Source organism: Micromonospora sp. NPDC049523 (assembly GCF_040676775.1).
GTDB lineage: Bacteria > Actinomycetota > Actinomycetes > Mycobacteriales > Micromonosporaceae > Micromonospora_G.
In genome coordinates, this window is sequence record NZ_JBFAPP010000005.1 from 349,668 (window position 1) to 405,645 (window position 55,978).

Here is a 55,978-nt window from a genome sequence, read left to right on the forward strand (position 1 = left end):
TGCGGTGATGGTGCCGCCGCCGCAGGTGCCGGTCAGGCCGTTGGGTGTGGCGACGACGAGCCCTGCGGGTAGGGCGTCACTGAAGTTGACCCCGGTCAGTGCGGTGGCCGTGTTGGGGTTGGTCAGGGTGAAGTCGAGTGAGGTGGTGCCGCCGGAGGGGATGGTCGCGTCCCCGAACGCCTTGGCGATTGTCGGTGGCGCGATGACCGGTGCGGCAACCGTGACGGTGGCCGAGGCGGGCGCGCCCGGTCCACTCTCGGTCGAGTCCACCGGGCCGCTCGTGTTCACCTTCGTTCCGCTGGTTGTGGCCCTGACGTTGACCGAGAAGGTGCAGCTTCCGTTGGCGGCCAAGGTCGCACCGGCGAGGCTGATGGTGCCGCTGCCGGCGGTCGCGGTGATGGTGCCGCCGCCGCAGGTGCCGGTCAGACCGTTCGGCGTGGCGACGACCAAGCCTGCGGGCAGCGCGTCACTGAAGTTGACCCCGGTCAGCGCGGTGGCCGTGTTGGGGTTGGTCAGGGTGAAGTCGAGCGACGTTGTCCCGCCGGCAGGGATGATCGCATCCCCGAACGCCTTGGCGATCGTCGGCGGGGCGATGGGAGCGGCACAGAACGGTCGCGTGATCGTGTTGTGGATCAGCGTGACGGCGCCGTTGCGGGCCAGCACCCGTCCGGCAACGGTGGCTCCTTCCCCCAGCGTCGCCGACTGCAACGCCAAGATGCTGCCGACGAAAATCGTCCTGGTGTTCAGCGTCGCCGAGCTGGTGACCTGCCAGAACACGTTGCACGGTTGCGCGCCACGGATCAGGGCGACCCGGCTGTCAGTCGCGGTGATCAGGTCGGATCCCACCTGGAAGATGAACACCGCGTTGGGGTCGTTCGCGGCATCCAGCGTCACGGTGCCGGTCAGAGACATGGTGGCGGGGGACGTGTACACCCCGGCGGGCAGGGTCTGGCCGCCGAGGTCGGCGCTGATCGTGCCGGTGGAGGGTTCGGCTGCGGCGAAGTTGTACGCCGTGGTCAGAGCGGCCTGAGCCTGCATCGCTTCGGTGTCGCCGACATGCGTGTCGCCGTTCACCACCGGGGCGCCGGTGACCGACGTGCCCGGCCAGACGCCCAGGTCCCCGTTGATGGTCGAAGGGCCCACGGGAGGCGGGACGTCGGTGACCGCTTGGCCAGCCAACACCCCGTAGGTCTCGGCGACCCCCAACGGAACCGCGGTCTGGGCCGATGCCGCCGGCATCCCCGCGATCCCAACAAAAATCGTCGCGGAGACGACGGCCCCCGCCATCACCATCGCTGTAGACCGACGGCGTACACGACACGCGCGAGCCAAACGGAGCACCGACACAGATTTCCCCCACCAATCGAGATCCCGCCCCCGGCGGAATTCAGAGCGCGAAGGTCCTCATCCGGCGCACATCAGCCGACGGGCGCACGAAAGACCTCTATCGGAGGTTATCCGCGCAAAGCAGGGCAATGATGTGAAATGTCGCAAAAGGTGGTAGAGGGATGTCCGCGTACCCGGCCGTGGGTGGGTGTGACGGCCGGGCTCAGCGCAGGACGATCGGTGGTTCGGCGAGCCGGGTGGCCAGCGGCTGCTTCGGTGCCAGCCATGAACCGTCCGGGCGGTTGTCCGGGTTCACCCGCCACTCCCGGCCCACCCGGTCGACGCCGATCGGGTAGATGGTCAGCGAACCGTCCGGGGCGAACCGCATCCGCAGGAAGCTCTTCGCGTCCTCGATTCCCTGGCCGGCGAAGAGTTCGTTCAGGTTGACCCCGAAGTAACCAGCCACCAGCAGGTACGCGGCGGTGAGCTGGCTCGCCACGAGCCCGGCGACCGGGGCGTAGAGCAGTGCGGCGGCGGCCGCCGGCAACGGCCACGGCCAGTCCCGGAACGGCAGTTGCAGCCAGAGCCAGGCACCGGCCGCGCCCAGTGCGAGGTGGGCGATCCCGTGTGTCACGCCGAGGAGGTAGTGCCGGATCTGCCGTTTGCCGCTTGCCGTGGGTGGCTTGGCGAAAAACGCCGCACCGAGCAGCACGACGGCCAGCATCAGCACCAGCGGGATGCTGAACAGCCCCTGGTCGGTCGAACTGGCCCGCTGGGTCGCCACCCCGGCGATGGGCAGCATCAGCAACACGTGCAGGGCACCGAGCAGGGTGATGAAGCCGGGGTTGCGCAACGGCAACCGACCGAAGATTCCCCAGGCGTACCGCCGGGACCGGCTAGCCTCCGGGTAGCGGCCGGCGAGGTCGTACTCGCGGGTCTGGCTGGCTCGGCGGGCCAGGGTGTCGCGGGGCGGGACCTCGATCCGCTCGGGCAGGTGATGGGTCGGGTAGAGGTACGCGCCACCGCCACCGCAGTGGATTAACTGGCGATCCGGCCCCGAGTAGCGGGCGTAGTGGTGTAGATCACCCGAGAGGATCAGCCGGACCTGGGCACCGCTCGGATCGAGCACGGTACGGACGAAGTAGTCGACGGACTCGTACGCCTGCGGGTTGTCGACGGCCTTGACCCAGGTCGGTGCCGGCACCGCGACGATCACCCGGGACTGTGGCCCCAACTCGGCCGCGGCCTCCTCGAAGTAACGCAGCTGCGGGTCGTCCAGGTACGTGCCGGACTGTTCGTCGAGCGCGAACAGCCACCAGTCCGACGGCAGCCGTACGGCGAAGTAGGAGCGGGACTGCGGGGTACGCCAGCCGCCGATGTTCTCGTCACGGGAGCGGGCGAACAGGCGCAGGAACGCGGTCAGGCCGTCGTACCAGTCATGGTTGCCGGGGATCGCGTACAGCGTCGGTTGGGGGCCGGTGGCCGGCGGACACGGCATGGCGGCCTGGTACGGCCCCTTGAACCGCTGCTCGTACGCCGCACTGCTCGCGGTCGGGTAGACCTGGTCGCCGCCCATCATCAGCATCTGCCCGCGGGGCAGCCGGTGGGAGTCGACCACGAGTTCCGCCTGCGCCAGCAGGTACGCCACCGAGTAGGTCGCGTCGAACCCGTCGCCCAGGTCGGCGACGTAGTCGAGCCACAGCTCACCGTCGGTGCCCGGCTCCCGGTAGACCTCGCTGGTCAGCGCGTTCTGCAGCTCGCGCTTGTCGAGATAGGCGCCGAACAGCAGCGCCAGCAACGTACGCACACCGGTGCTGATCAGTAAGAAGGGTGCCAGCCAGGGCACCGGGCGCGCAGGTGTGAAGCCGAGTTCCCGAGGATCGAGGCTGCGTGGCCGTTCTGGCATCACCGGTTCCGCCCCGGCCGCCTCATCCCTGTTCACGGCCGGCAGCCTACTCAACACCCCTCACCCCTGCTGTCCACTACATGACCGTCCGCCCCTTTCTCCCCGCCGCCCCCTCCCGCGACCCAGGACGGGGCGAGTTCGAGTTGATCTTTCGACACACCATTTGTCCGGATCGTGCGGGAGGGGGTGATGCGTGCAGTGCGGGGAGGGGGAAACCCGTGCAGTGGGGCAGAGGGGGCGTGCCGTACACTCGACGGGCGTTGCCGCCTTAGCTCAGTCGGCTAGAGCGACGCACTCGTAATGCGTAGGTCGACGGTTCGATTCCGTCAGGCGGCTCCAGGGATGAGGCCCTGACCAGCAGAAATGCCGGTCAGGGCCTCATTTTTATCTATGTGGTCTTGATCGGCTTTCGAAAACCCCCGATAACTCCCGTTAACCGATCAGGTTCCACATAGCTGGACGGGTCGGGCGTCGATGGCTGCCTCAGGTCAGACCACGATGCGTCGGGACCTCAGATCCGAAGGGCGTCGGTTTCCAGTTCCACGTTGATCGTGACGCGGACAGTGGTGTAGCCGATCTGCTTGTTCACCCGCCTCATGTGCTCGTTGTCGTCCGCCGTCGTCGTCCAGACGTGGGTCGTCCCAGGACGCTCCTCGACCACCCAGTTCATCATGTGCGCCTTGATGAACCGGCCGAGACCATGGCCCCGGTGCGCGGCCAGCACCGCGGTCTCCTGCTGATATCCGAACTCGGGGCGATGCGGGTAGAACTCCAACTCGGTCAGTCCGACCGCCGCGCCGCTCTCCTCGTGTACGGCCGCCACGACCCGCTGCTCCACGCTCCGGTCGCGCAGATCGGCCTCCGCACGCCGGATACGTTCCGGCGTCCAGGACGGAGGTCGATAGCTCCAATCGGCGCTGGGCATGTCATGGATGGCGCTGCGCGCCTGCGCGTAGGACTCGAGCAAAGCGGCGGGAGCGGTACCGACCCACCTCACCGCCCGGTAACCGGGCGGCGGCGGTACGTGCCAGAGTTCCCTGTCGGTGGTGGCGACCTCAAGCCGCTGCAGGACCTGGCGGTACACGACCCGGAAGCCGAGGTGATCGGCCCAGCCCGCACCGGATTTGCCATCGATGAGGCCCCAGCCGGCCACCAGTGTCCTTCGGGCGGACACGAGCGTGGGAAGCACCGCACCGAGCAACGCTGTGCCGATCCCGCGACGGCGGTGCTCGGGGTGGACCTTCACGTCGAGAATCGCCTGCTCGACGTTCTCGTCCTCGGGCAAGCCCGCGCTGATCAGTCCGACCAACGTGCCGTCGACGTACGCCGCTGTGTGCACGCATCGACCCAGCGCGGTGAAAGGCGTACGCAGACGCCCGATCACCGAGTCGTACGTCGGCTCCGGATCATCCGGACGCTCCGCCCTGGCGTCGGCGAGCACGAGCCCGTAGTAGTCGGCGAGCTCGTCCTCTGTGGCGTCATCTGCGGTGAACGGCGAGGTTGTCACGGTCAACGGAGAAATCCTTCCGAATGGCGACCGACTGTACGGGTGCTGGTACCCGATCGGTTCTGACGAAGATCATGGTCGACTGCCGGGCCGATGGCGGCCCGCTGCCACCGGCCGGGCGGCGAGATTGGGTACGGCGATCGGGTTTGCCCAGGTCACAGACGGGTACGGGCCCAGCGCGGGACAGCCCGCGGAGCTGGGAGGCGTCCATGGAAAGCCGGATCAAGTCGCTGGGTCATCCGGTGCACCCGATGTTGGTCATGTTCCCGGTAGCGCTCTTCGTGACCGCGGTGATCTTCGACTTCGCCGACATCGTCGGTGGACCGAGGTACCTCGGCGAGGTGGCGTACTGGAACATCCTGGTCGGGCTGATCGGCGGCGTCCTGGCTGCGGCGGCCGGCGCGGTCGACCTGCTGGCGATCCCGGCCGGCACCCGGGCCAAGCGGATCGGGGTGAGTCACGCGGCCGTCAACATCGCGGTGCTGCTGCTCTTCGCCGCGATCTGGACCGTACGGCTGACCGCCGACCAGCGCGGCGCCGGCGGCGCCATCTTCGCGATCGAGGTGGTCGCGCTCGGCGCGGTCGGGCTCGGCGCCTGGTTCGGCGGTGAACTGGTCGACCGGCTCGGTGTCGGTGTCGACAGGGATGCGGGGCTGAACGCCTCCAGTTCGTTGAGTCCGGCCCCGGCGGACGGCATGGGTCGGATGGGGGACGCCCGATGAGTCAACCCGTGCAGGCCGGGCTGGACCGTGGCCGGGAGGCGGTGACCGGGCTGCGGGCGTTCCGCGCCGAGCTGGGCCGGATGGTGAACTCGGCGCTGGCCGGTGTCGGCGGCGGGCCGCCGGACGTGGAACTGGTGGACAGCGACGACGGCTGGTACGTGGTCGCGCGGCTGCCGGGGGTCGCGCCGGAAGAGGTGGCGCTGGAGGTCGACGGGCGGGACCTGTGCGTACGGGCCCGGTCCGAGGAAGAGGTCAACGCCGACAGCGGCATGCCCGGATCCGGTTCGCGGGTACGGGCGTTCGAGCACCGGGTCCGGCTGCCGGGTGAGGTCGACCTGGAGCGGATCGACGCGGTGATGGACCACGGCCTGCTCACGGTGGCGTTACCGAAGGCGGACCGGTCCGGTCGCCGTACGATCACCGTCGGCCGGCGTTACCCGTCGAGCCGGTCCGCCTCGGTGAGCGGCACTGGCGCGACAACCGGCGCCGCGACGAGCGGAGGCAGTTCGGCCCTGCCCACCGGTGCGGCTGCCCGCCGGGTCGGTGAGGCGGCGTTGACCGCGGGCAGCTCGGCTCGTTCCGTTGGCGGGATGACCGAGAGCACCGGCGATCCGGCGGCCGACCGGGAACTGCACCAGCCCGAGGCGGGTACGAGCCAGCCGGCCCGACGCCATTTCGGCTGAACGGCGCCCGCGCTGATGATCGGCCGGGTACGGGACCTGGTGCCGGATGTCGAGCGGATCGCCGTACTCCGGGCGAACGCGTTGGGTGACTTCATCTTCGCGCTGCCCGCGCTGGAGGCGCTGCGGGCCGGTTATCCGGACGCCGAACTGGTCCTGATCGGCGCACCCTGGCACGCCGGCCTGCTCGCCGAGCGGCCGGGCCCGGTGGACCGGGTGTTGGTGGTGCCACCGGCCGAGGGGATCCGGACCGCCGGGCCGGACGAGCCGGCGCCGTCCGGCACCGCGATGGCCGACTTCCTGGCCGCCGCCCGTGCGGAACGGTTCGACCTGGCCCTGCAGATGCACGGTGGTGGCGGGAACTCGAACCCGATCGTCAGCGGGCTCGGCGCCCGGGTCACCGCCGGGCTGCGCGCCGAGGGTGCGCCGGAGCTGGACCGGTGGCTGCGGTACGTCTTCTACCAGCCGGAGGTCTTCCGCTACCTGGAGGTCGCCGGCCTGGTCGGGGCGAGCCCGGCGACGGTCAGCCCGCGACTGCACGTGACGCCCGCGGACCTGACCGAGGTCCGGTCGCTGCTCGGTGAGCCAGGCCGGCCGCGTGTCGCCCTGCATCCGGGTGCCAGCGATCCGCGCCGACGCTGGCCGGCGGAGCGGTTCGCCGAGGTCGCCGATCGGCTGGTCGCCGACGGGTACGACGTGTTCGTGACCGGTACGCCGCAGGAGCGGGAGCTGGCCGGGCAGGTGGTCGACGCGGCGCGCGTACCGGTGCGGACGTTGGCCGGGGAGTTGTCGCTCGGTGGGCTGCTCGGCTTCTACAGCGGCTGTGCGGTGGTGATCGCGAACGACACCGGTCCGGTGCACGTCGCGGCGGCGGTGGGTACGCCGACCGTCGGCATCTTCTGGGTCGGCAACCTGATCAACTGCGCCACCCCGTTGCGGGCCCGCCACCGGCCGATCGGCTCCTGGACGATCAACTGCCCGGAGTGCGGGGTCGACTGCAGCCGGGGCATCTACCCGGCGCGCCCCGGTGCCGGTGACTGCCCGCACCGGGTCTCCTTCGTCACCGACGTACCGGTGGTGGAGGTGCTGGAGGCGGTCGCCGACCTGACCGACACCCACTGACGCCGCTTCTCGACCCCCCCCGGACCGGACCGGCAGCCGTCACATCGGTTCGAGGGCGGCCTGGGTTTCGAGCGAGGCGGCCTGCGGCTCCAGCGAGGCCGGTTGCGTCTCCGTCGCCTCCACCGGCTGGTCCGTGGACTGTTCGGCGAGGACGATCTCCCACGCTTCGACCGGGCGGTCGGTGACCGTGGTCGGTGCCTCCAGGTGGTAGGCGCCGCTGGGCAGGATGCCGGCTCCGCCGTACCGGCTCATCACGGCGAGTTGGGCGGCGACGTCCTCGCCCTGGTGCTTCTCCGGCAGCCGGCGCCAGAAGTCGAAGCCGCCCGAGGCGTGCAGCCGGAGCCGGTCGTAGAGCACGCAGCCGCCGATCCAGGAGACCTTGTACGCCCGCCACTGGCCGGCTGCCAGCCCCACCGCCTCGGTCACGTGCAGCAGGTTCGCGGCGGGGTGGATCCGGGCCCGGTCCCATTCTGGGGTGCCGGGGCGGATCTCCTCCGGAACCGGCTGCCCGTCCCACTCCTGGTAGTGCCGGTGCGTCTCCGGCCGTACGTCGTCCACATAGGACAGGCCGTGTACGGCGTTGCCGACGAATCCGCAGTCCAGCTCCCCGATGGCGTCGACCAACCGCTGCACCGCGTCCGGTTCGAGCCACACGTCGTCGTCGAGGAAGAGCACGTACCGGGCGAGTGACTGGTCGAGCAGGTACGCGCGGTGTTCGGCCAGTCCACGCCGGGGCAGCCGCCGGGTGAGCAGCACCGGGTGCCCCCGGTGACGAAGCACGCGTACGGTCGCCGCGACGGCGGGCTGGGCCCACGGGGGGCTGCCTCCGGACTGGTCGCTGACCACCACCCCGAACCCGTCGGGCCCGCCCTGGGCGGCCAGCCCGGCCAGGGTGACGGCCAGTTCCGCCGGCCGGTTCCGGGTCGGTACGAGCACGTCCAGCAGCCGGTCGGTACGGAACTCCGCCGCGTCGTCCGAGGCCAGCGGCCGGTTCACGACGGGCGGGCGGCTCACGACGTACTGCCGGTCGGGATGTCGGCGAGCGACGGCTCCTGGTCGTCGATGGTGGCAGGGCTTCTTCCACTCACGGTCTGGGAGCGGATGCGGTCGATGATGGCGGAGGTGGAGCGGTCGGGCACGTAACCGAGGGTGCGTACCTGGCCGCCGAGGCGGCGGACCAGCGGGGCCTCGGGGACCATCTCGGGCGGGTAGTCGCCGCCCTTGACGTACACGTCGGGCCGGACGGTCTCGATCAGCGCGGCCGGCGAGTCCTCCTCGAAGACCACCACGTGGTCCACACAGGCGAGTGCGGCGAGCACCGCTACCCGGTCCTCGACCGGGTTCACCGGTCGGTCGGCGCCCTTGAGCCGGCGCACGCTGTCGTCCGAGTTGACCGCCACCACCAGCACGTCGCCGAGTTGGCGGGCCTGGTCGAGGTAGCGGACGTGACCTCGGTGCAGGACGTCGAAGCAGCCGTTGGTGAAGACCACCGAACGGCCGTCGCGGCGGTGCCGGGCGATCAGCGCGTCGAGTCCGCCGTGGTCGACCACCGCCGGCGCCCGTTCGCCGTCGCCGCCGGTCGAGCCGAGGGCGGCGAGCAGATCCTCGCGTACGCAGACACAGGTGCCCATCCCGGCGACGGTGCTGGTCGCGGCGAGTTGGGCGAGTCGGGCGGCCGTCGGCAGCGGTGCTCCCGCGGCCAGGGCCAGGGTCATCGCGGCCAGGTACGCGTCTCCCGCGCCGACCGCGTAGCTGGCCGGGACCGGGGTGGCGTGGCTGCGCCGGGGTTCACCGTCGGCGCCACCGACCACCGCACCGTCGGTGTCCAGGGTCACCGCCACCACGTCCGCTCCGGTACGTTCGCGGATCTCGGCGAGCCGGGAGCGGGCGAGTACGGCCCGGTCGGTGCCGGCACTGACGGTGCCCTCGGTGAAACCGCGCGGCCGTTCCGGCAGCGGCGGTACGACCTCGGTGGTCACCACCGTCGGCATCTCCACCGTCGGCGTCTGCCCCGCCACCAGTTCCCCGGCCGGTACTTCGCCGGGCAGTTCCCCGGCCGGTGCTTCGGCCGGAACCGCGGGACTGGCGGCAGCGGTCGTACCGGCGGAGTCGAGCAGGCGGGTGGCCTCGGCGAAGCTCGGCGTCACCACGGTCGGGGCGAGCCCGCGCCAGTAGGCCAGGTCGTGCGCGTCGAGGGCCACCGTGCCGAACAGGTCGCGGTGCTCGACCAGCCAGGCGCGGATCGGTTCGGGCAGGGCACCGAGGCCGTAGTCGCAGATCACCAGCGTCGGCGGCTGGCCGGTCACCTCGCGCAGTTCCTCGGTGGCGCTGGCCAGGGTGCCGAGCAGCCGCTGCACCCCGTCGTCGCAGAGCCGGTCGTCCCGGTCGCCCTCGTCCTCGCGTACCAGGATCTGGTCGGCGGCGAGGATCCGTCGTTTGACCGGTGTCTTGCGGCCGCTCTGCGAGACCGTACGGTCCCAGACCCCGGCCCGGTCCAGGCAGTCGTGGAGTTCGTCGCCGGCCACGTCGGCACCGACCGGTGCGACCAGGGACGCCCGGCCACCGAGCGCGCTCAGGTTCACCGCGGTGTTCGCGGCGCCGCCGGCTGCGGTGATCCGCCGTCGCAGGGTGAGTACGGGGGCGGGCGCCTCCCGGCACAGCCGGTCGGAATCGGCGAACCGCCACTCGTCGAGCATCGCGTCGCCGACCACCAGCACGCCACGCCCGAGCCAGCTCTCGACCACATCGGCGAGTCGCCGATCTTCCTCTGCTCCGGTCACCATGCCGGCGGGTCCCCGCTGTCGGCAGGGCCAAACCGGCCGGTAGCCGACGCCGGGGGGTTCTGGCGGTGTTCGTACCCGATCGGGGTTATCCGACGGCGCTGGCCGGGGTGGTCGCGGCCGCCGCCCACGCCGCGTCCTCGGCCTCCTTGCGGGCCAGGCCGTCGCGCCCGTCGTAGCGCAGGAACTTCGGCAGCGCGGCGGCCAGCGCGATCGTGCCGACCACGCAGAGCAGGCCACCGGAGACGATCGAGCCGTTCACGCCGAGCCACCGGGCAGCCAGCCCGGAGCGCAACTGGCCGAGCAGCGGACCGGTGGAGTACGAGAGCATCTCGATGCCGGCCAGCCGCCCGCGCAGGTGGTCGGGGATGGTCTGGTTCCAGATGATCATCCGGAACAGCCCGGAGACCATGTCGGCGGCACCGGCCAGGGCGAGCAGGACCAGCGCCAGCCAGAGCGAGTCGACCAGCCCGAAGGCGAGGATGGCCAGCCCCCAGGCCCCGGCGGCGAGCACCACCATCAGCCCGTGCCGGTGCACCTGCCGGGTCCAGCCCGAGCCGAGCGTGGCGAGCAGCGAGCCAACCGCCGGTGCGGCGTAGAGCAGCCCGAGTACGGCCGGGCCGCCGAGCTTGTCGGCCATGAACGGGTACAGCGCCTGTGGCATGCCGAAGAACATCGCGTTGATGTCGACCAGGTAGGTGCCGAGCAGTTCGGGGCGGCTGCGGGCGTACCGCAGGCCGGTGAGCACCGAACGTACCGACGGGCGGTCGGCGGCCGGTGGTGGCGGGACCGCCCGGACCAGGGCCAGGCAGGCCAGCGAGGCGGCGAAGGTGGCCAGGTCGATGGCGTACACCCAGGCCAGGTCGACCGAGGCGATCAGCACCCCGGCCAGTGCCGGCCCGGCGAGCTGCGCGACCTGCATCCGCAGCGAGTTGAGCGCGCTCGCCGCGGGGATCTCGGCCGGGGTGACCAGTCGCGGGGTCAGCCCCTCCATGGCCGGGCGTTGCAGCCCGTCGACGGCCGCGGTCAGCCCCGCGACCAGGTAGAGCAGCCACAGGTGCGGCTGGTCGGAGAGCGAGTTCACCAGCAGCACCCCGCAGAGCAGGGTCAGCCCGATCTCGCCGCCGAGCACCAGCCGGCGCCGGTCCAGGTAGTCGGCGAGCGCGCCGCCGACGAATCCCATCAGGAGCAGGGGTACGAGTTCCACCACGCCGAGCAGGCCGACCAGCAGCGGATCCTTGGTCATCTCGTACACCTGGTACGGCACGGTGACGTACGTGATGAACGAGCCGAAGCCGGATACGCCAGCGGCCGAGAAGACCAGCCGGAAGTCGCGGGACGTACGCAGCGGGGTGAGGTCCAGCGCCAGGCGCCGGAGCAGGCCGGTCTTCACCCCGCGGATCGTCCCGGATCACCGTCCTGCCGTCGAGCGGGTTTCCGCTGGTACAGCCCGCTCCCAGCGTTCGCTGATCTGCGGGATGTCAGGGATCACATACTTGCCGGCCGGTAAGTAGGTCGCCGGGTACGGATGGAAGAGTCGCCACCCGCCAGGCATGTTCCGTGCCGGCGGGGGGAGAAAGCACGATGACGACCGCCGAAAACACCCGGCCGACGCTGAGTCACCGGCAGATCCTGCTCCTGATGAGCGGCCTGATGACCGGCATGCTGCTGGCCGCCCTGGACCAGACGATCGTCGGTACGGCGCTGCCGACGATCGTGGGTGAGCTGGGCGGGATCAACCACTACTCGTGGGTGGTGACCGCGTACCTGTTGGCGTCGACCGCCTCCACCCCGCTGTACGGCAAGATGGCCGACCTCTACGGCCGCCGCCCGGTCTTCCTCTTCTCGATCGGCACGTTCCTGGTCGGCTCGGCACTCGCCGGGCTCTCCCAGGACATGACCCAGCTGATCATCACGAGGGCGATCCAGGGCATCGGCGCCGGTGGTCTGCTGACCCTGGCCTTCACCATCATCTCGGACGTGGTGGCACCCCGCGAACGCGGTCGCTACCAGGGCCTGTTCGGTGCGGTCTTCGGCATCGCCTCGGTCGCCGGCCCCCTGGTCGGCGGTTACTTCGCCGAGCACAACTGGCGTTGGATCTTCTACATCAACGTGCCGCTCGCGATCGTGGCGATCATCGTCAGCTTCTACGTGATGCGGCTGATCCCGTTCACCAAGCGGCAGCACTCCGTCGACTGGCTCGGCGCCGGCCTGCTGGTGGCCTCGGTCAGCTCGCTGCTGCTCGCGCTGAGCTGGGGCGGCAACGAGTACGCCTGGGCCTCGCCGCTCATCCTCGCCCTGTTCGCGGTCGGCGCGCTGCTCGCGGCGGTCTTCCTCTGGCAGGAGTCCCGGGTCTCCGAGCCGATCCTGCCGCTCGGGCTGTTCCGCCGCCGTACGTTCGCGCTCGGCAACGCGGCCTCGTTCATCCTCGGCCTGGTGATGTTCGGGTCGATCATCTTCATCCCGCTGTACCTGCAGATCGTCAAGGGCGCGTCGCCGACCAACAGCGGTCTGCTGATGCTGCCGATGATGGCCGGCATCATCGTCACCTCGGTGCTCACCGGGCGGGCGATCAGCCGGATCGGCCGGTACAAGTGGTTCCCGGTGGCCGGCGCGGTGCTGCTGGTGCTCGGCATGCTGCTCTTCACCCAGCTCCAGGTCCGCTCCACGCTCTGGCTGGCGTTCCTCTACATGGTGATCATCGGCATCGGGCTCGGGCTCTGCATGCAGTCGCTGATCCTCGGGGTGCAGAACTCCGTCGAGGTACGCGACCTCGGCGCCGGTACGTCCACCGTCACGTTCTTCCGCTCGCTCGGTGGTTCGTTCGGGGTGGCCATCCTCGGCACCCTGCTCTCCACCCGGTTGACCGGTGGGCTCACCGACCGGTTGCCGACGGCACTGTCCAAGCTGCCGCCGGAGCAGCAGGCACCGATCGACCCGAGCTCGTTCTCCATCAACGAGCCGGCGAAGATCATGGCGCTGCCGGATCCGCTCCGCGACGCCGTACAGCAGAGCTTCGTCAGCGGGCTGCACCTGGTCTTCCTGGTCGCCGGCCTGATCGCGGTCGTGGCGGTGGTGCTCACCGTCCTGATGCCGAACGCGGAACTGCGCGGTGCCGGTAACGCCGGTACGCCGCTGGACAAGGAGTCGCACGACGACGCCGCCACCGACATGGAAGCCAACGCCCAGACGATGATCTAGTCGCGGTTACCGTTACGGGCGCACCGGCCTACTTCAGTACGAGTTGGTTGGTGCGCTCGAACACCGCCAGGTCGTCCAGGGTCTCCAGCACCGTCGGGGAGATGGGCGTGGGCAGGCCCCGGGGCGGGAAGAAGCCCGCGTTGGTGGTCTCGTCGGTGACCGTCAACAGCTCACCGGACCAGGTCTCGATCCGGAACGCGACCACGAAGAGCTGGTACGTGTCGCCGTACATGTTGGTGAAGGTGCGGTCCGGGCCGGTGTAGAACGCGAACGGGGTCACCGCCTGCGCCCGCAGCCCGGTCTCCTCCCACACCTCCCGGACCACGCAGTCGCTGATCGACTCGCCCAGTTCCATCGCCCCGGCCGGCATCGCCCAGTCACCGTTGTCGGAGCGTTCGATCAGCAGGACCTGACCGGCCGCGTCCCGGACCACGCCCCGCGCGCCGACGAACATCAGGGTCCGGTCACCGGCGAGCGTACGAAGCTGCCCGAGGTAGGACTCCGCCCACGAAATGCTGCTCATCCGATCACTCTAGGGCAGCGAACCGACCCGCAGAGGCCGCTGCCCCGCGCTTGCCGGCCCGCCCCCGCGAGGGTCACAAGGGTTTCCAAAGTGTGAACTGGGCCACTAGTTTGTTTCGCATGCGCAGCACCATGATGGATGTTCCCCTGCAGATCTCCCGGATCCTCGAACATGGCAGCACGGTGCACGGCAGCTCCGAGGTGGTCACCTGGACCGGCGCCGATCCGTCCACCGGCGGGCCCAGCCGCCGGATGACGTACGCCGAGGTCGGTGCCGCCGCCGCGCAACTCGCGTACGCGCTCCGCGACGACCTCGGCGTCACCGGGGACCAGCGGGTCGCCACCTTCATGTGGAACAACAACGAGCACCTGGTCGCCTACCTCGCCGTACCGAGCATGGGCGCTGTGCTGCACACCCTCAACCTGCGCCTCTTCCCCGACCAGGTGGCCTACATCGCCAACCACGCGCAGGACCGGGTGATCCTGGTCGACAGCACGCTGATCCCGTTGCTGGCGCGGGTGCTGCCGGAGCTGACCACGGTCGAGCACCTGGTGGTGGTCGGCGGCGGCGACCCGGCACCGCTGGTCGAGGCGGCCGCCGCCGGTGGCCGGACGGTTGGCGTACACCGTTGGGACGACCTGCTGCGGGACAAGCCGCAGCATTACGACTGGCCGGACGTGGACGAGCGCGACGCCGCCGCCCTCTGCTACACCTCTGGCACCACCGGCCACCCCAAGGGCGTCGCCTACTCGCACCGGTCGATCTGGCTGCACTCGATGCAGATCTGCATGGCGGAGGGCTTCGGGCTCGGCCCGACGACCAGGGAACTCGCCATCGTGCCGATGTTCCACGCCATGTCCTGGGGCATCCCGTACGCGGCGCTGATGTCCGGCGCCTCGCTGATCATGCCGGACCGGTTCCTCCAGGGTGCCCCGATCGCCCAGATGATCGCCGCCGAGAAGCCCACCCTGGCCGGCGCGGTGCCGACCATCTGGAACGACCTCCTCGCCCACCTGGACGCCAACCCGGTCGACACGTCGTCGCTGACCGAGGTGATCGTCGGCGGCTCGGCCTGCCCACCGGCGCTGATGCACGCCTTCGACGACCGGTACCGGATCGACGTCGTCCACGCCTGGGGCATGACCGAGATGTCGCCGCTCGGCTCGGTGGCCCGCCCACCGGCCGGTGCCGAAGGCGACGACGCCTGGACCTACCGCTACACCCAGGGGCGGCTGCCGGCAGCGGTCCGCGCCCGGATCGTCGGCCCCGCGGGTGAGCCGATGCCCGCCGACGGCCGGGCCGTCGGCGAACTGGAGGTCCGCGGCCCCTGGGTCACCTCGCGGTACGTCGGCGACGACAACCCCGACCCGGAGAAGTTCCGCGACGGATGGCTGCGTACGGGCGACGTCGGCACCCTCTCCCCGGACGGCTACCTGGTCCTCACCGACCGAGCCAAGGACGTGATCAAGTCCGGCGGTGAGTGGATCTCCTCGGTCGAGTTGGAGAACCACCTGATGGCCCACCCTGCCGTGCACGAGGCCTGTGTGGTCGGTGTGCCGGACGAACGCTGGGACGAACGCCCGCTCGCCGCCGTCGTACTTCGCGAGGGCGCCTCCGTCAGCGCGACCGAACTGCGCGACTTCCTCGGCGAGCGGGTCGCGAAGTGGCAGCTCCCCGAGCACTGGACCTTCATCGACGCGATCCCGAAGACCAGCGTCGGCAAGTTCGACAAGAAACACCTCCGCGCCACCCATGCCACCGACGCCCTCACCGTCGAAACCCTCGAAGCCTGACCGGTACCTGCCTGGTGCTGTGGCGAATTTCTACCCCCGGAGGGGTAGTGGACCGCCACAGCACTGCTGGGTCGCCTTTGGTTATCCACAGGTTGGTGGGTGGGGGTGGCGGCGGTAGGGGTGCGGCCGGGAGGGTGGGCGGATGTTGCGCCGGGATCCTGTGCCGGGTCTGCGTCCGCCACCACCGCCCGACGCGGACGCGTTGACCCACCTGCTCGACCTTCAGTCAGACGTGGTCAACCGGCGTCAGGCGCTCCGTCACCTCTCGCCCAAGGCGGTGCAGCACCGGCTCGCCTCCGGACGATGGCAGCCGGCCGGACGTGGGGTCTACCTCGCCCACACCGGACCGATCTCGCGGGAGCAGCGGCGCTGGGTGGCGGTGCTCGGCGTACGCCGGGCGGTTCTCGCCGGGCTCTCTGCCCTGGAACTACTCGGCCTGCGCGGGTACCACAGCGAAGCCCTGCACGTACTGATCTCCGCCACCCGCCGGGACCTCGACCCGCCGTACGGCGTCGTGGTGCACCGGACCCGTCACCTGCCCGAGGCCGACGTGCACCGGCTCGGGCAACCACCCTGCACCATGCCCGCCCGATCACTGGTCGACGCCGCCCAGTGGGCGCCGACCGACGACCGGGCCCGAGCCGTCATCGCCGCCGGGTTCCAGCAACGGCTGATCAGTGGAAGCGAGTTGGACGAGGTGCTGGCCCGGATGCCGAACGCGTACCGGCGTGCCCTGATCGCCGACGCCGCTGCCGACGCCCGCGATGGCGCCGGCTCGATCGCCGAATCCGACTTCCTCCGCCTCTGCCGCCGGGCTGACCTGCCCGAACCGAGCCGGCAGGTACGGCGTACGGACGCTCGGGGGCGGCGCCGTTACCTCGATGTCCACTTCGACGAGTGGCGGGTGCACGTGGAGATCGACGGCAGCCAGCACCTGGAGGTACGCCACTGGTGGGCGGACATGCGCCGGCAGAACGACCTGTGGATCAGTGGCGTACGCGTACTCCGCTTTCCCGCCTGGGTAATCCGCGACCGGCCCGCCGAAGTTGTCGCCCAACTGCGAGCGGCCCTGCAAGCCGCCGGCTGGAGACCCTGACCGTCGGCACTGTGGCGGTCCAGAGCCCCTGGAGGGGTAGTGGACCGCCACAGCGAGTTGAATGGGTGCATGGAATCAGGGGTGGTGGTGGGGCGGGCGATTTCGCGGGCGGCGGCGGGGGCCGTGGCGGCGGCGATCGCGCGGGACGCGGAGGCGTACGAGGGGGCCGCGGTGGAGTTGGCGGCCCGTAACCCCGAGCAGGTGGGGCTGGTCCTCGGCGGGGTCGTACGCATGCTGCTGGAGGAGGTGCACCCGGACGGGCTGGACAGCGACGACCTCCAGGCGGTGCTGAAGCGGTGTGCCGTCGACAACATCGGCTGGTTCCCCGATTTGGACCCCACCGTGCTGGTGCTGCTGTTGACGGCCGCGCTCGGCGTACATCCCTCGGAGGAGGAGGCGCCGCGGGTCGAGCCGGCGGCGATGGCCCGGCACGCGCCGCTGCTCGTCGCCGACCTGCTCGCGGTCACCGGCCGGCCGCTGGCCGACTACCTCGACGCGGCGCTGGCCGAGATCTTCCTCGTCCAGACCAACGAGCTGCCCTGACCCCGCCGGTCAGGCCCTGCCCTGACCTGCCCTGACCCCGCCGGTCAGGCCCTGCCCTGCCCTGACGCTGCCCGGTCAGGTCAGCGCGGCGGCGAGCCGCCGGTGCAGTGTCGACACGTCCGCTGCCCCGGTGTCCAGCACCACCCGCAGGGCCGGCACCGACTCACCACCGACGGAACCGAGCACGGCCAACAGGGTCGCGAACTGCGCGGGCGGCTCGTCGGCGAGCAACTCGGCCGCGTCGGTCACCACCAGCGGGTACGGGCGCACCTCGACCAGGTCCCGCAGCGCGTCCAGCAGCGCGTCCCAGTTGCGGCCGAAGTAGTCGGGGAAGTCCAGCGCCGCCGCCCACTCGGTGAACAGACCGTCGCGGGTACGACTGGCGGCACCGCTCACCACCGACACACCCGGCGGTACGGCCGCGTCGGTGGACACGCTCAGCCACGGCGGTAGTTGCGGATCTGTCGGTTCTGACATCTGTTCCCTCGCTTTTGCGGCGGAGCTGTCGGGCCGGGCGACTGTGGCCCGGCCCGACGGTACGTCCTGACTCTCCGAGTGCCGGGTGATACCGCTCAGAGCCTGCTCAGAGCCGGTAGAAGTCCGCGTAGTGGTTCGGGGTGAACCAGGTCGCGCCGGTGGCCTTGTTGACCACGATCCGGTACGCGTCACGGGCGGCACCCTGGCGGCGGGGGTAGACGTCGTACTCGTAGTAGGTGGCGTTCGTCGGGAGCTGGCCCTCGTAGTTCATGTGCCGGCCACCGGCGTAGTTGGAGAGCCCGCCGCTCCAGGAGACCCAGCCGCGGGCGGTGGGGAAGCCCCGGCTGGCCCAGCCGCTGCGCGCGGTACGGGCATCGGCGCACCGGGAGATGGTGCAGGAGCTGTAGACGGCGGCCGAAGCCGAGCTGGTGTGCGAGGGCGCCACCACCGCCGGACCGACCAGCATCGCGGCGATCATCGCGGCGAGCAGGGCGAAGCTGGCGAGCAGACGCTGCGGTCGCGATCGGGCGACGGCGGCGAGCGGGGCGAGGACGGTCATGGTGGCCTCCAGTGCCGGTGGGAGCCCGCGGGGGTGTGCGGGTCGTGATCCATCCTCGGGAGTGAATGCCTGCCCCGGAAGGGGGCCGAGGTTAAATTAATCGATGATCTGCCATATGTTTCCGCGCCTGTCGCGGGCGCACCGGTTGGTCGGCTGCGGGGGTGTTCTCGTGTGGCCGTAAGCTTCAGGGGATTTCCCAGTGCGGAGCCCGGCGCTGTCGTGTGACCCGTACCCACGAGCTGCAGGGAGAGAACGATGCCGGATCCGAGCGGCCCCGAGAACACCGACGACGTCACCGAGTCGCCCGAACTGACCGAGGGCGCCGACCCGGCCGAGGGTGAAGAGCCGGCCGAGGACGCCGAACCGACCTTCCTCAACCGGGCCGCCCGGCGGGGCAAGGGCGCCACGCAGCAGACGCCGCAGGGCAAGGGCAAGAGCTTCGGTGGCCGGGGCTCGGTCCAGGGGCCGCGCCAGTGGGGCAACCGCCGCAGCGGCTGAGCTACGGTGCCGGCTCTTCCTGGCTGGTGCTGATCAGGACCTTGCCGACCGCCGAGTTTTCCACCGCCGCGTGCGCGTCGGTGGCCTCGGCGAGCGGGTAGAAGTGCAGCGGCAGGCCGGCGTCCGCGCCGACCCGGATGCCGCCCTGGGTCGCGGCCGTGGCCACATCCTGTACGGCCTGAGTCTTCGCCGTCGCGGGCACGTGGAAGACCGACACGAACTGCCAGCGGGCGTTCGGCGCCATGAACCGCGTCCCTGGCAGGCTCAGCTCGCCGTCGCCCCGGTACGAATAGACGGCGACGACGCCGGCATGCCCGAGCATCTGCGCGTCGGCAGACGCGTTCTGGTCTCCGGCCACCTCGACGATGGTGTCGACCCCGTGCGGGGCGATCTTCTTCACCTCGGCTGCCACGTCCTGCTCCCGGTAGTTGATCACATGCGAGGCGCCGGCCGCAGCGGCCAGTTGCGCCTTCTCCGAGCTGCTGACCGTGGCGATGACGGTGGCGTCGGCCCACCGGGCGAGCTGGATCGCCGCGTTGCCGACCGCGCCCGCGCCGCCCTGGACCAGCACGACGTGGTCGGCCAGGCTGCCGAGGTCGAGGTGGCGGGGCATCAGCTCGCCGACCGTCAGGCAACGGTGCGCGGTCAGGAACGGGATGCCGAGCACCGCGCCGACCTCGAACGGTGCAGGGCCGAGCAGGACGATCTGGCGGGACGGTACGAGGGTGTACTCGGCCGCCGTACCCCAGGGACGTGTTCCGGCCGCTTCCCAGACCCACACCCGCTCACCGACCAGCGTCGAGTCCACCCCCTGACCGGTCGCCTCGATCACGCCCGCACCATCCTGGCCGGGGATCTGCCAGCCGTACGGCGGTGGACTGCCGTCGCCGGAACGGGACTTAACGTCGGTCGGGTTGACGCCGGCAAAGGCCATCCGTACCAGCACCTCGCCTGCTTCCGGCTCGGGAATCGGCTGGTCGACCAGCTCCAGCACGCCCGGATCGCCGGTACGGGTGTAGACGGCTGCCTTCATGGTGGACTCCCTGCCTGGCGCGGTTAGCCCCATTTTCCCCGCTAATAAGAACCTTCGTGGCGGTTCCGTACTTGCTGCGGCCTGGTCGTGGCCATCGGCGTCGAGGGCCCGTGTCGGATCGGTTATCGCCGTGCGTGCACGGGTACCCGAGGTGCTTCCGGGTGCGGGGGAGGTGTCGTGGCGCTGGGCTGCGGGATGGCGGGTGACGGCGAACCGGACATCGGGGACGGGCAGGCCCGGACGGTGAGCCGGTGAGCGGCAACCGGATCAGCGACTACGGCTTCCTGGCCGACGGGCTCACCGGTGCACTCGTCGGCCGGGACGGCTCGGTGGACTGGTGGTGCCCGTTGCGGTTCGACAGCCCGTCGGTCTTCGCCCGGATGCTGGACGACGGGGGCGGGCACTGGGCGATCCGTCCCGAAGCCGACTTCGAGGTCGAGCGGGAGTACCTAGACGAGACGTTGGTGCTGCGTACGGTCTTCACCACCGGGGAGGGGACGGTCGCGGTGACCGACGCGCTCGCGCTGGAGCCGGGCGCCCGCGGGCACGAGATCGGTCGGCGTTCACCCGGCATGCTGCTCCGTACGGTGGAGGCGCTGTCCGGGCGCGTACCGATGATGATGTCCTTCGCCCCGCGCTTCGAGTACGGCCGGGTGACCGCGTACCTGACGGTGGACGGTCAGGAGGTGACGGCGACGGCCGGCGCCGCCACGCTCACCCTCACCTCCAGCGTGCCGGTCCACCGCGACCACATCGACGTCTCGGCGCGGTTCACCGTCGAGGCCGGTCAACGGGCGAGCTTCGCCCTGGCCTACTCGTCCACGTACGGCGACCGGGACCGGCGCCCGGCCGACACGGACGTGCCGGCGGCGTTGGCGGACGCCGTGGCGGGGTGGCGTTCCTGGTTGGCGAACCACGACTACCGGGGACGGTACCGGGACCTGGTACGCCGAAACTCCCTCGTCCTGCAGGGGCTCACCTACGCACCCGGTGGCGCGGTCGTGGCCGCCGCCACCACCTCGCTGCCGGAGCGGATCGGTGGCGACCGCAACTACGACTACCGCTACGCCTGGCTGCGCGACTTCTCCCTGACCATGCGGGCGCTCTGGGTGGCGGCCTGCCCCGACGAGACGAGCCGACTCTTCGACTGGGTGGCCAAGTCGGTGGGGCGGGTCACCTTGGAACCGGTGCCGATCATGTACGGCCTGGAGGGCGAGCGGGACCTGACCGAACGCTCGGTCGACACCCTCGGCGGGTACGCCGGCAGCAAGCCGGTGCTGCTCGGCAACGCGGCGTGGCGGCAGCGCCAGTCGGACGTACTCGGTGAAACGCTCGATGCGGCCTGGCTGCTGCGCGACTACCTGGACCCGACGGACGAGCCGGTGTGCCGGCTGCTGCACTCGTTGGCGGACCAGGCGGCGGCCACGTGGCACCTGCCGGACTCCGGCATGTGGGAGTTGCGGGACATGGAGCGGCAGTACGTCTCTTCCAAGGCGTGCTGCTGGGTGGCGCTCGACCGGGCGGTCCGGTTCGGCGAGCGGATCGGCAGCCGGGAGGATGTCGCCCGCTGGGCGGGAGCCCGCTCCGACGTCCGCGAGGCGATCCTGGCGCAGGGCTGGAATGCGGAAGTCGGTGCGTACACGGGGGCTTTCGGGTCCGACAAGCTGGACGCGTCGGTGCTGACCCTGCCGCTCTGGGGTTTCCTGCCCGCCACCGATCCGCGGATGCGCGCGACCATCGAGCGGATCGAGCAGCAACTGACCGAGGACGGGTTGGTCCGGCGCTGGGACGGCGATCCGGCCGCCTTCCTGCCCTGCTCGTTCTGGTTGGTGGACTGCCTGGCGTTGGTGGGGGAGCACGAGCGGGCGACGCGGATGTTCGAGAGTCTCGTCGGCCGCGGCAACGACCTGGGTCTGTTCGCCGAGCAGTTCGACCCGCGTACGGGCGAGCAGTTGGGCAACTTCCCGCAGGCGCTCTCCCACATGGCACTGATCAACACGGCTTGGCGCCTCACCGAAACCGCACCCGGCGGCATTCCCGCCGGCGTGTACACATCAACCGAAGGAGAGAAATAAGCGAACCACCGCCCGCCCGACCCCGCGGTTGATCATGAAGTTAGCGACGCCCGGGCGGCGAATTGGCGTCGCTAACTTCATGATCAACGCCCAGATTTGGGTCGGGGGGAGGGGGCGGTGGTTGGATCTGATCATGTTGCGGGCATTGAGGCGGGCGGCTTACGCGTTCTACGCCGGGCGCCTTCGCGTACGACTGGACGGCGTGAGCCTGCCACGCCATGTGGCGATGGTGATGGACGGCAACCGTCGGTGGGCTCGGCAGATGGGCTTCGAAGATCCGAAAATCGGCCACCGGTACGGCGCGGAGCACCTCGCCGAGGTGCTGGGCTGGTGCGTCGAGGTCGACATCAGACACGTCACGGTCTTCCTCGCCTCGGTGGACAACATGCGCAAGCGCGACTCCGACGAGGTCGACAACCTCATGCGGATGATCGAGGAGGTCATCGTCCGGCGGCTCTCCCAGCCGACGAGTCTGTGGCGGCTACACCTCGCAGGACGGTTGGAAGTCCTGCCGGACTCGACCCGCCACGCGTTGAAACTCGCCGAGGAAGCCACTCGTGACACCGGGGCGAAGTTCCACCTCAACATCGCCATCGGGTACGACGGCCGCGAGGAAATCGTCGATGCCGTACGTTCCCTGCTGGAGGAAGAGGTACGGGCCGGCTACGACGTCGACGACATAGCCCAGCGGCTCACCCCGGACGCGATCGCCGGCCACCTCTACACCAGTGGTCAGCCCGATCCAGAGCTGGTCATCCGTACCAGTGGGGAACAACGCATGTCGGGGTTCCTGCTCTGGCAGGCGGCCTACTCCGAGCTGCACTTCTGCGACGTCTACTGGCCGGGCTTCCGGAAGGTCGACTTCCTGCGGGCCCTGCGCTCCTACGCGGCTCGTACGACGGCGGCCGAGCGCGAGGATGCTCAGGCGAGGGTGCGGCCGAGGAAGCCGCGGATGTAGCCGGCGATCGGGTCGAGGTCGGTTTCGAGGGCGAAGTGGCCGGTGTCCAGGAGGTGCACCTCCGCGTCGGGCAGGTCGCGTTGGAAGGCGCGTGCCCCGTCCGGGCCGAAGATCTCGTCGTTGCCGCCCCAGACCGCGAGCAGTGGCACCTTCGTACGCCGGAAACAGTCCTGGGCGGCCGGGTAGATGTCGAGATTCGTCTTGTAGTCACGGAAGAGTTGGAGCTGGATCTCGTCGTTGCCCGGGCGGTCGAGGATCGACTGGGCGTGAAGGTACGCGTCCGGGCTGATCAGGCTCACGTCGGGCGCGCCGTTCTCCCACTGCCAGCGCACCTCCTTGGGCGTGAACGCCGCCCGAACCGTCTTCTCCGTGTCCGGACCGGGAGCCTTCCCGTACGCGAACAGCGGTGTCCAGAACGCGTCCACGAAACCGTCCATGTACGCGTTCCCGCTCTGGCTGATGATCGCGCTGATCTGATCGGGCCTGCGCAGGAACAGCCGCAGGGCGATGGGTGCGCCGTAGTCGTGCATGTAGACCGCGTACCTGCGGATCTTGAGCTGGTCCAGCAGCTTGGCGGTGACGTCGGTGAGCGAGTCGAAGCTGTACGGGAACTCGGCCGGGCTCGGGTCGGAGGAGTAGCCGAAGCCGAGGTGGTCAGGGGCCACCAGGTGATAGCGGTCGGCCAACGCCGGGATCAGCTCGCGGAACATGTGCGAGCTGGTCGGGAAGCCGTGCAGCAGGACCAGCGTCGGCGAGGTCGGTGCGCCCGCCTCACGGTAGAACACCTCGAAACCGTCGACCTTCGCGGTCCGGTGATGCACAGGGATCATGTTCGCCAGTATCGGGTTGGGCGCCGGCCAAGTCCCGATATCCGCGAATTACCCCACTTCCGGCGGGTAGTGGGGGCTCAGGCCACGAACCTCATTGATTTGACCCCGTCAACAAATACCTGCCAGCCCGCTGGGCTGAGACTGAGGGTCGGCCCGGACTTGTCCTTGCTGTCGCGTACGGCCACGGCGTGGCCCTGGTCCATGGCTTCCACGCACTGACCGTTGCTGCCCGAACGGCTCGACTTGCGCCACACGTTACGTTCCACTGGCCCGCTCCTTGATGAACCTAATCGACTCGGCTGGTGACATCGCCAGCGACTTCAGGTGGTCGAAGATCGTAATCAGGCGATTCGTGTCGGCGAGCGCGTTTTCTTGGATGGTGCCGTCAGCCGCACATCGGGTCCGGTGGTGGCTGATGCCCATTGCCATTCACACGTCGATTGCCGACGATACCTCTGAGTCTTGAGGAGGCCGAGCGATGCAGGCGGTAGCGGTGACCGCGCAGGGCGGTCCGGAGGTTTTGCAGGTTATCGAGCGGCCGGATCCGGTTCCCGGTCCGGGACAGGTGCTGGTCCGGGTGCTGGCGGCGGTGGTCCATCCGGCCGACGTGGCGGCCCGGCTCGGGCTCATCCCCGGTGGGCCGGTCGAACCGCCGTTCCTGCCCGGCTGGGACTTCGCCGGTGAGGTGGTCGAGGTCGGCGACGGTGGCGGCGAATACCGGCCCGGTGACCGGGTGGTCGGCATGGTGCCCTGGTACCGGACCCGAGGCGAGGTCGGGGCGTACGCCGAGCTGATCGCCGCCGACATCGACTGGGTGGTGCCACTCCCCGAGGGGCTGGATCCGGCGGCTGCCGCCACCGTGCCGCTGAACGCGTTGACCGCGCGTCAGGCGCTGGAACTGATGGCCCTGCCACCGATGTCCACTGTGCTCGTCACCGGTGCGAGCGGCGGGGTCGGCGGCTTCGCCGCCCAACTGGCGGTACGCGCAGGGCACCGGGTGCTCGCCCACGCCGGCCGCGACGACGAGGACTGGGTACGCGACCTCGGGGTGGCGCAGGTCGTACCGAAGGAGGTCGACCTGGCGGAGGTCGGCCCGGTGCCGGCGGTGTTGGACGCAGTGCCACTTGCCGAGTCCGCCGCGGCGGCGGTCACCGACGGTGGGACCTTGGTCACCACCCGCCCCACCCCACCGGTCGAGCCGGCGCGGGGCGTCCGACAGCAGGTCGTCCTGATCCAGTTCGACCGGTCGCTGTTGGGCGAGCTGATCGGCGAGGTTGCCGAGGGGCGGCTGCGGACCCGGGTCGCCACCACGTTGCCACTGGCCAGCGCGGCCGAGGCGCACCGGATCGTGGAGGCCGGCGGGGTACGCGGCAAGGTGGTGCTGACCCCCGCCTACGGGACCGCCGGCTAGAGGGCCCCGGCGCCCGCCTCGGCCACGGTCTGGTCCTGATCGACCATGCCGCCGCTGACGCCGATCGCGCCGATCACCTTGCCGTCGCGGAGCAACGGGATCCCACCGGGGAAGATGACGACCCGGCCGTGGTTCGTGGTGTGGATGCCGAAGAACTGCTGACCGGACTGGGCGTTCGCGGCCAGGTCCTTGGTCTGGATGTCGAAGGCCCGCGCCGTCCACGCCTTGTTGATGCTGATGTCGACGCTGCCGAACCAGGCACCGTCCATCCGGACGTGCGCGATCAGGTTGCCACCGGAGTCGACCACGGCGATGTTCTCCGGCTGGCCGATCTCGTTGGCGCGGGCCTCGGCGGCGGCGATTATCTTGCGCGCGTCGGCAAGCTTCAGCATGGACATGGGCGCTCCTTCGACAAGAGTGGGAATCACCCGCCCGGTTCAGGCGGCGGGCTTCAGCACGACCTTCGAGTAGCCGTCCTCCCGGCGGTCGAACCGGGCGTACGCGTCCGGTGCGTCGTCGAGTGGCAGCCTCTTGCTGACCACGAAACTCGGCGTCGCCCGGCCAGCGATGATCAGGTCGCGCAACTGCTCGTTGTACGCCTTCACGTTCGCCTGACCGGTCCCCATCCGCTGCCCCTTCTCGAAGAACTTGCCGACCTTGAACAGCAGTTCCCCGTGGGCGGAGTGCTCGTCGGGTGCGCCCGGATCGTTGGGCAGGTACAGGCCGACCACCCCGATCCGGCCGGTGGCCCGGACGATCTCGACCAGGTTGTTCAGCACCTGCGCGGGCTGTTCCTCCCCGCCCGTACCGTGTGCCTGGTAGCCGACCGCGTCGACGCCCTTGTCGGTGCCGTTGCCGTCGGTCTGGTCCAGGATCTGTATCACCGGGTCGGCGTTGCTGAAGTCGATCGGGATCGCGCCGATCGACTCGGCCAACCGGAGCCGGGAGGCTACCCGGTCCACCACGAAGACCTTCGCCGCGCCGATGAGCATCGCCGAGTACGCGGCCATCAGGCCGACCGGCCCGCCGCCCATCACCGTCACCGTCTCACCCGGCTGCAGGTCGGCGAGGGCGACGCCGTGGTAGCCGGTGGGGAAGACGTCGGCGAGCATGGCGAAGTCGTCCTCGTGCTCGTCACCGGGCGGCAGGTCCAGGCAGTTGAAGTCGGCGAACGGGACCCGCAGGTACTCCGCCTGACCACCCCGGTACGGACCCATCGCGGCGTAGCCGTACGCGCCACCGGCGAAGTCGGTGTTGACCGTCAGGCAGAACGCGGTGTTGCCGGCGAAGCAGTTCTTGCAGAACCCGCAGGCCACGTTGAAGGGGATGGAGACCCGGTCGCCCTTGCGGACCCGGGAGACACCGGGGCCGACCTCGGTGACGATGCCCATGTTCTCGTGGCCGAACACCATGCCCGGCTGCGCCTTGGTGCGCCCCTCGTACATGTGCAGGTCCGACCCGCAGATCGCGGTAGTCGTGATCTTGATGATGACGTCGTTCGGGGCCTCGATGCGGGGGTCCTCGACGTTCTCGACCGAGACGTTGTTGGCACCGTGGTAGACAACTGCCCTCATGTCCGCTCCCTGTCCCCAGCCCAGGATCCTGCTTCCGACCCTAGGGCGGCTCCCCGGCCCGCTATGCCGGAATGCGGAAACGGCGAACCCCCGCGACGGTGCGCGGGGGTTCGCCGTTCGACGGTTGCGGCAGGTGCGCCGCCGCGAGGTCTACTGCGCCGCGAGTACGTCCACGACGAAGCGGAGCGCGCCGGCCGGAGCGCCGTTGCCCGGGTTGTCGCCGTACGCGAGCGCGGGCGGGATGTCGAGCTGGATCCGGCTGCCGACCTTCACGCCGACCAGGCCCTGGTCCCAGCCGGGGATGACCTGACCGGTGCCGATCTGGAACGGAACCGCCCGGGACTGCTTCCAGGAGGAGTCGAACTCCTGCCCGTCCTTGTAGGTGACGCCGACGTAGTTCACGGTGATCTGCTGCCCGGCCTGGACCACCGGGCCGGTTCCCTCGATCAGGGCCTTCGAGGTCAGCTTCGTCAGCTCACCCTCGCCCTTGGTCACGACCGGCTCCTTGCCCAGGGCCGGGTCCGCGCCCTCCGGCAGCGGCGGGAACTCCGCGTCGGCCGGCGGCTGCGCTGGGGGAGCGGCCGGATCCGCCGGGGCGGTGGCGCTGGGGACCGAGGCGACGCCGTTGTCGGCCGGCTCCTTGCCGGTGTCGTCGAGGGCGACGAACGCGACGACGATCACGGCGACCACGGCCAGCCCGGCGAACGCACCGGCAAGCGCCTGGTTGCGGCGCTTCCTGGCGGCGGCCTTCGCCTTGGCGGCCTTCGCCAGGGCGCGCTTCTCGGACTTGGTCAGCGGCGGCGGCTCACTCGGGACGTAGGAGGAGTGGCTCTGGACCTGGTCGCTCATAGGTGTCGGCTCCTGCAGGAAGAGATCGGGGCGGGGCGGCCTCGCCCGGATGTGTTCCGACCGAAGGGCCTTGCATACGGTACTCGGCCAACCGCCGGTTGGCGCCGGTCCGATGATCACGAGCCCCGTCCGCCACAGCGGTCCCCCTGGTCACGCCGACTTGCGAGCGGTCTTCTTCGCCGGGGTGCTCTTCTTCGCCCCGGTGGCCTTCGTGCCGGCCGACTTCGTACCCGTGGATTTGCTGGCCGTGGATTTGGTCCCGGCGGATTTGGTGCCGGTGGATTTCGCGGTGGCGGATTTGGTGGCCTTCTTCTCGGCCGTCTTCTTCTCGGCGGCCTTTTTCGCCGGGGCCTTCGCGGCCTTTGCTGCCTTGGCCGCCTGCTGGGCGGACTTCGCCGCCGAGATCGGCGTCGCCTTCGCTACGCCACGGCCAGCGGACGGCTCCTCGCCGCGGGCCGCCCGGGCCCGGTCCACCGAGGCGCGCAGCGCCGCCATCAGGTCCACGGCGGCAGCGGGGGCCTCCTCCGCCTCCTCCGGCTGGACCACCTCCCGACCCTCGACCTTGGCGTTGATCACTTCCTGCAACGCCGCCCGGTAGTCGTCGGTGAAAACGGACGGCTCGAACTCGCCGGCCATCGAGTCGATCAGCGAACTGGCCATCGCCAGCTCCGGCGGCCGGACACTGATGTCCTCGTCGAGGAAACCGAAGTCGGGTACGCGTACCTCGTCCGGCCAGAGCATGGTGTTGAGCAGCAGCACTCCCTCGCGTACGCGCAGCGTGGCGAGCTGTTCGCGTTGGCGCAGCGCCACCTTCACGATCGCCACCCGATCGGAGTCGGTCAGCGCGTCGCGCAGCAGCACGTACGGCTTCGTCGCCGCACCGTCCGGCTCCAGGAAGTACGCCTTGTTGTAGAGGATCGGATCCACCTGCTCGGCCGGTACGAACTCCAGCACGTCGATCGCGTGCGAGGTGGTCAGCGGCAGCTCGGAGAAGTCCTCGTCGGTCAGGATCACCATCTCGCCGCCGCCGAGGTCGTACCCCTTGGCGATGTCGTCGTAGCTGACCTCCTCGCCGTCGATCGAGCAGGTTCGTTTGTACTTGATCCGCCCGCCGTCGGTTCGATGCACCTGATGAAACCGTATGTCCTTTTCCTCGGTGGCCGAATATAGCCGCACACCGATGGACACCAGGCCGAATGAGACCGCGCCTCGCCAGATAGCCCGCATTCCCCCGCTCCTTTCCCCGGTATTGACCAGGATTGCATCTGATAGAAGGTGGGGCGAGTGTTTCCTTGCGGACCTAGAGTGATGTCGTGCCGGGCGCACCGCTCAAACCGATGCTCGCCATGACCGGGGAGCTGCCCAGCGGCCCCGGCTGGGCGTATGAGTTCAAGTGGGACGGCGTACGCGCCCTCGCCCAGATCAACGACGGTGCGGTACGCCTGTTCGCCCGTTCCGGTGCCGAGATCACCGCCGCCTATCCGGAGCTGGTGCCGCTCGGCGCGCAGGTGCCGGACGCCCTGCTCGACGGCGAGGTCGTGGTGTTGACCGATACGGGACAGCCCTCGTTCACCGCGCTCGCCGAGCGGATGCACGTACGCGAACCGGGCCGGGCGGCGCGACTGGCGGCGACCGTACCGGTGACGTACATGATCTTCGACGTGTTGCGACTGGCCGGCGCGGACCTGACCCGCCAGCCCTACGAGCAGCGCCGGGAAACCCTCGACGGCCTGGGCCTGGGCGGCTCGCGGTGGGCCGCCCCGCCGGTCTTCCCGGACGGCCCGGCCACCTACGAGGCCGCCGGTGAGCACGGGCTGGAGGGTGTGGTCGCCAAGCGGTTGGAGTCGATCTACCGGCCGGGGGTGCGTTCACCGGACTGGCTCAAGGTCAAGCTGGAGGTGACCGGGGACTTCGTCATCGGCGGTTGGCGTCCCGGCGCCCGCCGCCTCGGCGGACTGCTGGTCGGGGTGCCGGCGCCGGACGGCCGGCTGATCTTCCGGGGCCGGGTCGGCGGCGGAATCGGCGCGGCCGCCGAACGTGAACTCCTGGCCGTGCTGGAGCCGCTGCGGGTCGACAGCGCGCCGTTCGCCGACGCCGTGCCCCGCGAGGATGCCAAGGGCGCGATCTGGGTACGTCCCGAGATCGTGGTCGAGGTGAAGTACGGCCAGCGCACCCCGGACGGGCGGCTGCGGTTCCCGCGGCTGCGCCGGTTGCGCCCCGACAAGACGGCGGAGGAAGTCGACGATGCCGGCTGAGAAGATCAGGGTCGAGGTGGAGGATCGCACGCTCGAGGTTTCCAACCTGGACAAGGTGCTCTATCCGGAAGTCGGTTTCACCAAGGGCGAGGTGATCGACTACTACACCCGGATCGCCCCGGTGCTGCTGCCGCACCTGCGGGACCGGCCGCTGACCCGGATCCGCTACCCGAACGGAGTCGACGCGTCCTTCTTCTTCGAGAAGAACGCTCCCGCCAGCACGCCCGACTGGGTACGCCTGGAGCGGCTGCCCGCCCCCGGCTCGTCCAAGGACCGCGACGAACTGGACTATGTGGTCTGCGACGACCTGCCCACCCTGGTCTGGCTGGCGAACCTGGCCGCACTGGAGATGCACACCCCGCAGTGGCGGGTGGGCACCCGCAGCCGGGGCGAACCCCGGCCGGACCTGATGGTGGTCGACCTCGACCCCGGCTCCCCGGCCGCACTGCCGGAATGCTGCGTGGTCGCGGTACGGATGCGCGACCGGCTGGCCGAGGACGGCATCGCCAGTTACCCGAAGACCTCGGGCAAGAAGGGAATGCAGCTCTGCTGCCCGATCGCCGGCAAACAATCCGCCGAGGAGGTCTCCGGTTACGCCCGGCGGATCGCCGAGGAGTTGGAGCAGGCCGACCCGAAGCTGGTCACGGCGAAGATGGCCAAGCGGCTGCGACCGGGCAAGATCTTCATCGACTGGAGCCAGAACAACTCGGCCAAGACGACGGTGGCGCCGTACTCGCTGCGGGCGCAGGCGGTGCCGGCCGCGTCGGCGCCGCTGACCTGGGCCGAGGTGGAGGCGGCAAGCTCGGGGGAGTTGGGCGCCGTGCGCCCGTTCACCGCCGCCGAGGTGCTGGCCAGGGCCGAGGAGTACGGCGACCTGATGGCGGACCTGCTCGTCACCGGCCCCAAACTCCCGCGCTGACCCTCGCTGACGCCGGTCGGTCGGACGGCCGGTCCGCCCGGATCGCCGCCCGGATCGCCGCCCGGGTCAGAGCCCGGACGGCGAGCCGGTAGGACCTGCTCAGTCGACGCTGGGCAGCGGCGGCCCGAGTACGTCGTCGGCGTCCACGATCCGGTAGGCGTAGCCCTGCTCGGCGAGGAAACGCTGCCGGTGTGCGGCGTACTCGGTGTCGATGGTGTCGCGGGACACCACCGTGTAGAAGTGCGCCTGCCTGCGGTCGGCCTTCGGGCGCAGCACCCGACCGAGTCGCTGCGCCTCCTCCTGCCGGGAGCCGAACGTGCCGGAGACCTGGATCGCGATCCCGGCCTCGGGCAGGTCGATGGAGAAGTTGCCCACCTTCGAGATGACCAGGGTCGGCACCTCGCCCGAGCGGAACGCGTCGAAGAGCCGCTCGCGTTCCTTGTTCGTGGTGGAACCCTCCACGATCGGCGCGTCCAGGAACTCGCCCAACTGGTGCAACTGGTCGATGTAACCGCCGATCACCAGCACCTGGTCGCCGCGGTGCCGCTCGATCAGCGCCTTCACCACCGGCAGCTTCGTACGGGCGGTCGCCGCCATCCGGTAACGCTCCTCCGGCTCGGCGGTCGCGTACGCCATCCGCTCGGCGTCGGTCAGCGTCACCCGTACCTCGGTGCAGTCGGCCGGGGCGATCCAGCCCTGCGCCTCGATGTCCTTCCACGGCGCGTCGTACCGCTTCGGGCCGATCAGCGAGAAGACGTCGCCCTCGCGGCCGTCCTCGCGTACCAGGGTGGCGGTCAGGCCCAGCCGGCGGCGGGCCTGGAGATCCGCGGTGAACCGGAAGATCGGCGCCGGCAGCAGGTGCACCTCGTCGTAGATGACCAGGCCCCAGTCGCGGGCGCCGAACAGGTCCAGGTGCGTGAAGGCGCCGTTGCGGCGCGCGGTGAGCACCTGGTACGTCGCGATGGTGACCGGTCGGATCTCCTTGCGCTCGCCCGAATACTCGCCGATCTCCTCCTCGGTCAACGAGGTACGGGCGATCAGCTCGCGCTTCCACTGCCGGCCGGCGACCGTGTTCGTCACCAGGATCAGCGTGGTCGCCTTCGCCTCGGCCATCGCCGCGGCGCCGACCATGGTCTTGCCCGCCCCGCAGGGGAGCACCACCACACCCGACCCGCCGGCCCAGAAGTGCTGCACCGCCTCCCGCTGGTACGACCGCAGCGTCCAGGGCGCCTGGTGCCTGGCCGGATGCCGTGCGTCCGCGGGTACGTCCTTGCCCGCCTCGGCCAGCTCGATCGGGTGCGCCTCACCGTCGACGTAACCGGCCAGGTCCTCCGCCGGCCAGCCCAGCTTGAGCAGCCCCTGCTTGAGCCGGCCGCGCTCGGACGGGTGGACGATCATGGTGTCGTCGTCGACCTTCGCGCCGAGCATCCCGGCCAGCTTCTTGCTCTTCGCGACCTCGATCAGCACCACCCGGTCGAGCGCGTGCAGCACCAGCCCGTGGTTCGGGTGGTTCATCAGCTGCAACCGGCCGTACCGGTCCATGGTCTCGGCGATGTCGACCAGCAGCGCGTGCGGCACCGGATAACGGGAGAACTTCAGCAGCGCGTCAACCACGCCCTCGGCGTCGTGCCCGGCGGCCCGCGCGTTCCAGAGCCCCAACGGGGTCAGCCGGTAGGTGTGCACGTGCTCCGGCGAGCGTTCCAGCTCGGCGAAGGGTGCGATGGCCATCCGGCAGGCGAGCGCGTCCGGATGATCGACCTCCAGCAGCAGCGTTTTGTCCGATTGCACGATCAATGGGCCACTGCTCACGCTCAGGTTCCTCTCGACAGCGTGGAACAAGACCCTCAAGTGTTGCACGGTCGGTAATGAAAAAAACTCTCCATCACAAGCAACCCCGACCCCCCTCCCGGCGTCTAGCAGACGACGACCGCTCTGGGTCAGGACGCCGGGACATTCCGTCCGGTGCCGCCCCTCGCGGTGGTCATGCTGGTCGGCGCCGGTGTACGCGCGTTCGATCCGCCGGGGGACCGGGGTGGGTGCGGGGGCACCAGCCGGTCGTCGCGACGGAAGGCAACGGGGGCGAATGGCTCGCCGGCGCCCGACCAGCTCCCGCGCCCCTGTCAACACGGGCGCCCGAGTGCGAGTCTTGACGGAGGACCGGCCCGGGTGGGGAGGCAGCGATGTCACTGGACCGTGAGCTGAGAACCGGAACGCAACTGCCCGTGGACAAGCCTGCCGGCCTGCCGGACCGGGACACCTCGGTCTCCACGGCAACCCTGATCGGGTACGCGACGGTCGCCGTCGGCCTGGTCGGCTGGTTCCTGTTCGGCTGGCTGGTGGAACGCCAGGGCTTCGTCAACTCCGTGGGTGAGGCGGCCGGCAGCGCGTTCACGCTCCTGCTCGTCATCGCGATCGTCGGCACCGTACGCCGCAGCCGCCTCTGACCTCGTCGGCTACTCGTCCAGCACCGCCGCCGTGATCCGGTGCAACGCGAACGTGTGCAGCATCTCGGTGCGCTCGTCCTCGGCACGTAGGTAGCCGGCGCCGATCGAGACCGGCCGGACCAGGCGGGACGTGGTCGCCCCGTGGGCATCGACGTAACCGACCCAGACCGGCGCCTTGTCCCGGATCGCCTGCTGGAGCACCGCCAGTGCCTGGGTGTGCGCGTGTGCCGGAGTCGCGCTCCCGCCGGCCCGCCCGGCCGCGCCCCGGACCGGATCCGGAGCCCGTCGGGCGGCCCGCGCCGCGGCGTCGCCCCGGCGCATCTGCTCGACGATGCCGAGCACCCGGGGCGTGGTCAGCCTCGGCGTGGCGAGTGGATCGCCGACCCGGTTCGTGACCGACACCCGGGCCGGAGCCCGGCGCACCTTCGTCCGGGTGAGCACCACCGCACCGCTGGCGTCCTCCGGCACCGGCGCGTACCCGGCCTCGCGCAGCACGGTGAGCAGCCGGCCCACCTGGAACGGGGTGGCCAGCACCGTCGGGGCCAGCCGCCGCAGCGACATCGTGCTCAGCCGGCGGTCGGCGATCACCTCGGCGAGCAGCACCTCGTCGTCGCTGCGGACGTACGCACCGGCGGAGCCGACCCGCAGCCCACCGTGCTTGCGGGCCACGTCGTCGACCAGGTACGTCAACCCCTGCGGCACCGGCGTACGGGACCGCCGCTGGAATAGCGCGTGCAGGTCCTCGGCGGCGTACCCGGCGTCCAGGGAGCGACGCAGGCTGGTCGCGGTCACCCGGTACACGCTGGCCCCACCGGCGGACTCCGGGTCGGCGAACGCCTCCAACTCCGCGGCCAGGGTCGGCTCAGGCGGGCCGGGCACCACCAGGCTCAGATCCGCCTGGAGCAGGAAATGGTCCACCGGGGCCGGGAGCAGTTCGTCCAGCGCCCGGACCGCTGTGGACATCTCACCGGCGGACTCGTCCGCGCCCAGCCGTACACCCAGCGGGTCGTCGGTGCCGACGGCCAGCCGGTCCTCGGCGCTGGCCGAGTCGGTCAGCAGCAGCCGCCCGTACGAGGTGATCGCGCCGAGACCGGTCAGGCCGAGTTTTGCCGCCTCGGCGAGCACCTCCCGCTGGGCGGCCTCGCGGCCCCGCAGCCGCCGAGGTGTCCGCCAGGCGATCAACGCCAGCACCTCGTCCGGGCCGGGCGCGGTCCCCGGATCCAGCCCGGCGAGTACGCCGAGCAGCGCCCGCCGGGCCGTCGGCGTACCGGCCCGCTCCAGTTCCGGCGAGAGGACGGTGATCAACCGGTCCCGCTCGTCGCGCTGGCCGATCAGCCCCGGCTGCCGGGTCATCGCCAGCCACGCCTGGGCCAACTGCTCCCAGCGCCGGGCCAGTGTCCCGGCCCGCCACGCCTCGTAACCCGCGGTGGGCAGCACCTGTTGGTCGGCGCCCGCCCGGGTGGTGGTGGCGCCGGTCAGGTCCACCTCCCCGGCCAGCCCGGCGGCGTAGACGACCTCCAGTAGCAGCCCGGTGGTCGGCTCGTCCACCCCGACACCACGCGCGATTCGTCGCAGGTCACGTACGCCCAGACCACCGGAGCGCAGCACCGGGGGCGGTTCGGCGGCGAGCGCCTCCAGCACCGTCTCGGCCTGCCGGACCACCTCCATCGCCTGCCCGGCGCCGGCCGAGTCGACCGCCTTCGGCTCCCGCAGGGCGGCGGTGCCGAGGGCTGGCGGCAGCGGCTGCATCGGCCCGAGCGGGCCGGTGTCGCGGCGCAGCAACAGTCCGATTTCGCGGGGCAGTTCCACCGCGCTGCCGCCCGACCCGGCATCGGCGTCCGAGATCGGGACAAGCAGGGAGTTCTCCACCAGCCAGCGCACCGGCGAACCGGCACCGGGGGCGGCCGGATCGTCGGCCGGCGGGGCGTCCAGTGCCTTCGGCGGGAGCGTACCCACCGGGGGGCCGGCGGCGAGCCGGTCCAGGATCGCGCGGGCGGCCGGCGGTGCCGCCAGCACCGTACGGCGCAACCGGGCCGGGTCGGCGCAGAGGGCCGCCGCGGCCGGGTCCAGGTCCGTCGCGCTGCGCCCCAGACCCGCCGGGTACGGCGAACTGACCTCGTCCACGCCCGGCACGACCTGCAGCGCGTGCTCCGGTCCGTACAGCAGGAAGAGGGCGCGGAGCCGGTTGAGTGCGGCCCGTACGGCGGCCGGGTCGGCGCCGTGCGTGGGCACCGCGGCCACGGCCAGGATGGCGTCGACGGAGGTGGCGCCGTCCGCCGGATCGCGGGTGAGTCGGGCACCGTCGAGGATCTGCAGGGTGAACTGGTCCAGCCCGTCCAGGGCGCGGGCAACCGACACCCGCGACTGCGCCCTGACGGCGAGCGCGGAGATGTCCGCGGGCACCGGCAGGACCAGGTCGGGGCGCAGCTGTAGCAGCGCCGCCAGGGCTTCGTCCGGCAGCGACCGCAGGTGATCGGCGAGTGAGGTGGTCATCGTCATTCCACGCTATCCGGCCGAGTGGCAGTGGCGCCCCTCGGTCGGCCGGCTGGACTCCTCGACTCGGTCGGCGTGCGACGATGGTCGGATGGCGACCACCCCCTCGGTCGGGTTCGACCTCGACATGACTTTGATCGACTCCCGGCCCGGTATCGCCGCCACGTACCGCGAGCTGACGGCCAGGACCGGGGTGCACGTCGATGCCGACCTCGCGGTCAGCCGGCTCGGCCCGCCGCTGCGTCACGAGCTGGCGCACTGGTTTGCGCCGGATCAGGTCGAGTCGGCGGTGGTGACGTTCCGTTCGCTCTACCCGTCGTACGCGGTCAGCCCGGCGCTGCTGCTGCCCGGCGCCGCCGAAACGCTGGCCGCGGTACGCGACGCCGGCCTGCGTGTGTTGGTTGTCACCTCCAAACTCGGCCGGTTGGCCCGGCTGCACGTGGAGCACCTCGGGCTGCCCGTGGACGAGGTGGCCGGCGACCTGTTCGCCGAACAGAAGGCGACCGCGTTGCGGGAGCACGACGCGCGCATCTACGTCGGTGACCACGTCGCGGACATGACCGCCGCTCGGATCGCCGGGGTCCCCGGGGTCGGCGTCGCCACCGGGCCGTGCGATGTGGATGAGCTGCGCTCGGCCGGCGCGGAGCTGGTCCTCGACGACCTCACCGGATTCCCAGCGGCGTTGGCGGGGCTGTTGCGGCTAGCCTTGTGAGGTCAGCAGCCGCATACGGAGTCGAGGTCAATCAGGTGCCGACGGGTCGAGTGAAGTGGTACGACGCGGCCAAGGGTTATGGATTCGTCACCAGTGACGAGGGCGGCGACGTGTTCCTACCCAAGAGTGCGTTGCCCGCTGGCGTCACCGATCTCAAGGGGGGTCAGCGGATCGAGTTCGGCGTGGTGGACAGTCGCAAGGGCGCCCAGGCCCACGCCGCGAAACTGCTGGACGCGCCGCCGTCCATGGCGGAACTCCGCCGCCGCCCCGCCGAGGAACTGCACGGTCTGGTCGAAGACATGATCAAGGTGCTGGAGGCGAAGATCCAGCCTGATCTGCGACGCGGCCGGTTCCCGGACAAGAAGACCGCGCAGACCGTCGCTCAGCTGGTCCACGCGGTCGCCAGCGAACTGGAAGTCTGAGGGGTCGCCGGGGTCAACCCGGCTGCCGCGGCCCGGCGGAGCAGGGCGTCGATCGCCTGATAGCCGTCCTGCCCGAGGTCCGCGGTGAACTCGTTCACATAGAGCCCGATGTGCTGGTCGACCACGTCCGGTTCCATCTCCTGCGCGTGCGCCAACACGTACTCGCGGGTGGCGGCCGGGTCGGCCCAGGCCTGTTTCACCGACGCTCGGATCCAGTCCGCCGCGGCCACCGGATCGACGGTGCCGCGGCGGGCCAGGATGGCGCCGAGCGGGATCGGCAGGCCGGTGTCGGACTCCCACCACTCACCGAGGTCGACCAGCGCGGTCAGCCCGTGCCGGTGGTACGTGAACCGAGCCTCGTGGATGACCAGTCCGGCGTCGTAGCGACCGGCGGCGACCCCCGGCATGATCTCGTGGAACGGCACCACCTCGATCTTCGCCGGCCGCTGGTCCGCCGCCCAGAGCCGGAACAGCAGGTACGCCGTGGTCCGGTCCCCGGGCACCGCGACGGTCGCCCCGCCAAGGTCGGTCCGGTCACCCCGGGTCAGCACCAGCGGCCCGCAGCCCCGGCCCAGTGCACCGCCGCACGGCAGCAACTGGTAGTCGTCGAGCAGCCACGGCAGTGCGGCGTAACTCACCTTCACGATGTCGTACGCACCCTGCTGGGCGGCGGTGTTGGTGACGTCCACGTCGGCGTAGGTGACCTCGACCGGTGGTGCACCCGGCACCAGACCGTGCACCAGGGCATGGAAGACGAAGGTGTCGTTGGGGCAGGGGGAGAACGCCAGCGAGAGTGCCACGTCCCCCACGGTAACCCGCTGTGGATCAGTGCAGCGCAGCGGCTGCGGAGCGGAGCGCCTCGAACGCCTCGGTGATCCGCCACGCACCCCGGTCCCGGGGGCCGACCGGGTTGGAGATGGTCCGCAGCTCGGCGAAAGGGACGCCGGCCTGGGCGGCGGCGGTGGCCACCCCGTACCCCTCCATCGCCTCGGCGACCGCGTCCGGGTAGCGGGCGGCGAGCGCGCGGGCGCTCTCGGACGTACCGGTGACGGTGCTGCAGGTGATCACGGCGCCGACGGTGGCCCTCGGCAGCGCCTCGCGCAGCCGTTCCAGCAGGGCCGGGTCGGCGGGGGCCGACGACGGTCCGAAGCCCAGTTCGTCGAGCGGGAGGAAACCGTCCGGCGATTCGGCGCCCAGGTCGGCGGCGATGCTCCGGGTGGCCAGCACGATGGTGCCGAGCGCCACCCGGTTCGGGAAGCCGCCACCGATCCCGGCGCTGATCACCGCCTGGTACGGCTGCCCGCCCGCCTCGGCCAGCGCGAGCAACCGGGCGGTGCCCGCACCGGCGGCGGCCGGCCCGACCCCGACCGGCGCGACGGTCACCGTGGTGCTGGACAGGCCGGCCCGGACCGCCTCCGCCTCGGCCGGCACGGCGGTGACGATCAGCAGTCCAGCGCTCATGTGGTCGGCTCCCGGGGTTCACGTTGTCGGCGCGCGTCGTCGTCGCCGGAACCCGGTGCGGGTACGGCCGACGACGGTCGGTAGATGTGGTAGCCGGGCGGGGCCAGCGGCCGGTCGCTCCCGCCCGAGTTCGCGGTCTGTGCCGCAGCCGCCGTCGCCGGTTCGGTGACGCCCGGGCGGTCGTCGGCTTCCGCCACGGCGGCGGCCCGCTGCCGTTCGGCCTCGTCCCGGGCCTGCTGTTCGGCGGCCCGCTGCTCGGCGGCGGCCTGTTCCTCGGCGGCTTCCTGTTCGGCGTCGGGGATGGCGCGGCCGTGCAGCCGCTCCCCGCGCAGCCGGCCGGTGACCACCACTGCGCGTACGGCGGCGAGCGTGGCGAGACCGCTCAGCACGGCGATGCCGACCCGGCCGTCGAACGGGATCAGGCCGATCGCGCCGCCGGCCACGAAGGCCAGCATCAGCGCGGTCTCGGAGTGGGCGAACGCGCTCGCCCGCGACCGTTCCCGGATCCGTTCCTGGATCGAGGCGTCGACGGCGAGCTTGGCGACCCCGCTGACCAGCGCGGTGACCAGGCAGAGCAGGGCGACCGTGAGCAGCGAGAATTCGACCGTGGCCAGCACCGCCAGGGCGGCGACGATGACCAGACCGCTGGACTGGATAGCGGTCGGCCGGTGGATGCGCAGCCGGGTGCCGAGCGCGGTGGCCAGGAAGGTGCCGACCACCAGTGCCCCGCCCACGAGACCCAGTGCGGCCTGGTCGGAGAGTGTCCGCCCGAGGGCGACGGTGGTCACGTCGCCGCTCTTGATCGCGAAGGCGAGGAAGAGCAGGAGGAAGCCGTACAGGCCGCGCAGGGTGGCGCCGCCGACCAGGGTGCCGATCACCAGCCGGCCTCCCGGACCGCCGCTCAGCGCCCCGGTGCCGTTGCCCCGCCAGATGCCGCGCCACGCCCTGGGCACCGCCTCCGGCGGCTCGGAATCGGCGCGCGGTGGCAGCCGGAGCGCGATCACCATCCCGATCAGGAAGATCACCGAGGCGACCCGCAGCGGCCACTGTGGACCGAGCCAGAACGCGGCCAGGCCGAGCGGCGCCACCACGGCCCCGGCGATGGTGCCGTAGACGCTGGCCCGTGCTCCTGCCTGGGACAGCCCGATCCCCGCGGGCAGCAGCCGGGGTACGGCGGCCGACCGGGCCACCCCGTACGCGCGGGAGAGGGCGAGTACGCCGAACGCGGCCGGGTAGAGCCCGAAGCCGTGGATGTAGTCGGAGATCAACCAGGCCAGGAAGGCGCGGCCGAGCATGGTGGCGGCGAGCGCGTACCGGCGACCGTGCCGGAAGTGGTCGAGCAGCGGGCCGACCACGGGGGCGAGCAGCGCGAACGGGACCATGGTGATCAGCAGGTAGAGGGCGACCTTGCCCCGTGCCTCGCCGAGCGGCGCGTTGAAGAAGATCGTCCCGGCCAGCCCGATCGTGATCAGTACGTCGCCGGCACAGGAGACGGCGTGCAGGTCGAACAGGCGCACCATGCCGGTTTCGCCGCCGGCGCCTTTGGTCCGTACCCGTCCGGCGCCTCGGGTGATCCAGGCGCCGCCCCGGAATGTCCCGCGCAGGACCGCGCGGGTGCCCCGGATGGTCCTACCGAGGGCACGCCCGAGGAACGACCCCTTGGGGCGGTTGAACAGCGGCATGTGCACCATCCTCGCCCATCCGGCGCACGCCCGGAGGATGTGCCGCGAGAACGTGTACGGGGAGTCCCTGCCGCCGGGCCGATGGGATAGGGAAGAATGAGCGTGTGACCAGGACCGTCGGCGCTCGTGCAGCCCGTCTCGACCAGGTTTGTGCCGCTGCCGTCGAGGTGGCGCGGGCCGGCATCACCGAGGTGGAGCCGACCGATGTCGGCGATCACCTGGAGGTGGTTGCCGAGGGTGAACGCCTGGTTACCCATTTCTTCGAATGTCTGCTCGACGGCTACCGGGGTTGGCGTTGGGCGGTGACCGTCACCCGGGTGTCGCGTAGCAAGCAGGTGACGATCTGCGAGACGGTCCTGCTGCCCGGCCCGGACGCCCTGCTTGCGCCGAGCTGGCTGCCCTGGCAGGAGCGGCTCCAGCCGGGCGACCTGGGCGTCGGCGACCTGCTCCCGGCCACGGCCGACGACGACCGGCTGGTGCCGGGTTACGTCCTCTCCGACGACCCGGCGGTCGAGGAGACCGTCTGGGAACTCGGGCTCGGCCGGTCCAGGGTGATGTCCAAGGAGGGCCGGGAGGAAACCGCGCAGCGCTGGTACGACGGCGACCACGGTCCCGCCGCGCCGATCTCCGCCGCCGCTCCCCGCACCGCCCGCTGCGGGACCTGCGGCTTCTACCTGCCCCTGGCCGGTGCCATGCGCCAGGCCTTCGGCGTCTGCGGCAACTTCTACGCCCCGGACGACGGCCGGGCGGTCAGCGCCGACCACGGCTGCGGGGCGCATTCGGAGACCATGCTCGACACGGTCGAGACGCCGGTGGACGAGCTGCCGACGATCTACGACGACAACGAGGTCGAGGCGGTCTCGGTGAGCCGGGCAGCGGGTTCGGTGGCCAGCGAGGAGCCGGCCGAGCCGTACGGCCACAGCTGACCGGACCGGGCGGCGCTCAGCGCTGCTGGCCTGCCCTGCGGCGGCGGCGGTTGGCGTCGTGCCGCAGCATCACGGCCAGCCCGGGGAAGCCGACCAGGAAACCGGCCAGGCAGGTCCAGAGCCAGTCCCGGTGACCGTGCTCGGTCAGCCAGTCGTCGAAGAAGATCAGCAGGACCAGCCCGACCAACGCCCAGATCACGATGCCGCCGACGGCGAACGGGACCATCGGTGGGTCGAGCGGCTCCGGCCGCGGTTGCTGCTGCTCCGGCACGTGGTCAGCGTACCCGTGGGCAGGGATCGAACTTCGTAACCGGAACGTACTTTCCCGGTAACCGGTCGTCTGGGACGATGCGCGGATCGAACCCCCTTGATCGCTGCATGCGAGGTACCCATATGACGACCACCTCCGCGGAAGCCGGCGCGCCGCCGGCGACCACACCCCCACCCAACGGCTTCGACCGGTACTTCGAAATCTCCGCCCGTGGCTCGACGATCAGTCGCGAGATCCGGGGCGGTCTCGCCACCTTCTTCACGATGGCCTACATCGTGGTGCTCAACCCGTTGATCCTCGGCAACGCGGTCGACGGCGACGGGCAGAAACTGGCCATCCCGGCCCTGGCCGCGGCCACCGCCCTGGTCGCCGGGGTGATGACGATCCTGATGGGGGTGGTCGGCCGGTTCCCGCTCGCCCTGGCCGCCGGCCTCGGCGTGAACGCGCTGGTCGCGTACGAGATCGCCCCGCAGATGACCTGGGCCGACGCGATGGGTCTGGTGGTGATCGAGGGGGTGATCATCGCGATCCTGGTGCTGACCGGGTTGCGTACGGCCGTGTTCCACTCGGTGCCGACCCAGCTCAAGACCGCTATCGGGGTGGGCATCGGCCTGTTCCTGACCATCATCGGGCTGGTCGACGCCGGGTTCGTCCGGCGGATCCCGGACGCCGCCGGCACCACCGTCCCGGTCGGCCTGGGCATCAACGGCAAGCTGGTCACCTGGCCGGCGCTGGTCTTCGTGCTCGGGTTGCTGGTCACCCTGGTGCTGGTGGTCCGCAAGGTGCGGGGCGCGATCCTGATCGGCATCGTCGCCTCGACCGTGCTGGCGATCGTGGTGGAGGCGATCGCCAACGTGGGCCCGTCGTTCGTCGACGGCAAGCCGAACCCCTCGGGTTGGTCGCTCAACGTGCCGGAGTTGCCAAGCACCGTGCTGGACACCCCCGACCTGTCCCTGCTGGGCAACTTCAACGTGCTCGGCTCGTGGTCGACCGCCGGCTGGCTGGTCGCGCTGATGTTCGTCTTCACGCTCCTGGTCACCGACTTCTTCGACACCATGGGCACGATGGTGGCGGTGGCCCAGGAGGGTGACCTGCTGGACGAGAACCAGACGCCCCCGCGTACGCGGGAGATCCTGCTGGTCGACTCGATCGCGGCGGCGGCCGGCGGGGCGGCGAGCACGTCGAGCAACACCTCGTACATCGAGAGCGCGGCCGGGGTGGCGGAGGGTGCCCGTACCGGGGTGGCGAACCTGGTCACCGGCGCACTGTTCCTGCTGGCCATGTTCCTGGCGCCGCTGGTCGTGGTGGTGCCGTTCGAGGCCGCCTCGACCGCGCTGGTGGTGGTCGGCTTCCTGATGATGACCGGCGTACGGAGCATCGACTGGACCGACTACGAGATCGCCGTACCGGCCTTCCTGACCATCGTGCTGATGCCGTTCACGTACTCGATCTCGAACGGGATCGGTGCGGGGGTGATCACCTTCGTCGTGCTGAAGCTGGCCCGGGGCAAGGCGCGCGAGGTGCACCCCCTGCTGTACGGCGTGGCCGTGCTCTTCGTCCTGTACTTCCTGCGTGGCCCGATCGAGACGCTGATCGGCTGACCCTTCGCGGGTACGTGGCACGGGCGGGGGAAACTGGTGGTCACCGGGTCCCCCGCCCGTTCGCGGGTTCGGTGACCGTGGTCATAACAGTGGTCGTTAGCCAGGCTTATTAGTTAAGCTAACTATCGTGACGGAGCGGACGGTGATGGCGCAACGCGTGCCACCTGCGCAGCTGGCAAGCCTGCTGCGCGATGCGATCACCCGGCTCAATCGACGGGTCCGGCAGTCCCGGCCGGTCGGTGAACTGACGCTGACCCAGTTGTCCGCCCTGACCAGCCTGGAGCTGGCGGGCGCGCTGAGTCCGCGTGAGTTGGCCGACACCGAACGGGTGCAGCCACCGACGATGACCAAGATCGTCGCGAAGCTGGAGGAGCGTGGCCTGGTGCGCCGCACTCCCCACCCGACCGACGGACGACAGGTCATTCTCTCGACGACCGAGTCCGGCCGCGCGGTGTTCGCCGATTTCGAGCGGGCCCGCAACGAGTGGCTGGGCCACCGGCTCGCCGAGCTGACCCCGGAGGAACGGGAAACGCTGCGGCTCGCCGCGGCGATCCTGCAGAAGGTGGCTCGCGCCTGATCGGCGCCGCTCACCGGGTCCGCTTCGTCCGCTGTGGATGACGCGTACGACCCGAGGAGGCGCACCCCGAGTGCGGGCAAAACTAGGTACCACCTTCCAGTCCCTGCAGGTTCGAAACTACCGGCTGTTCGCGATCGGTCAGCTCACCAAGCTGATCGGCGTGTGGATGATGTTCACCGCGCAGGACTGGCTCGTACTCAATCTCTCCGACAACTCGGCGACCGCGCTCGGCTGGGTCACCGCGCTGCAGTTCACCCCCGTACTGCTGCTCACGCTCTTCTCCGGCCGCCTGGCCGACCGGTACGACAAACGCCTGCTGCTCTTCATCGCCAACGCCGCCTGGTGCGTGCTGGCGCTCGGCATGAGCCTGCTGGTGGTCACCGGAGTGATCGAACTCTGGCACGTCTTCGTCTTCGCCGCCCTGCTCGGTACGGCGAACGCGGTCGAGACGCCGGTACGCCAGTCCTTCGTCTCCGAACTCGTCGGCACCCCGCTGCTGCCGAACGCGCTCTCCCTCTCCGCCGCGACCTTCAACTCGGCCCGGATCATCGGCCCGGCCGTCGCCGGTGTGGCGATCGCCCTCTTCGACGTCGGACCGGTCTTCCTGATCAGCGTCTTCGGCGCGCTCGCACCGCTGATCGGCCTGGTCCGGATGCGTGGCGAGGAACTGCACCGCGAAGCCCTGCCGCCGATGGACGAACGCGCCCCGGCCAAGGTCATCGACGGCCTCCGGTACGTCCGGGTCCGGCCCGACCTGGTGCTGCCGATGGTGCTCATGTCGGTGATGGGGATGACCCTGTTCAACTTCCAGATCACCCTGGCCGCGCTCGCCAAGACCGTCTTCAACACCGGCGCGGCCTCGTTCGGGCTGTTCACCACGGCACTGGCCGTCGGCGCGCTCGGCGGCGCCCTGGCCGGCAGCGGGCGGCGTAGCCGCCCGTCGGTCTGGGTTGTCCTCGGTGCCGCGGTGGCCTGCGCGATCGCCGGCACATTGGTCGGCGTGGCGACCACGTACTGGCTGGTCCTGGTGCTGCTGGTGCCGGCCGGTTTCCTGATGGTCTACTTCGCCCAGGCGTCGAACCAGCGGGTCCAGCTCGGCGTCGACGCCGCCTTCCGGGGCCGGGTCATGGCCCTGTGGGTGCTGGTCTTCCTCGGCACCAACCCGGTCGGCGCGCCGCTGATCGGCTGGGTCGCCGAGCACGCCGGTGCCAACGCCGCCATCTGGATCGGCGGGCTCATCTCGCTGGCGGCCGCCCTGCTGGCGGTGCTCTGGCAACTGCGCCACGACGGCTCCCGCCTCCGGCTGCGGATCGCTCCGCTGCCCCGCTTCTACGTCGTACCCGCCGACGCCAACTGACGAGGGAAGGGCCCCATATTTTAGCCGGGCGGGGCCCTTCGTGGCCGCGATGGTGGTGGGAACTGTCGTAGGTGTCTGATTGGTTGTGGTGATGGAAGCGTCGCGGTATCCGGGAGTGTCTTGCGGCCGACCACGCGCGGTTGGCCGCGGTCGCACCGGTGACCGCCGGGCGGCCGACACTTTCCGCGCGGTGCTGGGCGCGGCTACCCAGTAGCGACCCGGCTCACTTTCCAAATCGGTGGCGTGCCCCGATCGTGGGGCCTAGCGTCGGAGGATGGCCGTCGTGCAGGTTTTCGTGCTGGCCCTGGCACTCCTGTCGTTGGTCTGCCTGCCGGCGCTGGTCGCCGCGGTCCTCTTCGCCGACGAACTGGTCACCTGGCTTGCGGCCGAGGCGGTCGCCCGGCGTACCGGGTGGCGGCAGCGGCGCGCACTCGACCGCCTGGACCGGACGTTCCGAGCCGGGGCGGGGCCGCATCGCCTCGACCCGTCCGAGTTGGACCGGCCGGGCGGACCCGCGATCGAGCAGGTTGCCGCCGATCTTCGCCGGCTCGGCGGGCAGCGGCTGGGACGGCCGCCCCGGTCCCGGACGGCGCACGGCGAGCTGCTTCGGGCGTACGACGAGCAGTTGCGGGTGGCCAGTCGCTACCTGGGGGTGGCCGAACACCTGGCGGATCTCGACGGACTGGACCGGGAGATCGAACGGGTCCGGGTCGAGGGCGAACTGCAGGCCGCCGGCCTGGTCCTGTCCACCGCGGACCGCCCCTCGCGGCCGTGAGCGCGTTGGAAACGAGCGGGGTGAGCCGGTGCGCCTGTTCGTAGCGATCCACCCGTCGCCGGAGGCGCTGGCCGACCTGACCGGGGAACTCACCCGGCTGCGGGTCGGTACGGCACACGCGTCGGGCGTCGACGTACGGCTGACCCCGCCGGACAACCTGCACCTGACCGTGGTCTTCGTCGGCGAGGTGGCCGACACCCGGCTACCCGAGGTGCGCTCGGCGCTGGACCGGGCGGCCCGGACCTGGCGACCGCCGCCCGGCACCGACGGCTCGGTGGAGGTGGTCGGCGTACCTCGGCTGCGGTTGGGTGGGGGAGGACTGTTCGGGGTGGCGCCGGACACCGTGCTCTGGGTGGGGTTGCGCGGAGACGTCGACGCGCTGTACGCGGTGAGCCTGGCCAGCCGACGGGAACTCGCCGCCGTCGGGCTGCCCTCCGACCCCCGGCCGTACGTCCCGCACCTCACGCTGGCCCGACCGGGAAAGGGGCTCTCCCCGGAGTCCGTCGAGGCGGACCGGGCGGCGCTGGACGGTTACCTCGGCCCGGCCTGGCCGGTGACCGAGATGGCGTTGGTACGCAGCCACCCCGGCCCCCGGCCGGTCTACGAGCGCCTGGCGGCCTGGTCGCTGTAGGGGCCCGGCCACTGTGGAAACCGCTACCAGGCCCACGCTTCCGGGCCGGCGCCGCCGTTGCCGATCGGCGGGAACAGCTCGTCCAGCCGAGCCAGCGTCTCCTCGGAGAGGTCGACCTCCAGCGCGCCGAGGCTCGCGTCGAGCTGCTGCACGGTACGTGGGCCGATGATCGGCGCGGTCACACCGGGGCGGGAGAGCAGCCAGCCGAGCGCCACGTCGGCGGGGTCGCTGCCCAGGTCCGCGCAGAGCTTCTCGTACGCCTCGATGGTCGTACGGTGCTTGGCCAGCACGTCGGTGACCCGCTCGGCCTTGGACCGCGCGGCCCCGCCGTCGGCGAGCTTGCGGATCGCGCCGCTGAGCAGCCCGCCCTGCAACGGCGACCAGGGGATGATGCCGATGCCGTAGTGCTGGGCCGCGGGGATGACCTCGAGTTCGACCGCGCGGGTGAACAGGTTGTAGATGCTCTGCTCGGAGACCAGCCCGAGGAAGTGCCGCCGGGCGGCGGATTCCTGGGCGGCGGCGAGGTGCCAGCCGGCGAAGTTCGACGAGCCGACGTACTGCACCTTGCCCTGGGCGACCAGGGTCTCCATCGCCTGCCAGATCTCCTCCCACGGGGTGGCGCGGTCCACGTGGTGCATCTGGAGCAGGTCGATCCAGTCGGTCTGGAGTCGGCGCAGCGACTCCTCGCAGGAGCGGATGATGTGCCGGGCGGAGAGGCCGCGCTCGTTGGGCCAGTCACCCATCCGGCCGTAGACCTTGGTGGCCAGTACGACCTTGTCCCGCCGGCCGTCGCCCTGGGCCAGCCAGCGGCCGATGATCTGTTCGGTGTAGCCCTCGCCGAGCCGCTGACCGTAGACGTTCGCGGTGTCGAAGAAGTTGATGCCGTGCTCCAGCGCCCGATCCATGATCTCGAAGCTGTCGGGTTCGCTGGTTTGGGGCCCGAAGTTCATCGTGCCCAGGCAGAGGCGGCTCACGGACAGGCCGGTACGGCCGAGTGTCGTGTATTCCATCTCCCCACCCTGCCACGCGCCGACCTCAGATGTCGATCAAGAAGATCGACGCGGAGCAGGGGAGTGGGGTCAGGAGGTCTCGCGTTGCGCGGGACCGCTGCCGAACAGCACGTCGTCCCAGCTCGGCAGCCGCTTGCGGGGCTTGCCGGACTGGTCGGTGGTCTCGTTCGTGGCCGCCGGTGCGGTGGTCCGACGAGGCCGGAGCACCGCCAGCGACGGTACGGCCGGAACCTCCTTGGGCAGGTCGGCGTCGTCGTCGAACGCCGAGCCCTGGCCCCCGCCGAGCAGTGCCGCGGCACCACCGGCGACCGGCCGTGGCCGGGGCGGCTCGAAGTTGGTGTGCGCCGCGGGGGAGACCGGTTCGAGTCCCCGACCGGCGCTCGACCCGAGTGGACGGTCGAGCGAGGCGAGCAGCGCGTCCCGGCCGGCCCGGATCGGGTCGCGGGTCGGGCGGGGGGCGTGCTGGTCGCCGGTGGCGGCCGGCAGACCGTGCCCACCACGGGTCGGCTCGACCCGAGTCGGGCCGGGCAGCCCGTGTCCGCCCCGCTCCGGCGACGGCTCCTGGCCGAGGATCGGCGTCGGCCGCTCGGCGCAGAGGTATTGCGCCATGTCGTCGTGCGGCGAAACCATCTGCCGGGTCTTGTCGAGGTCCCAGACGGCCTGCGCGGTGGCCTTGCCGGACGGCCAGCTGGCGATGATCCGCCAGGTGCCGTCGTCGCGCCGGTAGGCGTCCCAGGAGATCTTCTCGGTGTCGATGCTGTGCTGGGCCAGCCGGCCGTCGACCACCTCGGCGAGCGGAACGCTCTTCTCCGAGTTCTTCAGCCGGGTACGCCGTGCGTGCTGGGCGACCATGGCCCGCTCCTGCAGGACCGGGCCGGCGTAGCGCAGCACCCGGTCGACCGGGACACCGGCGATCCGGGCGACGTCCTCGGCGGACTCGCCAGCGCGGATCCGGGCCTGGATGTCCCGTGGCGACAGTGAGGCCACCGGGTCCTGGGCGGGGGAGACCACCGTCAGAGGAGCGCCACCCGGTTCGGCGTGCAGAACCGTGGCAACCCGCTCGTCGATGGGGAGCGCGAGCAGGCGGCCCACCTCGTCGGCGAGCACCAAGGCCTGGCCGTCCTCGGAGAGGGCGACGAAGCGTACCGGTCGCATCGCGTTGCCTCCGTCCCGCTTGCTCGGCCCACGCCACGAGCCAGCCACCCGGGCGTCCTCGACACACGGTACGCCCGTCCGCCCGCGCGTGGGGGATGCCACGCCCGCATGTCGTGGGTGAGCTGCACGAATGATCAATGAACACCCCGGTGCAGCCGGGCATCCGACACCCGAGGGCCCGACCGGGTGCCCCGGACGCGTCCTCAGGGTACGCGTCCGGGCACTCCGGGTCGTGCTAGGGCGACCGTGGGTGCGGGTCGGACCGGTGTCAGAGCGCGGCGATCACGTGGTCGATGCAGGCGGTCAGCGCCTCGACGTCGGCCGGTTCCACCGCCGGGTAGAGCGCGATCCGCAACTGGTTGCGGCCCAGCTTGCGGTACGGCTCGGTGTCCAGGATCCCGTTGGCCCGCAACACCTTGGCGATCGCGGCGGCGTCCACCTGGTCGGCGAAGTCGATGGTGGCGACCACGTTGGAGCGCAGCGCCGGGTCGATCACGTACGGGGTCGCCACCTCGGAGCGCTCGGCCCAGCCGTACACGATCGAGGCGCTCTCGGCGGTGCGCTTGGCCGCCCAGGCCAGCCCGCCCTGCTTGTTCATCCAGTCGGTCTGTTCCGCGGCCAGGAAGATGGTCGCCAGCGCCGGGGTGTTGTAGGTCTGCTCCAGCCGGGAGTTGTCGATCGCGGTGACCAGGTCGAGGAAGGCCGGGATGTAGCGCCCGGACTCCTTGATCTCGGTCGCCCGGGCCAGCGCGGCCGGGGACATCAGCGCGATCCAGATGCCAGCGTCGGAGGCGAAGCACTTCTGCGGGGCGAAGTAGTAGACGTCGCTCTCCCGTACGTCCACGTCGAGCCCGCCCGCGCCGGAGGTCGCGTCGACCAGCAGCAGCGAGTCCGGGTCGGCGCCGGCCACCCGGCGGACCGGGACCGCCACGCCGGTCGAGGTCTCGTTCTGCGGGATGGCGTAGACGTCCACACCGGCCTCGGCGACCAGTGCCGTGGCGGAGCCGGCCTCGGCCTTGCGTACGGTCGGCGTACCGAGGAACGGTGCGTCGTCGACGGCCTTGGCGAACTTGGCGCCGAACTCGCCGAAGTTGGCGAACTGGGCCCGGTCGCGGACCAGACCGAAGGTGGCGACGTCCCAGAAGGCGGTGGTGCCGCCGTTGCTGAGGATCACCTCGTATCCCTCGGGCAGGGAGAAGAAGTCGGCGAGGCCCTGGCGCAGCCGGGCGACCTGGTCGCGTACGGTCCGTTGCCGGTGGGAGGTGCCGAGGAACGTCGTCGCCACGTCGGCGAGTGCCGAGACGGCCGCCGGACGGATCTTGGACGGGCCGGCGCCGAAGCGGCCGTCGGCGGGTTTCAACTCGTCGGGGATCCTGATGGTCGATGGGTCAGCCACGGTTATCGACGATCCTTCCGATGGGGCCGGCGCGGCCCGGGACCTGGGAGGCGAGGGCTCCGGCCGCACGGGCAACGGAGCGCCGCGAGCCGGATCCATGGATGTCCGGCGACGCTGCCGAGCACCCATCCTCGCACTACCGGCGCCCCTGACCCGGCGCAGTCCCACCGCCCCGGTGAGTCGTCCGCCACAACCCCGAGCCGTCCGTCGCCCGAGATTCGGCGGACGAAACGGCGGTGGCCCACCCGACCGGAGTCGGATGGGCCACCAGCATGGTCGGGATCACACGTTGTGTACGACCGCGTCCCAGCCCTCGACGTCGGCCGGCTTGCGGGTGCCCGGACCGATGTAGCGGGCGGCCGGCCGGACCAGCCGGCCGAGCTTCTTCTGCTCCAGGATGTGCGCGCTCCAGCCGCCCATCCGGGCGCAGGTGAACATCGAGGTGAACATGTGCGCCGGCACCTCGGCGAAGTCGAGCACGACCGCGGACCAGAACTCGACGTTGGTGGCGAGCACCCGGTCCGGCTTGCGGGCCTGCAACTCGGCCAGAGCGGCCTTCTCCAGCGCCTCGGCGATCTCGAAGCGCGGCGCGCCCAGTTCCTTGGCGGTACGCCGCAGCACGCGCGCCCGCGGGTCCTCGGCGCGGTAGATCCGGTGCCCGAAGCCCATCAGCCGCTCGCCCCGGTCGAGTACGCCCTTGACGTACCCCTCGGCGTCGCCGCTGCGCTCCACCGCCTCGATCATGTGCAGCACCCGTGACGGCGCACCGCCGTGCAGCGGGCCGGACAGCGCCCCGATGCCGGAGGAGATGCAGGCCGCGGCGTCGGCACCGGTGGAGGCGACGATCCGGGCGGTGAAGGTGGAGGCGTTCAGGCCGTGCTCGGCGGCGGAGATGAAGTACGCGTCGACCGCCTTGACGTGCCGCGGGTCCGGCTCGCCGCGCCAGCGCTTCATGAACCGCTCGACGATCGTCTGGGCCTTGTCGATCTCCTTCTGCGGCACGGCCGGCAGGCCCAGGCCACGGGCGGACTGGGCGACGAAGGACAGGGCGGTGACGGAGACCCGGGCGAGGTCCTCGCGTACCTGCTCGTCGTTGATGTCCAGCAGTTGGTCGAGACCCCAGTACGGGGCGAGCATCGCGACCGCGGACTGCACGTCCACGCGGATGTCGCCGGAGTGCACCGGCACCGGGAACGGCTCGGCCGGCGGCAGGCCGGGGCCGAACCGGCCGTCCACCAGCAACGCCCACACGTTGCCGAAGGAGACCTGTCCGATCAGATCCTCGATGTCAACGCCTCGATAGCGCAGCGAGCCACCCTCTTTGTCGGGCTCGGCAATCTCGGTTTCGAAGGCGATCACGCCTTCCAGCCCCGGCTTGAAGTCGGACATTTCGCTCTCCTGGATCTGCATCGTCCGTACACCCGGGGCTCATCGGCGTAACCCGGAGCTCCTTAGGCGACCCTCAGGGATGTATTTCGTGCCATCTTGCCTGGTGAGTAACTAACTTTGCGACCCGAACGGGTTGTGCTACGCACAACACACTCGCGGCCGGGCACCCGGCACCGATCCATCGACTGCTGGCAAATTACCTGGCCGGTGCCGGTTCGCGCAGGTCGAAGCGGGTGCAGCAAGATGGCGGCGTGACGGGAGACACAGTACGACCAGCGGCTATTCGCCGCGATTATTCCGGCGAACGCGGCCTGCACCGCGCTGATCTGGCACCGGACTGGTACACCCAGTTCGACCGCTGGTTCCTCGACGCGGTCGCCGCCGGCCTGCCCGAGCCGAACGCGATGATGGTCGCCACCGCGGATGCCGCCGGCCGGCCGAGCGGAAGGACCGTACTGCTCAAGGGGTACGACGAGCGGGGCTTGGTGTTCTTCACCAACTACGGGTCGCGCAAGGGCGTCGAAGCGTTCGCGAACCCGTACGCGAGCCTGGTTTTCCCGTGGTTTCCGATGCAACGGCAGGTGGTGGTCTGCGGGGCGGTGGAGCCGGTGGACCGGGCCGAGACCGAGGCGTACTTCGGCAGCCGACCGCGCGGTTCCCGGCTCGGCGCGTGGGCCAGCCCACAGTCGCAGGTTCTCCCCGACCGGGAGACGCTCGACGCCAGCTACCGGGCGGTTGTGGACCGGTTCGGCGACGATGACCCGATTCCGCCGCCGCCGAACTGGGGCGGGCTGCGGGTGCTGCCGGAGACGGTGGAGTTCTGGCAGGGACGGACCAGCAGGCTGCACGATCGGCTGCGCTACCGTCGAGGCGACGAACAGGGGTGGATCATCGAACGACTGGCACCATGAGTTCCGAACCGGGCTCCGCGCAGGACTCCGGGCAGCTCGTCGAAGACCCGCAAAGCGGTCAGCAGAGCCTCGAAGACCGGAAACTCGCAGCAGACAAGCAAACGCTCGCGGCAGGCAAGAGCGAGAAGACACCGTCGCGGTGGGCGATCGACGTACGCCCGCTCCGGGTGCCCGCGTACCGCCGGTTGTGGATCGGCAACGGCGTGTCGATGTACGGCATGCAGTTCACCGCGGTCGCCGTACCGGTGGAGATGTACAGCCTGACCCGCGACTCGTTCTGGGTCGGCCTGCTCGGGCTCGCCACCCTGGTGCCGTTGGTGATCTTCGGCATCTGGGGCGGAGCCGTCGCCGACCTGGTCGACCGGCGCAAGCTGCTGCTGATCAGCACCACCCTGCTTTGGCTCACCACGCTCGGCCTGTTGCTCCAGGCGGTGTTCCGGGTGGGCAGCCCGGTGCTGCTGCTCGCCCTGGTCGCGGTCCAGTCGGCCGCGTTCGGGATCAGCTCGCCGGCCCGCCAGGCGATCATCACCCGGCTGGTGCCGACCCCGCTGGTGCCGGCCGCGCTGACCCTCGGTTTCACCACCTCGCAGGCCGCCGGGGTGGCCGGCCCGCTCACCGCCGGCCTGATCTTCTCCGCCTGGGCCCCCGCGACCGGCCTGCCGCTGGCGTACGGGGTGGACGCGGTGCTGTTCACCGTCTCGCTCTGGGCCACCTACCGGCTGCCCTCGCTGGCGCCACTGGTCGAGGACGCGACGGAGGGTGACGCCGCGCCGGCCGCCCGCCGGTCCGGTCTGCGCACCATCGCGGACGGCTTCCACTACCTGGCCACCACGCCGCTGTTGCTGCTCTCCTTCGCCATCGACCTGATCGCGATGGTCCTGGCCATGCCCCGCAGCCTCTTCCCCGAGGTCGCGGAGGAACGGTTCGGCGGCGGTGCGGCGATCGGCCTGCTCTACAGCGCGATCGCCATCGGTTCGGTGCTCGGCGGGCTCACCTCGGGCTGGATCGGGCGGATCCAGCGCCAGGGCCTGGCCCTGGTGGTCGCGGTGGTCGGCTGGGGGATCAGCATCGCGCTGGCCGGTCTGGCGCACCAGCTCTGGCTGGTGGTCGGCCTGCTCGCCCTGGCCGGCGCCGCCGACCTGGTCAGCTCGGTGTTCCGGCAGTCGATGTTGCAGGTCTACGTACCGGATCGGATGCGCGGCCGGTTGCAGGGTGTCAACATCACCGTGGTGGCCGGTGGGCCCCGGCTCGGCGACCTGCGGGCCGGGTTGATGGCCTCCTCGCTCGGGGTCGGCTTCGCCTGGGTCGGCGGTGGGCTGGCGGTTGTCGTGCTGGCCCCGCTGCTCGCGCTCGCCTTCCCGGCCCTGCTGCGCTACCGGGCTCCGGCCACCCCGGCGGACTGACCCGCTGGTGGCCGGGTTGGCGGGTGACCGGGCGGTGGCCGGGGACAACCGATATCGTCCCGGCATGGACAACGTCGAGACCGGGCCCCGCCCGCTGTCCGGAACACAGTGGACGATCACGGGTGGCGACCAGCAGGCCGTCGTGGTGGAGGTGGGCGGCGGACTGCGCGCCTACCGGGTCGGCGGGGTGGACTACCTCGACGGGTACGCCGACGACGAGGTCTCGCCGGGCAGTGCCGGGCAGGTGCTCGCCCCGTGGCCGAACCGGATCCGGGACGGCCGGTACAGCTTCGGCGGGCGGGCGTACCAGCTCTCGCTGACCGAGCCGGACAAGCACACGGCGATCCACGGACTGGTCAACTGGCTGCCCTGGCACCTGGTCGAGCAGGCCCCGGACGCGATCACGGTCGCCTGTGAGCTGCCGCCCCAGATCGGCTACCCGTGGCCGCTGCGGCTGAGCACCCGGTGGTCGATCGGCCCGGACGGGTTGCGCGCCGAGCACGAGGTGACCAACCTGGGCGCGCAGGAGTGCCCGTTCGGGATCTCCGTGCATCCGTACTTCCGGCTGCCGGGGGTGCCGGTCGACGAGGTGCGGCTGCGGGTGCCGGGGCGCAGCCGGCTGCTGGCCGACGGTCGGATGCTGCCGATCGGCGCGGTGAAGGTGACCGGCAGCGAGTACGACTTCACCGAGCCCCAGCGGATCGGCGAGGCGGTGCTCGACGTCACCTTCGGCGACATCGACCAGGGACCGGACGGCTCCAGCGTGACGCTCGCCGGCCCGGCCGGTGAGCCCGCGGTCAGCATCTGGGCCGACCCGGCGTTCGGCTGGTGGCAGGTGTTCACCGGCGACACCCTGGTCGGGGACCGCTACCGGCGCTCGGTAGCGGTGGAGCCGATGACCTGCCCGCCGGACGCGTTCCGGTCCGGCCGGGACGTGATCGTGCTGGCTCCCGGCGCGACCTGGCGGGCGAGCTGGGGCATCCGCCCCGGCGCCGAATAGGCACTGGGTCGGTCGGATGGATTTCGCGCAGGTCGTACGGCGACGGCGGATGGTGCGCAACTACGACCCGGACCGGCCGGTCCCGCCGGAGGTGGTCGACCGGCTGCTCGACCACGCGGTACGGGCACCGTCGGCCGGGTTCTCCCAGGGCTGGGGCTTCCTGGTGCTGGAGGACGCCCCGGACCGGGAGCGGTTCTGGGCCTCGGCGACCCCGGAGCGGTCGGGTCGGGGGCGGTGGCTGGAAGGGATGCGGCGGGCGCCGCTGATCGTGGTGCCGCACGCCAACCGCTCCGCCTACCTGGACCGGTACGCCGAGCCGGACAAGGGCTGGGCCGATCGGGACGAGAGCCGGTGGCCGGTGCCGTACTGGTATGTCGACACCGGGTTCGCCGCACTCCTGATGCTGCTCACCGCAGTTGACGAAGGGCTCGGCGCGTGTTTCTTCGGCATCCCGCCGGAGCGGCTTCTGTCGTACCGGGAGGCGTTCGGCGTACCGGAGGAATTTGTTCCCATCGGGGCGATCACCATCGGTTATCGCGCCGCGGACCATCGGTCGCCGTCGTTGGATCGGGGACGCCGCCCGGTCGAACAGGTCGTGCATCGCGGTCAATGGAGTTGACCGGTTGGCCGGCAGTTGCCGGGCAGGCAGTAACGAAATCGACATCCGGGAACAAACCGCAATGTCGTTGTCGGTCGCTAGGCTGACACCGGCCTTCGGTTTGGTGCCGGTGTCACCGGGCGTGGTGAGGCACGGTCAGACTGGCACGGTCAAATGGCAGGGCCGGCTCGGCCACGGGGAGGGGAGCGTACCGTCGTGATCTTCAAAGCGGTTCGGGACGGACGTCCCTACCCGGACCACGAGTTCACCCTGAAGCAGTGGGCGGAGATCCCGCCGCGTCCGATCCGGCTCGACCAGCTCATCACCACCAAGCGGGAGCTGGCTCTGGACAAGCTGCTCGCCGAGGACTCCACCTTCTACGGCGATCTGTTCCCGCACGTCGTGCAGTGGAACAACGGCCTCTACCTGGAGGACGGCCTGCACCGGGCGCTGCGCGCGGCGTTGCAGCAGCGCAACCAGATCCACGCCCGGGTGCTCGTGCTCGGGGCGACGCAGTGAGCACGCCCGCCTCGCCCCTGGACCTGCTCGACCTGGACGCGCTGCTGTCCGAGGAGGAGCGGCAGATCCGTTCGGTCGTACGCCAGCTGGTCGACGACCGGGTCCGCCCACACGTCGCCGGGTGGTACGAGTCCGGCGAGGCACCGATCCGCGAGCTGGCGGTCGAGTTCGGCAAGGTGGGCCTGCTCGGCATGCACCTGACCGGTTACGGCTGCGCCGGGGCCTCGGCGGTCGCGTACGGGCTGGCCTGCCTGGAGCTTGAGGCGGGTGATTCCGGGCTGCGGTCCCTGGTGTCGGTGCAGGGCTCGCTCGCCATGTACGCGATCTGGCGCTACGGCAGCGAGGAGCAGAAGCAGTCCTGGCTGCCCACGATGGCGACGGGCGAGACGATCGGCTGCTTCGGGCTGACCGAACCCGACCACGGCTCGGATCCGGCCTCGATGGCGACCCGGGCCCGCCGCGACGGCACCGACTGGGTGTTGACCGGCACCAAGATGTGGATCACCAACGCCCCGCTGGCCGACCTGGCGGTGGTCTGGGCCCGGACCGACGACGGCGTACGCGGTTTTGTCGTACCGCTGGACAGCGCCGGGGTGACCGCCCGCGAG

Annotated in this window: 52 protein-coding genes, 1 tRNA gene and 2 pseudogenes (1 of these 55 running past the window's edge); 29 read left to right on the forward strand and 26 right to left on the reverse strand. The window is 70.8% G+C overall.

Annotated features, from left to right (window positions below; translation table 11 throughout):
• The coding region (locus AB0J90_RS10345) for an ice-binding family protein (RefSeq protein WP_363594229.1) at positions 1-1,347 on the reverse strand (1,347 nt) is incomplete at its 3' end.
• Positions 1,348-1,549: 202 nt separating this feature from the next.
• On the reverse strand, positions 1,550-3,232 hold the full coding sequence (locus AB0J90_RS10350; protein WP_363594394.1) for a metallophosphoesterase: 1,683 nt from the start codon (positions 3,230-3,232) through the stop codon (positions 1,550-1,552).
• Positions 3,233-3,494: 262 nt separating this feature from the next.
• Here AB0J90_RS10350 and AB0J90_RS10355 point away from each other — a divergent pair.
• Positions 3,495-3,571 (forward strand) — tRNA-Thr (locus tag AB0J90_RS10355).
• A gap of 172 nt (positions 3,572-3,743) precedes the next feature.
• Here AB0J90_RS10355 and AB0J90_RS10360 read toward each other — a convergent pair.
• Positions 3,744-4,739, reverse strand: a complete 996-nt coding sequence (locus AB0J90_RS10360; protein WP_363594396.1) for a GNAT family N-acetyltransferase — start codon at positions 4,737-4,739, stop codon at positions 3,744-3,746.
• A gap of 209 nt (positions 4,740-4,948) precedes the next feature.
• Between AB0J90_RS10360 and AB0J90_RS10365 the strand changes: the two genes are divergently transcribed.
• The 3 genes and pseudogenes from AB0J90_RS10365 to AB0J90_RS10375 all read left to right on the forward strand — a co-directional run bounded on the left by AB0J90_RS10365 (position 4,949) and on the right by AB0J90_RS10375 (position 7,263).
• On the forward strand, positions 4,949-5,461 hold the full coding sequence (locus AB0J90_RS10365; protein WP_363594231.1) for a DUF2231 domain-containing protein: 513 nt from the start codon (positions 4,949-4,951) through the stop codon (positions 5,459-5,461).
• A pseudogene (locus AB0J90_RS10370) lies at positions 5,458-5,892 on the forward strand (Hsp20/alpha crystallin family protein); the annotation flags it as partial. The gene AB0J90_RS10365 and the pseudogene AB0J90_RS10370, both read left to right, overlap by 4 nt.
• A 267-nt stretch (positions 5,893-6,159) precedes the next feature.
• Positions 6,160-7,263: a glycosyltransferase family 9 protein gene (locus AB0J90_RS10375; RefSeq protein WP_363594233.1), complete on the forward strand. Its 1,104-nt coding sequence runs from the start codon at positions 6,160-6,162 to the stop codon at positions 7,261-7,263.
• A 135-nt stretch (positions 7,264-7,398) separates the two neighbouring features.
• Here AB0J90_RS10375 and AB0J90_RS10380 read toward each other — a convergent pair.
• The 3 genes and pseudogenes from AB0J90_RS10380 to AB0J90_RS10390 all read right to left on the reverse strand — a co-directional run.
• Positions 7,399-8,259 (reverse strand): annotated as a pseudogene (locus AB0J90_RS10380) (glycosyltransferase family A protein); the annotation flags it as partial.
• Between the two features lie 14 nt (positions 8,260-8,273).
• Positions 8,274-10,046 carry a D-glycero-beta-D-manno-heptose 1-phosphate adenylyltransferase gene (rfaE2, locus tag AB0J90_RS10385; protein ID WP_363594235.1) on the reverse strand — a complete coding sequence of 591 codons (1,773 nt, stop codon included), beginning with the start codon at positions 10,044-10,046 and terminating at the stop codon, positions 8,274-8,276.
• Positions 10,047-10,131: 85 nt separating this feature from the next.
• A complete protein-coding gene (locus AB0J90_RS10390; RefSeq protein WP_363594237.1) occupies positions 10,132-11,436 on the reverse strand; it encodes an MFS transporter in 1,305 nt (434 codons plus the stop codon).
• Between the two features lie 191 nt (positions 11,437-11,627).
• On the opposite strand from AB0J90_RS10390, the gene AB0J90_RS10395 reads away from it, so the two are divergent.
• Complete coding sequence (locus AB0J90_RS10395; protein WP_363594239.1) at positions 11,628-13,244, forward strand: MDR family MFS transporter; 1,617 nt, start codon at positions 11,628-11,630, stop codon at positions 13,242-13,244.
• A gap of 28 nt (positions 13,245-13,272) precedes the next feature.
• Here AB0J90_RS10395 and AB0J90_RS10400 read toward each other — a convergent pair whose 3' ends face one another.
• Positions 13,273-13,767, reverse strand: a complete 495-nt coding sequence (locus AB0J90_RS10400; protein ID WP_363594241.1) for an NUDIX domain-containing protein — start codon at positions 13,765-13,767, stop codon at positions 13,273-13,275.
• A gap of 119 nt (positions 13,768-13,886) precedes the next feature.
• On the opposite strand from AB0J90_RS10400, the gene AB0J90_RS10405 reads away from it, so the two are divergent.
• From AB0J90_RS10405 to AB0J90_RS10415, 3 genes are all read left to right on the forward strand, one after another.
• Positions 13,887-15,560: a fatty acid--CoA ligase gene (locus AB0J90_RS10405; RefSeq protein ID WP_363594243.1), complete on the forward strand. Its 1,674-nt coding sequence runs from the start codon at positions 13,887-13,889 to the stop codon at positions 15,558-15,560.
• 142 nt (positions 15,561-15,702) lie between these two features.
• Positions 15,703-16,656, forward strand: coding sequence for a DUF559 domain-containing protein (locus AB0J90_RS10410; protein ID WP_363594245.1), 954 nt, complete (start codon positions 15,703-15,705; stop codon positions 16,654-16,656).
• A gap of 69 nt (positions 16,657-16,725) precedes the next feature.
• Positions 16,726-17,199: a hypothetical protein gene (locus tag AB0J90_RS10415; protein WP_363594247.1), complete on the forward strand. Its 474-nt coding sequence runs from the start codon at positions 16,726-16,728 to the stop codon at positions 17,197-17,199.
• 75 nt (positions 17,200-17,274) lie between these two features.
• On the opposite strand, the gene AB0J90_RS10420 is transcribed toward AB0J90_RS10415, so the two are convergent.
• Together AB0J90_RS10420 and AB0J90_RS10425 are read right to left on the reverse strand one after the other, a co-directional pair.
• Positions 17,275-17,676, reverse strand: coding sequence for a barstar family protein (locus tag AB0J90_RS10420; RefSeq protein WP_363594249.1), 402 nt, complete (start codon positions 17,674-17,676; stop codon positions 17,275-17,277).
• A gap of 106 nt (positions 17,677-17,782) precedes the next feature.
• Positions 17,783-18,235, reverse strand: a complete 453-nt coding sequence (locus tag AB0J90_RS10425; protein ID WP_363594251.1) for a ribonuclease domain-containing protein — start codon at positions 18,233-18,235, stop codon at positions 17,783-17,785.
• A 255-nt stretch (positions 18,236-18,490) separates the two neighbouring features.
• On the opposite strand from AB0J90_RS10425, the gene AB0J90_RS10430 reads away from it, so the two are divergent.
• Positions 18,491-18,733 (forward strand): hypothetical protein, encoded by a 243-nt coding sequence (locus tag AB0J90_RS10430; protein WP_363594253.1) that lies wholly within the window; start codon positions 18,491-18,493, stop codon positions 18,731-18,733.
• 1 nt (position 18,734) lies between these two features.
• On the opposite strand, the gene AB0J90_RS10435 is transcribed toward AB0J90_RS10430, so the two are convergent.
• Positions 18,735-19,766 carry an NADPH:quinone reductase gene (locus tag AB0J90_RS10435; protein WP_363594255.1) on the reverse strand — a complete coding sequence of 344 codons (1,032 nt, stop codon included), beginning with the start codon at positions 19,764-19,766 and terminating at the stop codon, positions 18,735-18,737.
• Positions 19,767-20,017: 251 nt separating this feature from the next.
• On the opposite strand from AB0J90_RS10435, the gene AB0J90_RS10440 reads away from it, so the two are divergent.
• Entirely contained in the window at positions 20,018-21,841 is a 1,824-nt protein-coding gene (locus tag AB0J90_RS10440) for a glycoside hydrolase family 15 protein (RefSeq protein ID WP_363594257.1), read from the forward strand.
• A 133-nt stretch (positions 21,842-21,974) separates the two neighbouring features.
• Positions 21,975-22,799: a polyprenyl diphosphate synthase gene (gene uppS, locus AB0J90_RS10445; RefSeq protein WP_363594259.1), complete on the forward strand. Its 825-nt coding sequence runs from the start codon at positions 21,975-21,977 to the stop codon at positions 22,797-22,799.
• On the opposite strand, the gene AB0J90_RS10450 is transcribed toward uppS, so the two are convergent.
• Positions 22,763-23,629, reverse strand: a complete 867-nt coding sequence (locus AB0J90_RS10450; protein WP_363594261.1) for an alpha/beta hydrolase — start codon at positions 23,627-23,629, stop codon at positions 22,763-22,765. The two genes, uppS and AB0J90_RS10450, sit on opposite strands and share 37 nt — an antisense overlap.
• 77 nt (positions 23,630-23,706) lie before the next feature.
• The gene (locus tag AB0J90_RS10455) at positions 23,707-23,895 is read right to left on the reverse strand and encodes a DUF397 domain-containing protein (RefSeq protein ID WP_363594263.1); all 189 of its coding nucleotides are present in this window, start codon (positions 23,893-23,895) and stop codon (positions 23,707-23,709) included.
• Positions 23,896-24,107: 212 nt separating this feature from the next.
• On the opposite strand from AB0J90_RS10455, the gene AB0J90_RS10460 reads away from it, so the two are divergent.
• Positions 24,108-25,040, forward strand: a complete 933-nt coding sequence (locus AB0J90_RS10460; protein ID WP_363594265.1) for an NADP-dependent oxidoreductase — start codon at positions 24,108-24,110, stop codon at positions 25,038-25,040.
• On the opposite strand, the gene AB0J90_RS10465 is transcribed toward AB0J90_RS10460, so the two are convergent.
• From AB0J90_RS10465 to AB0J90_RS10480, 4 genes are all read right to left on the reverse strand, one after another.
• On the reverse strand, positions 25,037-25,438 hold the full coding sequence (locus AB0J90_RS10465; protein ID WP_363594267.1) for a heme-binding protein: 402 nt from the start codon (positions 25,436-25,438) through the stop codon (positions 25,037-25,039). The two genes, AB0J90_RS10460 and AB0J90_RS10465, sit on opposite strands and share 4 nt — an antisense overlap.
• Positions 25,439-25,477: 39 nt before the next feature.
• A complete protein-coding gene (locus tag AB0J90_RS10470; protein ID WP_363594269.1) occupies positions 25,478-26,614 on the reverse strand; it encodes a glutathione-independent formaldehyde dehydrogenase in 1,137 nt (378 codons plus the stop codon).
• A 150-nt stretch (positions 26,615-26,764) separates the two neighbouring features.
• Positions 26,765-27,463 carry an FKBP-type peptidyl-prolyl cis-trans isomerase gene (locus AB0J90_RS10475; protein ID WP_363594271.1) on the reverse strand — a complete coding sequence of 233 codons (699 nt, stop codon included), beginning with the start codon at positions 27,461-27,463 and terminating at the stop codon, positions 26,765-26,767.
• 150 nt (positions 27,464-27,613) lie between these two features.
• Positions 27,614-28,690 (reverse strand): Ku protein, encoded by a 1,077-nt coding sequence (locus tag AB0J90_RS10480; RefSeq protein WP_363594273.1) that lies wholly within the window; start codon positions 28,688-28,690, stop codon positions 27,614-27,616.
• Positions 28,691-28,776: 86 nt separating this feature from the next.
• Here AB0J90_RS10480 and ligD (AB0J90_RS10485) point away from each other — a divergent pair, with 86 nt between their 5' ends.
• Both ligD (AB0J90_RS10485) and ligD (AB0J90_RS10490) read left to right on the forward strand, forming a co-directional pair.
• The gene (ligD, locus tag AB0J90_RS10485; RefSeq protein WP_363594275.1) at positions 28,777-29,718 is read left to right on the forward strand and encodes a non-homologous end-joining DNA ligase; all 942 of its coding nucleotides are present in this window, start codon (positions 28,777-28,779) and stop codon (positions 29,716-29,718) included.
• Positions 29,708-30,637: a non-homologous end-joining DNA ligase gene (ligD, locus tag AB0J90_RS10490; protein WP_363594277.1), complete on the forward strand. Its 930-nt coding sequence runs from the start codon at positions 29,708-29,710 to the stop codon at positions 30,635-30,637. Before ligD (AB0J90_RS10485) ends, ligD (AB0J90_RS10490) begins: the two co-directional genes overlap by 11 nt.
• Positions 30,638-30,736: 99 nt before the next feature.
• Here the strand turns inward: ligD (AB0J90_RS10490) and AB0J90_RS10495 are convergent, their stop codons facing one another.
• A complete protein-coding gene (locus AB0J90_RS10495) occupies positions 30,737-32,446 on the reverse strand; it encodes a DNA repair helicase XPB (protein ID WP_363594279.1) in 1,710 nt (569 codons plus the stop codon).
• Between the two features lie 371 nt (positions 32,447-32,817).
• Between AB0J90_RS10495 and AB0J90_RS10500 the strand changes: the two genes are divergently transcribed.
• The gene (locus tag AB0J90_RS10500) at positions 32,818-33,081 is read left to right on the forward strand and encodes a hypothetical protein (RefSeq protein WP_363594281.1); all 264 of its coding nucleotides are present in this window, start codon (positions 32,818-32,820) and stop codon (positions 33,079-33,081) included.
• Positions 33,082-33,090: 9 nt separating this feature from the next.
• On the opposite strand, the gene AB0J90_RS10505 is transcribed toward AB0J90_RS10500, so the two are convergent.
• The gene (locus AB0J90_RS10505) at positions 33,091-35,574 is read right to left on the reverse strand and encodes a helicase-associated domain-containing protein (protein WP_363594283.1); all 2,484 of its coding nucleotides are present in this window, start codon (positions 35,572-35,574) and stop codon (positions 33,091-33,093) included.
• 91 nt (positions 35,575-35,665) lie between these two features.
• Here AB0J90_RS10505 and AB0J90_RS10510 point away from each other — a divergent pair, with 91 nt between their 5' ends.
• Together AB0J90_RS10510 and AB0J90_RS10515 are read left to right on the forward strand one after the other, a co-directional pair.
• Positions 35,666-36,286 (forward strand): HAD family hydrolase, encoded by a 621-nt coding sequence (locus AB0J90_RS10510; protein ID WP_363594285.1) that lies wholly within the window; start codon positions 35,666-35,668, stop codon positions 36,284-36,286.
• 35 nt (positions 36,287-36,321) lie between these two features.
• Positions 36,322-36,708 (forward strand): cold shock domain-containing protein, encoded by a 387-nt coding sequence (locus AB0J90_RS10515; RefSeq protein WP_326561317.1) that lies wholly within the window; start codon positions 36,322-36,324, stop codon positions 36,706-36,708.
• On the opposite strand, the gene AB0J90_RS10520 is transcribed toward AB0J90_RS10515, so the two are convergent.
• From AB0J90_RS10520 to AB0J90_RS10530, 3 genes are read right to left on the reverse strand one after another with little or no spacing between them, the layout of a single operon-like run.
• Positions 36,669-37,508 (reverse strand): 1,4-dihydroxy-6-naphthoate synthase, encoded by an 840-nt coding sequence (locus tag AB0J90_RS10520; protein ID WP_363594287.1) that lies wholly within the window; start codon positions 37,506-37,508, stop codon positions 36,669-36,671. The genes AB0J90_RS10515 and AB0J90_RS10520 overlap by 40 nt on opposite strands.
• A 25-nt stretch (positions 37,509-37,533) precedes the next feature.
• The gene (locus tag AB0J90_RS10525; protein WP_363594289.1) at positions 37,534-38,169 is read right to left on the reverse strand and encodes a futalosine hydrolase; all 636 of its coding nucleotides are present in this window, start codon (positions 38,167-38,169) and stop codon (positions 37,534-37,536) included.
• Complete coding sequence (locus tag AB0J90_RS10530; RefSeq protein WP_363594291.1) at positions 38,166-39,851, reverse strand: MFS transporter; 1,686 nt, start codon at positions 39,849-39,851, stop codon at positions 38,166-38,168. The genes AB0J90_RS10525 and AB0J90_RS10530 overlap by 4 nt, the downstream gene beginning before the upstream one ends.
• Positions 39,852-39,937: 86 nt before the next feature.
• Between AB0J90_RS10530 and AB0J90_RS10535 the strand changes: the two genes are divergently transcribed.
• The gene (locus AB0J90_RS10535) at positions 39,938-40,777 is read left to right on the forward strand and encodes a DUF3027 domain-containing protein (protein ID WP_363594398.1); all 840 of its coding nucleotides are present in this window, start codon (positions 39,938-39,940) and stop codon (positions 40,775-40,777) included.
• 16 nt (positions 40,778-40,793) lie between these two features.
• Here AB0J90_RS10535 and AB0J90_RS10540 read toward each other — a convergent pair whose 3' ends face one another.
• On the reverse strand, positions 40,794-41,048 hold the full coding sequence (locus tag AB0J90_RS10540; RefSeq protein WP_363594293.1) for a DUF2530 domain-containing protein: 255 nt from the start codon (positions 41,046-41,048) through the stop codon (positions 40,794-40,796).
• Positions 41,049-41,170: 122 nt separating this feature from the next.
• Here AB0J90_RS10540 and AB0J90_RS10545 point away from each other — a divergent pair, with 122 nt between their 5' ends.
• From AB0J90_RS10545 to thpR, 5 genes are all read left to right on the forward strand, one after another.
• A complete protein-coding gene (locus tag AB0J90_RS10545) occupies positions 41,171-42,649 on the forward strand; it encodes an NCS2 family permease (RefSeq protein ID WP_363594295.1) in 1,479 nt (492 codons plus the stop codon).
• A 127-nt stretch (positions 42,650-42,776) separates the two neighbouring features.
• Positions 42,777-43,226, forward strand: a complete 450-nt coding sequence (locus AB0J90_RS10550) for a MarR family transcriptional regulator (protein WP_326561311.1) — start codon at positions 42,777-42,779, stop codon at positions 43,224-43,226.
• 70 nt (positions 43,227-43,296) lie between these two features.
• The gene (locus tag AB0J90_RS10555; RefSeq protein ID WP_363594297.1) at positions 43,297-44,583 is read left to right on the forward strand and encodes an MFS transporter; all 1,287 of its coding nucleotides are present in this window, start codon (positions 43,297-43,299) and stop codon (positions 44,581-44,583) included.
• 274 nt (positions 44,584-44,857) lie between these two features.
• Complete coding sequence (locus AB0J90_RS10560; RefSeq protein WP_363594299.1) at positions 44,858-45,358, forward strand: hypothetical protein; 501 nt, start codon at positions 44,858-44,860, stop codon at positions 45,356-45,358.
• 28 nt (positions 45,359-45,386) lie between these two features.
• Entirely contained in the window at positions 45,387-45,989 is a 603-nt protein-coding gene (gene thpR / locus AB0J90_RS10565) for an RNA 2',3'-cyclic phosphodiesterase (protein ID WP_363594301.1), read from the forward strand.
• Between the two features lie 23 nt (positions 45,990-46,012).
• On the opposite strand, the gene AB0J90_RS10570 is transcribed toward thpR, so the two are convergent.
• From AB0J90_RS10570 to AB0J90_RS10585, 4 genes are all read right to left on the reverse strand, one after another.
• Positions 46,013-46,999 carry an aldo/keto reductase gene (locus AB0J90_RS10570; RefSeq protein WP_363594303.1) on the reverse strand — a complete coding sequence of 329 codons (987 nt, stop codon included), beginning with the start codon at positions 46,997-46,999 and terminating at the stop codon, positions 46,013-46,015.
• A 69-nt stretch (positions 47,000-47,068) separates the two neighbouring features.
• Entirely contained in the window at positions 47,069-48,154 is a 1,086-nt protein-coding gene (gene sepH / locus AB0J90_RS10575; RefSeq protein ID WP_363594305.1) for a septation protein SepH, read from the reverse strand.
• Between the two features lie 268 nt (positions 48,155-48,422).
• Complete coding sequence (gene serC / locus AB0J90_RS10580; protein ID WP_363594307.1) at positions 48,423-49,550, reverse strand: phosphoserine transaminase; 1,128 nt, start codon at positions 49,548-49,550, stop codon at positions 48,423-48,425.
• A 282-nt stretch (positions 49,551-49,832) separates the two neighbouring features.
• Positions 49,833-50,939 carry a citrate synthase 2 gene (locus AB0J90_RS10585; RefSeq protein WP_363594309.1) on the reverse strand — a complete coding sequence of 369 codons (1,107 nt, stop codon included), beginning with the start codon at positions 50,937-50,939 and terminating at the stop codon, positions 49,833-49,835.
• 251 nt (positions 50,940-51,190) lie between these two features.
• On the opposite strand from AB0J90_RS10585, the gene pdxH reads away from it, so the two are divergent.
• From pdxH to AB0J90_RS10615, 6 genes are all read left to right on the forward strand, one after another.
• On the forward strand, positions 51,191-51,850 hold the full coding sequence (pdxH, locus tag AB0J90_RS10590) for a pyridoxamine 5'-phosphate oxidase (RefSeq protein WP_363594311.1): 660 nt from the start codon (positions 51,191-51,193) through the stop codon (positions 51,848-51,850).
• Complete coding sequence (locus tag AB0J90_RS10595) at positions 51,847-53,253, forward strand: MFS transporter (RefSeq protein WP_363594313.1); 1,407 nt, start codon at positions 51,847-51,849, stop codon at positions 53,251-53,253. Before pdxH ends, AB0J90_RS10595 begins: the two co-directional genes overlap by 4 nt.
• A gap of 64 nt (positions 53,254-53,317) precedes the next feature.
• Complete coding sequence (locus tag AB0J90_RS10600; protein WP_363594315.1) at positions 53,318-54,253, forward strand: aldose 1-epimerase family protein; 936 nt, start codon at positions 53,318-53,320, stop codon at positions 54,251-54,253.
• Positions 54,254-54,269: 16 nt separating this feature from the next.
• Positions 54,270-54,872, forward strand: coding sequence for a nitroreductase family protein (locus AB0J90_RS10605; RefSeq protein ID WP_363594317.1), 603 nt, complete (start codon positions 54,270-54,272; stop codon positions 54,870-54,872).
• A gap of 195 nt (positions 54,873-55,067) precedes the next feature.
• Positions 55,068-55,370, forward strand: a complete 303-nt coding sequence (locus AB0J90_RS10610) for a type II toxin-antitoxin system VapB family antitoxin (protein WP_326561298.1) — start codon at positions 55,068-55,070, stop codon at positions 55,368-55,370.
• On the forward strand, positions 55,367-55,978 hold the 5' portion of the coding sequence (locus AB0J90_RS10615) for an acyl-CoA dehydrogenase family protein (RefSeq protein WP_363594319.1). 561 nt of this gene lie beyond the right edge of the window; 612 of the gene's 1,173 nt are visible here — the first part of the coding sequence; it begins with the start codon at positions 55,367-55,369; its stop codon lies beyond the right edge, outside the window. Before AB0J90_RS10610 ends, AB0J90_RS10615 begins: the two co-directional genes overlap by 4 nt.

What these genes read in the sequence shown, in the direction of transcription:
- AB0J90_RS10600 (WP_363594315.1), top strand. Translation starts at nt 53,318, where the DNA reads ATGGACAACGTCGAGACCGGGCCCCGCCCGCTGTCCGGAACACAGTGG.
- AB0J90_RS10585 (WP_363594309.1), bottom strand. Translation starts at nt 50,939, where the DNA reads ATGTCCGACTTCAAGCCGGGGCTGGAAGGCGTGATCGCCTTCGAAACC.
- AB0J90_RS10430 (WP_363594253.1), top strand. Translation starts at nt 18,491, where the DNA reads ATGCCGGATCCGAGCGGCCCCGAGAACACCGACGACGTCACCGAGTCG.
- AB0J90_RS10415 (WP_363594247.1), top strand. Translation starts at nt 16,726, where the DNA reads ATGGAATCAGGGGTGGTGGTGGGGCGGGCGATTTCGCGGGCGGCGGCG.
- AB0J90_RS10500 (WP_363594281.1), top strand. Translation starts at nt 32,818, where the DNA reads ATGTCACTGGACCGTGAGCTGAGAACCGGAACGCAACTGCCCGTGGAC.
- AB0J90_RS10605 (WP_363594317.1), top strand. Translation starts at nt 54,270, where the DNA reads ATGGATTTCGCGCAGGTCGTACGGCGACGGCGGATGGTGCGCAACTAC.
- AB0J90_RS10365 (WP_363594231.1), top strand. Translation starts at nt 4,949, where the DNA reads ATGGAAAGCCGGATCAAGTCGCTGGGTCATCCGGTGCACCCGATGTTG.
- sepH (WP_363594305.1), bottom strand. Translation starts at nt 48,154, where the DNA reads ATGCGACCGGTACGCTTCGTCGCCCTCTCCGAGGACGGCCAGGCCTTG.
- uppS (WP_363594259.1), top strand. Translation starts at nt 21,975, where the DNA reads ATGTTGCGGGCATTGAGGCGGGCGGCTTACGCGTTCTACGCCGGGCGC.
- AB0J90_RS10400 (WP_363594241.1), bottom strand. Translation starts at nt 13,767, where the DNA reads ATGAGCAGCATTTCGTGGGCGGAGTCCTACCTCGGGCAGCTTCGTACG.
- AB0J90_RS10480 (WP_363594273.1), bottom strand. Translation starts at nt 28,690, where the DNA reads ATGCGGGCTATCTGGCGAGGCGCGGTCTCATTCGGCCTGGTGTCCATC.
- AB0J90_RS10475 (WP_363594271.1), bottom strand. Translation starts at nt 27,463, where the DNA reads ATGAGCGACCAGGTCCAGAGCCACTCCTCCTACGTCCCGAGTGAGCCG.
- AB0J90_RS10395 (WP_363594239.1), top strand. Translation starts at nt 11,628, where the DNA reads ATGACGACCGCCGAAAACACCCGGCCGACGCTGAGTCACCGGCAGATC.
- AB0J90_RS10425 (WP_363594251.1), bottom strand. Translation starts at nt 18,235, where the DNA reads ATGACCGTCCTCGCCCCGCTCGCCGCCGTCGCCCGATCGCGACCGCAG.
- rfaE2 (WP_363594235.1), bottom strand. Translation starts at nt 10,046, where the DNA reads ATGGTGACCGGAGCAGAGGAAGATCGGCGACTCGCCGATGTGGTCGAG.
- AB0J90_RS10465 (WP_363594267.1), bottom strand. Translation starts at nt 25,438, where the DNA reads ATGTCCATGCTGAAGCTTGCCGACGCGCGCAAGATAATCGCCGCCGCC.
- AB0J90_RS10350 (WP_363594394.1), bottom strand. Translation starts at nt 3,232, where the DNA reads ATGCCAGAACGGCCACGCAGCCTCGATCCTCGGGAACTCGGCTTCACA.
- AB0J90_RS10460 (WP_363594265.1), top strand. Translation starts at nt 24,108, where the DNA reads ATGCAGGCGGTAGCGGTGACCGCGCAGGGCGGTCCGGAGGTTTTGCAG.
- AB0J90_RS10545 (WP_363594295.1), top strand. Translation starts at nt 41,171, where the DNA reads ATGACGACCACCTCCGCGGAAGCCGGCGCGCCGCCGGCGACCACACCC.
- AB0J90_RS10560 (WP_363594299.1), top strand. Translation starts at nt 44,858, where the DNA reads ATGGCCGTCGTGCAGGTTTTCGTGCTGGCCCTGGCACTCCTGTCGTTG.
- AB0J90_RS10435 (WP_363594255.1), bottom strand. Translation starts at nt 19,766, where the DNA reads ATGAAGGCAGCCGTCTACACCCGTACCGGCGATCCGGGCGTGCTGGAG.
- AB0J90_RS10525 (WP_363594289.1), bottom strand. Translation starts at nt 38,169, where the DNA reads ATGAGCGCTGGACTGCTGATCGTCACCGCCGTGCCGGCCGAGGCGGAG.
- AB0J90_RS10375 (WP_363594233.1), top strand. Translation starts at nt 6,160, where the DNA reads ATGATCGGCCGGGTACGGGACCTGGTGCCGGATGTCGAGCGGATCGCC.
- AB0J90_RS10505 (WP_363594283.1), bottom strand. Translation starts at nt 35,574, where the DNA reads ATGACCACCTCACTCGCCGATCACCTGCGGTCGCTGCCGGACGAAGCC.
- AB0J90_RS10420 (WP_363594249.1), bottom strand. Translation starts at nt 17,676, where the DNA reads ATGTCAGAACCGACAGATCCGCAACTACCGCCGTGGCTGAGCGTGTCC.
- AB0J90_RS10450 (WP_363594261.1), bottom strand. Translation starts at nt 23,629, where the DNA reads ATGATCCCTGTGCATCACCGGACCGCGAAGGTCGACGGTTTCGAGGTG.
- ligD (WP_363594277.1), top strand. Translation starts at nt 29,708, where the DNA reads ATGCCGGCTGAGAAGATCAGGGTCGAGGTGGAGGATCGCACGCTCGAG.
- AB0J90_RS10510 (WP_363594285.1), top strand. Translation starts at nt 35,666, where the DNA reads ATGGCGACCACCCCCTCGGTCGGGTTCGACCTCGACATGACTTTGATC.
- AB0J90_RS10405 (WP_363594243.1), top strand. Translation starts at nt 13,887, where the DNA reads ATGCGCAGCACCATGATGGATGTTCCCCTGCAGATCTCCCGGATCCTC.
- AB0J90_RS10595 (WP_363594313.1), top strand. Translation starts at nt 51,847, where the DNA reads ATGAGTTCCGAACCGGGCTCCGCGCAGGACTCCGGGCAGCTCGTCGAA.
- AB0J90_RS10470 (WP_363594269.1), bottom strand. Translation starts at nt 26,614, where the DNA reads ATGAGGGCAGTTGTCTACCACGGTGCCAACAACGTCTCGGTCGAGAAC.
- AB0J90_RS10530 (WP_363594291.1), bottom strand. Translation starts at nt 39,851, where the DNA reads ATGCCGCTGTTCAACCGCCCCAAGGGGTCGTTCCTCGGGCGTGCCCTC.
- AB0J90_RS10570 (WP_363594303.1), bottom strand. Translation starts at nt 46,999, where the DNA reads ATGGAATACACGACACTCGGCCGTACCGGCCTGTCCGTGAGCCGCCTC.
- AB0J90_RS10410 (WP_363594245.1), top strand. Translation starts at nt 15,703, where the DNA reads ATGTTGCGCCGGGATCCTGTGCCGGGTCTGCGTCCGCCACCACCGCCC.